Origin of the sequence: Flavobacterium sp. 103, from assembly GCF_003096795.1 — a bacterium.
Taxonomy (GTDB): domain Bacteria; phylum Bacteroidota; class Bacteroidia; order Flavobacteriales; family Flavobacteriaceae; genus Flavobacterium.
Map to the genome: position 1 here is coordinate 922747 of NZ_QENX01000001.1, position 57671 is coordinate 980417.

35 protein-coding genes (1 of these 35 running past the window's edge) are annotated in these 57671 nt (G+C 36.2%); 15 read left to right on the forward strand and 20 right to left on the reverse strand.

Translation table 11 applies throughout. The annotated features are described in order from the left end of the window. Window positions 1-964 precede the first annotated feature (964 nt). A complete protein-coding gene (locus tag C8C85_RS03740) occupies window positions 965-9442 on the forward strand; it encodes a T9SS sorting signal type C domain-containing protein (protein WP_116795891.1) in 8478 nt (2825 codons plus the stop codon). Between the two features lie 157 nt (window positions 9443-9599). Here C8C85_RS03740 and C8C85_RS03745 read toward each other — a convergent pair whose 3' ends face one another. Then, window positions 9600-11693: a M56 family metallopeptidase gene (locus C8C85_RS03745; protein WP_116795892.1), complete on the reverse strand. Its 2094-nt coding sequence runs from the start codon at window positions 11691-11693 to the stop codon at window positions 9600-9602. Continuing rightward, window positions 11690-12052, reverse strand: a complete 363-nt coding sequence (locus C8C85_RS03750; protein ID WP_116795893.1) for a BlaI/MecI/CopY family transcriptional regulator — start codon at window positions 12050-12052, stop codon at window positions 11690-11692. Before C8C85_RS03750 ends, C8C85_RS03745 begins: the two co-directional genes overlap by 4 nt. Before the next feature lie 344 nt (window positions 12053-12396). Between C8C85_RS03750 and udk the strand changes: the two genes are divergently transcribed. The 5 genes from udk (at window position 12397) to C8C85_RS03775 (ending at window position 18148) form a co-directional block, all read left to right on the forward strand. Next, entirely contained in the window at window positions 12397-13005 is a 609-nt protein-coding gene (udk, locus tag C8C85_RS03755; RefSeq protein ID WP_116795894.1) for a uridine kinase, read from the forward strand. Between the two features lie 124 nt (window positions 13006-13129). Next, complete coding sequence (locus C8C85_RS03760) at window positions 13130-13453, forward strand: FtsB family cell division protein (RefSeq protein WP_116795895.1); 324 nt, start codon at window positions 13130-13132, stop codon at window positions 13451-13453. 34 nt (window positions 13454-13487) lie between these two features. Further along, window positions 13488-14852, forward strand: a complete 1365-nt coding sequence (locus C8C85_RS03765) for a methylmalonyl-CoA mutase subunit beta (protein WP_116795896.1) — start codon at window positions 13488-13490, stop codon at window positions 14850-14852. 79 nt (window positions 14853-14931) lie between these two features. Continuing rightward, window positions 14932-17058 (forward strand): methylmalonyl-CoA mutase, encoded by a 2127-nt coding sequence (scpA, locus tag C8C85_RS03770; RefSeq protein ID WP_116795897.1) that lies wholly within the window; start codon window positions 14932-14934, stop codon window positions 17056-17058. Between the two features lie 553 nt (window positions 17059-17611). Further along, window positions 17612-18148 (forward strand): hypothetical protein, encoded by a 537-nt coding sequence (locus C8C85_RS03775; RefSeq protein ID WP_116795898.1) that lies wholly within the window; start codon window positions 17612-17614, stop codon window positions 18146-18148. Between the two features lie 77 nt (window positions 18149-18225). Here the strand turns inward: C8C85_RS03775 and C8C85_RS03780 are convergent, their stop codons facing one another. The 5 genes from C8C85_RS03780 to dapF form a co-directional block, all read right to left on the reverse strand. Further along, the gene (locus C8C85_RS03780; protein WP_116795899.1) at window positions 18226-18861 is read right to left on the reverse strand and encodes a peptidoglycan-binding protein LysM; all 636 of its coding nucleotides are present in this window, start codon (window positions 18859-18861) and stop codon (window positions 18226-18228) included. 571 nt (window positions 18862-19432) lie between these two features. After that, a complete protein-coding gene (mltG, locus tag C8C85_RS03785; RefSeq protein WP_116795900.1) occupies window positions 19433-20473 on the reverse strand; it encodes an endolytic transglycosylase MltG in 1041 nt (346 codons plus the stop codon). Window positions 20474-20489: 16 nt separating this feature from the next. Beyond that, window positions 20490-21044 (reverse strand): GNAT family N-acetyltransferase, encoded by a 555-nt coding sequence (locus tag C8C85_RS03790; protein WP_116795901.1) that lies wholly within the window; start codon window positions 21042-21044, stop codon window positions 20490-20492. A gap of 6 nt (window positions 21045-21050) precedes the next feature. Next, window positions 21051-21575, reverse strand: a complete 525-nt coding sequence (locus C8C85_RS03795) for an ORF6N domain-containing protein (RefSeq protein WP_116795902.1) — start codon at window positions 21573-21575, stop codon at window positions 21051-21053. Between the two features lie 66 nt (window positions 21576-21641). After that, window positions 21642-22424: a diaminopimelate epimerase gene (gene dapF / locus C8C85_RS03800; protein ID WP_116798359.1), complete on the reverse strand. Its 783-nt coding sequence runs from the start codon at window positions 22422-22424 to the stop codon at window positions 21642-21644. Between the two features lie 139 nt (window positions 22425-22563). Between dapF and C8C85_RS03805 the strand changes: the two genes are divergently transcribed. Together C8C85_RS03805 and C8C85_RS03810 are read left to right on the forward strand one after the other, a co-directional pair. Next, window positions 22564-23964: a trypsin-like peptidase domain-containing protein gene (locus tag C8C85_RS03805; RefSeq protein WP_116795903.1), complete on the forward strand. Its 1401-nt coding sequence runs from the start codon at window positions 22564-22566 to the stop codon at window positions 23962-23964. Between the two features lie 155 nt (window positions 23965-24119). After that, entirely contained in the window at window positions 24120-25568 is a 1449-nt protein-coding gene (locus C8C85_RS03810) for a glyceraldehyde-3-phosphate dehydrogenase (protein WP_116795904.1), read from the forward strand. Between the two features lie 236 nt (window positions 25569-25804). On the opposite strand, the gene C8C85_RS03815 is transcribed toward C8C85_RS03810, so the two are convergent. Beyond that, window positions 25805-26263, reverse strand: coding sequence for an Lrp/AsnC family transcriptional regulator (locus C8C85_RS03815; protein ID WP_077370209.1), 459 nt, complete (start codon window positions 26261-26263; stop codon window positions 25805-25807). A 212-nt stretch (window positions 26264-26475) separates the two neighbouring features. Here C8C85_RS03815 and ald point away from each other — a divergent pair, with 212 nt between their 5' ends. Beyond that, window positions 26476-27600: an alanine dehydrogenase gene (gene ald, locus C8C85_RS03820; RefSeq protein ID WP_116795905.1), complete on the forward strand. Its 1125-nt coding sequence runs from the start codon at window positions 26476-26478 to the stop codon at window positions 27598-27600. Between the two features lie 198 nt (window positions 27601-27798). On the opposite strand, the gene C8C85_RS03825 is transcribed toward ald, so the two are convergent. From C8C85_RS03825 to trhA, 3 genes are all read right to left on the reverse strand, one after another. Continuing rightward, window positions 27799-29205: an APC family permease gene (locus tag C8C85_RS03825; RefSeq protein ID WP_116795906.1), complete on the reverse strand. Its 1407-nt coding sequence runs from the start codon at window positions 29203-29205 to the stop codon at window positions 27799-27801. Between the two features lie 341 nt (window positions 29206-29546). Beyond that, window positions 29547-30971 carry a C40 family peptidase gene (locus tag C8C85_RS03830; protein WP_116795907.1) on the reverse strand — a complete coding sequence of 475 codons (1425 nt, stop codon included), beginning with the start codon at window positions 30969-30971 and terminating at the stop codon, window positions 29547-29549. A gap of 211 nt (window positions 30972-31182) precedes the next feature. Further along, the gene (gene trhA / locus C8C85_RS03835) at window positions 31183-31815 is read right to left on the reverse strand and encodes a PAQR family membrane homeostasis protein TrhA (protein WP_111411223.1); all 633 of its coding nucleotides are present in this window, start codon (window positions 31813-31815) and stop codon (window positions 31183-31185) included. Between the two features lie 426 nt (window positions 31816-32241). Here trhA and C8C85_RS18410 point away from each other — a divergent pair, with 426 nt between their 5' ends. The 4 genes from C8C85_RS18410 (at window position 32242) to C8C85_RS03855 (ending at window position 35270) form a co-directional block, all read left to right on the forward strand. Continuing rightward, window positions 32242-32739 (forward strand): hypothetical protein, encoded by a 498-nt coding sequence (locus C8C85_RS18410; protein WP_165818089.1) that lies wholly within the window; start codon window positions 32242-32244, stop codon window positions 32737-32739. 342 nt (window positions 32740-33081) lie between these two features. Beyond that, window positions 33082-33444 carry a hypothetical protein gene (locus C8C85_RS03845; RefSeq protein ID WP_116795908.1) on the forward strand — a complete coding sequence of 121 codons (363 nt, stop codon included), beginning with the start codon at window positions 33082-33084 and terminating at the stop codon, window positions 33442-33444. A gap of 169 nt (window positions 33445-33613) precedes the next feature. Next, entirely contained in the window at window positions 33614-34618 is a 1005-nt protein-coding gene (locus tag C8C85_RS03850; RefSeq protein ID WP_116795909.1) for a hypothetical protein, read from the forward strand. A gap of 202 nt (window positions 34619-34820) precedes the next feature. Continuing rightward, a complete protein-coding gene (locus C8C85_RS03855) occupies window positions 34821-35270 on the forward strand; it encodes a hypothetical protein (protein ID WP_116795910.1) in 450 nt (149 codons plus the stop codon). 398 nt (window positions 35271-35668) lie between these two features. Here the strand turns inward: C8C85_RS03855 and C8C85_RS03860 are convergent, their stop codons facing one another. The 4 genes from C8C85_RS03860 to C8C85_RS03875 form a co-directional block, all read right to left on the reverse strand. Beyond that, on the reverse strand, window positions 35669-37936 hold the full coding sequence (locus tag C8C85_RS03860; RefSeq protein ID WP_116795911.1) for an aconitate hydratase: 2268 nt from the start codon (window positions 37934-37936) through the stop codon (window positions 35669-35671). A 402-nt stretch (window positions 37937-38338) separates the two neighbouring features. After that, window positions 38339-41107, reverse strand: a complete 2769-nt coding sequence (locus C8C85_RS03865) for a bifunctional aconitate hydratase 2/2-methylisocitrate dehydratase (protein WP_116795912.1) — start codon at window positions 41105-41107, stop codon at window positions 38339-38341. Window positions 41108-41394: 287 nt separating this feature from the next. Then, window positions 41395-42348 (reverse strand): AAA family ATPase, encoded by a 954-nt coding sequence (locus C8C85_RS03870; protein ID WP_116795913.1) that lies wholly within the window; start codon window positions 42346-42348, stop codon window positions 41395-41397. A gap of 79 nt (window positions 42349-42427) precedes the next feature. Continuing rightward, on the reverse strand, window positions 42428-43837 hold the full coding sequence (locus tag C8C85_RS03875; protein WP_410501035.1) for a peptidylprolyl isomerase: 1410 nt from the start codon (window positions 43835-43837) through the stop codon (window positions 42428-42430). 763 nt (window positions 43838-44600) lie between these two features. Between C8C85_RS03875 and C8C85_RS03880 the strand changes: the two genes are divergently transcribed. Together C8C85_RS03880 and C8C85_RS03885 are read left to right on the forward strand one after the other, a co-directional pair. Continuing rightward, complete coding sequence (locus C8C85_RS03880; protein ID WP_116795915.1) at window positions 44601-46043, forward strand: alpha-amylase; 1443 nt, start codon at window positions 44601-44603, stop codon at window positions 46041-46043. Window positions 46044-46204: 161 nt separating this feature from the next. Then, the gene (locus C8C85_RS03885; protein ID WP_116795916.1) at window positions 46205-47794 is read left to right on the forward strand and encodes a peptide chain release factor 3; all 1590 of its coding nucleotides are present in this window, start codon (window positions 46205-46207) and stop codon (window positions 47792-47794) included. An 82-nt stretch (window positions 47795-47876) separates the two neighbouring features. On the opposite strand, the gene C8C85_RS03890 is transcribed toward C8C85_RS03885, so the two are convergent. From C8C85_RS03890 to rplL, 5 genes are all read right to left on the reverse strand, one after another. Then, on the reverse strand, window positions 47877-48248 hold the full coding sequence (locus tag C8C85_RS03890; RefSeq protein WP_116795917.1) for a hypothetical protein: 372 nt from the start codon (window positions 48246-48248) through the stop codon (window positions 47877-47879). Between the two features lie 266 nt (window positions 48249-48514). Next, window positions 48515-48826, reverse strand: coding sequence for a DUF3467 domain-containing protein (locus C8C85_RS03895; protein ID WP_116795918.1), 312 nt, complete (start codon window positions 48824-48826; stop codon window positions 48515-48517). 63 nt (window positions 48827-48889) lie between these two features. Beyond that, a complete protein-coding gene (gene rpoC, locus C8C85_RS03900) occupies window positions 48890-53197 on the reverse strand; it encodes a DNA-directed RNA polymerase subunit beta' (protein WP_111411238.1) in 4308 nt (1435 codons plus the stop codon). 239 nt (window positions 53198-53436) lie between these two features. Next, complete coding sequence (gene rpoB / locus C8C85_RS03905; protein ID WP_111411239.1) at window positions 53437-57249, reverse strand: DNA-directed RNA polymerase subunit beta; 3813 nt, start codon at window positions 57247-57249, stop codon at window positions 53437-53439. A 276-nt stretch (window positions 57250-57525) separates the two neighbouring features. Beyond that, window positions 57526-57671, reverse strand: partial view of a 50S ribosomal protein L7/L12 gene (rplL, locus tag C8C85_RS03910; protein ID WP_111411240.1) — the 3' portion only. It continues 226 nt past the right edge of the window; 146 of the gene's 372 nt are visible here — the last part of the coding sequence; its start codon lies beyond the right edge, outside the window — the gene reads right to left on this strand; its stop codon occupies window positions 57526-57528.

The window sequence follows — 57671 nt, forward strand, 5'->3', positions numbered from 1 at the left end:
TTTTTAACCTAAACAAATGTTAATTCAATTATAAAATTATAGTACTAAGTTATATTATTCTTAAAATATAAAAGCCGTTTTAATCGTATTTTCGACATAAGTGTTAAAAAAAACCACAAACTACACTTTGTTAAAATTTAAATGAGATAAAAACTGTTTTTTTAATTTTTCTTGATTCAAAATTTTCCTACACTATTGATTTTAAAGCACTTAAAAATTAAAGTATAGTCCTAAATTCGCAAAATTATATTTAACACAAGAGATTCAAAGAAATCTGATCTGCACTTTATAACTCCTTAAAAAAATTAAAGCTTAAGACACACGAGCAAAATCGAACAAACAAAACAATCTCCGCAAGTAACTCAACAAACCGAATCCTATGCAATACGGAATGCAGGGGTGCCACCTTCGTGAGCATGAAAAGTCAGCGGGTTTTTAGAATGGCAAAAACGTCTATGACCGCATCACAATTTTGAATGTGAAGAAATGGTAGCACTTCTCGACTGCAATCGATAAGACAAAATAGGACTAGATTATTTTATAGTCATTTTTGCTATAAAATCAACCACTATGGTTAGTACTCTAATTACAACCAAATAATATTACCCCACATGATCATTAAAAAAATATAAGCTGTTATTTTAATAAAAAATAGGGTTCAAAAATAATAACAAAGATTTAACCCAAAAAAACATCTATCAAAAAAAAGAAGTTAAAAAAAAGTATCACAACAACGGATAAAACTGAATTTCAACGACTTAATTTATTTTTTGATTATTGTCTTTGTATATTTATATGTTATTTTAATACAGTAAAAAACAGTATTTTAACTACTAAAAAATATTGATTTTTGTATAATTGACCCTTACCCAAAATCTTCTTTTCAGACCTACAACCTTCAATTAAAAAAAGGTGCTCAACTCCTGTTTTTTAATTTAACCAAACAATCATAAAAAGGTGTAGCATGAAAAAATTCTATCTAAACTTGGAACAATATGTATCAAAAACTGTCATTTTATTTTGGCCTGTTTTAATTCTTTTTACGTTTGGGAATTCCGTTTTTGCTCAAACTACTGTAAATCTTACGACTCCTGGTTCAGCTACTTGGACAGTCCCCTGTGGCGTTACTTCCCTTACCGTGGAGGCTTGGGGAGGCGGTGGTGCCGGTGGTGGTGCCACGATTAATCCTAGTGGAGGTTCTGGCGGCGGCGGTGGCGGATATAGTACTTATATCGTAGCGGTAACTCCTGGTCAAATTATAAATTACACTGTTGGTCAAGGAGGAGTAGGAGGTTCCGGAAATGGTGGGGACGGAGGTTCGACTACTATTCTTGCTTTAACCGCTAACGGTGGTATGGGAGGATTTCAAGACAATGGTACAGCTGGACTTGGGGGAACTGCTTCTGGGGGAACTACAAATACTTCTGGTGGTAATGGAACTATAGGATCAGCGACAGCTGGTGAAGCTGGAGGGAATAGCGCCAATGGAGGAAATGGAGGACTCGCTGCAACCATAGAATCAAACGGAAATAACGGAACAGCACCAGGCGGTGGCGGTGGTGGTGGATTGTTACTGGCTGGAGCAGGCCCTTCTAACGGGGGAAATGGAGGTTCAGGTCAGATTACAATAACATACAACACACCTGCTGTACTTGCTGCGCCCTCTCCTGTCACTCCATCAAGTGGCATATCTATCTGTTTTGGAAAAAGCACTAATTTGAATGCAACTTCTTCAGGAAACACTATCAATTGGTATACAGTACCTACAGGAGGCACTTCAATCGGATCGTCTGCAAGTGGCATTGATTTTCCTGTTTCACCTGCGGGAAATACTACTTATTATGCGGAAGCACAATCTTCTCCAGGCTGTGTCAGCGCTACACGAACTGCAACAGCCTTAGTGACGGTAAATCCTTTACCAGCTGCTCCTACCTCAGTTACCCCTAATACTCCTCAAAATATTTGTAACGGATCGAACATTACATTGAATGCGACTTCAGCTGGAAATACAATTATTTGGTACACAGTTCCCACAGGACCTGGTAATATTGGAACCTCTGCAAGTGGAGCCAATTTTACACCAGCAGCTCCTCCCAACAATACAACTACAACTTACTATGCAGAAGCTCGGAGCCCCGCCCCCGCATCTTGCACAAGTTCCACACGTACAGCATCAGGTACTGTAACAACAAGTGCCCTCCCAACAATTAATACTCAACCAGTTTCTCCTACAGCAGTTTGTCAAGGATTAGGAACAAGAACTATTAGTATAATAGCTACTGGGGTCAATACATATCAATGGAGAAGAAATGGGGTGGACTTAACTAATACTGCCCCTTTTAGTGGGGTTAATACTGCAACACTAACCATAACCAACCCTACCACAGCAGATAGTGGAACCTATACTGTCATGCTCAATGGCTCAACATGTGGACTCGTATCCGGCAATGCGACCTTAACAGTTAACACTCTTCCGGCAGCACCAACAGCAGTTACCCCGAACAGTCCAGTAGCGGCATGCACTACAGCCGGTACCACACCTTTGAGAGCCACTTCAGCCGGCAATACAATTGATTGGTATACGCAGGCAACAGGAGGCACCTCAATTGGATCATCTCCTAGTGGTATCGATTTATTTGTGTCTGCCCCGACAGCAACCGTTTATTATGCTGAATCCAAAAATGCGGCAACCGGTTGCGTAAGTTCTACCAGAATCGCTACTGCCTCGGTAACTTCAAATGTTCTTCCATCAATTACTACACAACCTGCTGCCACTCCTTCTTCCACTGTTTGTGCCGGAGCCGCGACAGTTACTATTACTGTAGCCGCAACAGGAGTGACCACCTATCAATGGAGAAAAAACGGTGTGAATTTAACCAATACTGCTCCGTATAGCGGGGTTACCACGAATACCCTAGCAATAACCAATCCGGCTGTCTCAGAAAATGGTGCTGTTTTTGACGTCGTTCTCAATAATGCAACCTGTCCGGTTACTTCTAATACAATTACTTTAACAGTTAATCCTACTCCCTCTGCCCCAACTTCAGTCACTCCTAGTACTCCTTCTACAATATGTGGCACTGCAAATATTACCCTGAATGCCACTTCTGCTGGTAATACCATTTATTGGTACACCGTCGCCACAGGAGGAGCTAGCATTGGAAACTCTACAAGTGGTGCAAATCTATCCGTTTCGCCTACAAGTACTGTTACTTATTATGCGGAAGCTCGTACTGCCTTAGGCTGTAGCAGTCTTACTCGAACCGCAACGGCTACAATGACAATAAATCCAACACCTGTTGTTACTATTGAGTTTACTGAACAGGTGAATGACAAAACGTATAGTATAGCTGCTTGTGGACATATTGCGCAAGCCGAAAATGATATTGATATCCATTCGGGTAATCCTGCTGGAGTAAACGCCACTACATTTGGTCCTACAGCAACTGGACAATGGCAGGTAAGCTATGATAATCAAGCCACTTGGGTAAATGCCCCCGGCCCTACAAGTACTACACCACAATATCTATTTGACCCTGCTTACAGTATTTTTGAGACCACACCCGGCACTTATTATTTTCGATTAATACTTACCGTAAATGGATGTCCAGGCACCAGTGATGTTATTACATTAACCACAAATGGAAACCCTACCCTAACTCCAGGTTCAATCGGAACAGACCAAAGTTCTTGTCCAACTCCTTATACTCCTACAATATTAAGCCAAGTAACAGCAGCAACAGTTGGAACTCCAATATCTGGATATAATTTTTCCTATCAATGGCAATCTTCGCCAAACAATTCCACCTTCACCAATATTTCCGGTGCTACTGGAACTACATACACCCCACCAAACCTAAGTGCAACAACATACTACCGCCGTTATGCTATTTACGGATCTGCAGGAGGTGGTTGTAGTGCAGTCAGCAATACCATTACGATTACGGTTGGATCTCTCGCGCCTCCAACTGTAGGAACAATTACACAACCCACCTGTGCTACAGCGACAGGTAGCGTGGTATTAAGTGGTTTACCAACATCTGGCACTTGGACCCTTAATAGAAGTGGTACCTCTTCCGCAACTACATCTGGAACTGGAGCAAGTACCACTATCTCTCTAGCTGCTGGTACCTATACTTACACGGTAACACAATCAACATGTACTTCAGCAGCAACTGCTGATGTGGTTATTAATGCGCAGCCAGCAGTACCTGCAATACCTACGGCAAGCGTAACTGCACAGCCTACCTGTGCCACTCCAAAAGGAACAATAACGGTAACTGTTCCAGCTCCGGCAGGTAATGTCACTTATACCCTAACAGGAATTAGTCCGGCTGTACCAGCGGTAACACAAGCGGGAGCGACATTCGCCAATTTAAACCCGGGAAGCTATACAGTAGCTACTACTAATACAACCTCAGGATGTACTTCTACTAACACAAATCTTACTGTAAATGGGGTACCACCTACCCCGGCTCCTACAATCAGTAATACAGCAGCCAGCTGTTCTGCAGCTGGAACCAGCACCGTCAGTAATTACAATGCAGGATTCACCTATGCGTTCACACCAGCAGGCCCAACAGTTGGTGCCGGTGGGCTCATCAGTGGCATGACTATTGGAACTTCTTACACGGTAAAAGCCACTAACGGTAGTTGTACCCAATCTGTCGCTTCGGCATCGTTCAGCATTGCGGCCCAATTACCTACACCTGCAATACCCACAATCAACAGTACGGCAGCCACCTGTTCTGCAGCTGGAACCAGCACCATAAGCAATTACGCGGCGGGCAACTCCTATACCTTCACCCCAACTGGGCCAACAGTGGCCGCCGGAGGGGCAATCAGTAGCATGACCGTTGGAACGTCCTATACCGTTACAGCCACTAGTGGAGGTTGTACCTCTGCCGCTTCGGCTTCGTTCAGCAATGCGGCACAATTGCCCACACCTGCAGTTCCTACAATCAGCAGTACGGCAGCTAGCTGTTCTGCAGACGGAACCAGCACCATCAGCAACTACAGCGCGGGCAACACCTATACCTTCACACCGGCAGGTCCGAGCGCAGGAGCAGGAGGAGCAATCAGCGGAATGACACTTGGAACTTCCTATACCGTTACGGCCAGCAGCGGAGGCTGTACCTCTGTCGCTTCGGCTTCGTTCAGCAATGCGGCACAGTTGCCGACACCTGCCGTTCCGACATTAAGCAACACGGCGGCAAGCTGTTCTGCTGACGGAACCAGTACCATCAGTAATTACAACGCGGGTAACACCTATACTTTCACTCCGGCAGGTCCGAGCGCAGGAGCAGGAGGAGCAATCAGCGGAATGACACTTGGAACTTCCTATACCGTTACGGCCAGCAGCGGAGGCTGTACCTCTGCCGCTTCGGCTTCGTTCAGCAATGCGGCTCAATTGCCCACACCTGCAGTTCCTACAATCAGCAGTACGGCAGCTAGCTGTTCTGCAGACGGAACCAGCACCATAAGTAACTACAATGCGGGTAACACCTATACCTTCACCCCAGCAGGTCCGAGCGCAGGAGCAGGTGGATCAATAAGCGGAATGACACTTGGCACTTCCTATACCGTTACAGCCACTAGTGGAGGTTGTACCTCTGCAGCTTCGGCTTCATTCAGTAATGCGGCACAGCTGCCAACACCTGCAGTTCCGACACTCAGTAGCACAGCAGCAAGCTGTTCAGCGAATGGAACCAGCACCATCAGCAACTACAATGCGGGTAATACTTATGCGTTCACCCCAGCAGGTCCGAGCGCAGGGGCAGGAGGAGCAATCAGCGGAATGACACTTGGAACTTCCTATACCGTTACGGCCAGCAGCGGAGGCTGTACCTCTGCCGCTTCGGCTTCGTTCAGCAATGCGGCTCAATTGCCCACACCTGCAGTTCCTACATTAAGCACCACGGCGGCAAGCTGTTCTGCTGACGGAACCAGCACCATCAGCAATTACAACGCGGGTTACACCTATACTTTCACACCGGCAGGTCCGAGCGCAGGAGCAGGAGGAGCAATCAGCGGAATGACACTTGGAACTTCCTATACCGTTACGGCCAGCAGCGGAGGCTGTACCTCTGCCGCTTCGGCTTCGTTCAGCAATGCGGCTCAATTGCCCACACCTGCAGTTCCGACATTAAGCAACACGGCGGCAAGCTGTTCTGCTGACGGAACCAGCACTATCAGCAATTACAATGCGGGTAATACCTATGCGTTCACACCGGCAGGTCCAACTGTGGGCGCCGGAGGGGCAATAAGCGGCATGACCGTTGGAACATCCTATACCGTTACCGCCAGTAGTGGAGGTTGTACATCTGCAGCATCCGCTTCGTTTAGCAATGCGGCACAGTTGCCGACACCTGCAATTCCTACATTAAGTAGTACGGCAGCAAGCTGTTCTGCGGATGGAACCAGCTCCATCAGCAATTACAATGCGGGTAACACCTATGCCTTCACCCCAGCAGGTCCGTCCGTGGGCGCAGGAGGGGCAATCAGCGGCATGACCGTTGGTACCTCCTATACTGTTACGGCCAGTAGTGGAGGTTGTACCTCTGCAGCATCAGCTTCATTCAGCAATGCGGCACAATTGCCCACACCTACAGTTCCGACATTAAGCAACACGGCGGCAAGCTGTTCTGCAGACGGAACCAGCACCATAAGCAACTACAATGCGGGTAACACCTATACCTTCACCCCAGCAGGTCCGAGCGCAGGAGCAGGAGGAGCAATCAGCGGAATGACACTTGGAACTTCCTATACCGTTACGGCCAGCAGCGGAGGTTGTACCTCTACTGCATCGGCCTCATTCAGCAATGCGGCCCAACTAACAACACCTGCAGTTCCGACACTCAGCAGTACTGCGGCAAGCTGTTCTGCAGACGGAACCAGCACCATAAGCAACTACAATGCGGGTAACACCTATACCTTCACCCCAGCAGGTCCGAGCGCAGGAGCAGGAGGAGCAATCAGCGGAATGACACTTGGAACTTCCTATACCGTTACGGCCAGCAGCGGAGGTTGTACCTCTACTGCATCGGCCTCATTCAGCAATGCGGCCCAACTAACAACACCTGCAGTTCCGACACTCAGCAGTACTGCGGCAAGCTGTTCTGCAGACGGAACCAGCACCATAAGCAACTACAATGCGGGTAATACTTATGCGTTCACCCCAGCAGGTCCGAGCGCAGGAGCAGGAGGAGCAATCAGCGGAATGACACTTGGAACTTCCTATACCGTTACGGCAAGTAGCGGAGGATGTACCTCTGCCGCTTCGGCTTCGTTCAGCAATGCGGCACAATTGCCCACACCTGCCGTTCCGATACTTACAGCCGGAACAGTTAACTGTAATGATGTTACGGCAAATTGGACAACAATACCTAATGTAACAGGTTATCGTATAGACGTTGCTAGAGATAATATCTTTACAGACATTATTCCTGCCTATAATAATTTATTGCTTGGTAGTGGTGTGGTAACAGAAAACGTAACAGGATTGGCTTCAGGATTAACTTTCTATATAAGGGTTCGAGCAGAAAACAGTTGCGGAACTAGCGCTAATTCTACTACTCTTACACTAACAACCGGAGCAAGTCCTACTGCTTTTACTGCTACTCTAGTGCAACCAAATTGTGTAACAGCAACTGGACAAATAACCATTAATGAATCAGTTGTCGATCCATCAGACCAGTATAGTTTTGATGACGGTGCCACTTATCAATCTTCGAACGTAAAAGATTTATTGGCTGCAGGAACTTATAAAGTAAGAGTAAAAAACACTAATGGTTGCGAAACTTTAGCAACAACAGTTGTTTTAAATGCAGCGGCTGTTACTACTTATTCAGGATCGTGGTCTAATGGAGTTCCTGATGTACTCAAAAAAGCAATTTTCGCAAGCAATTATACATTTTCAGGAGACATACAAGCCTGCTCCTGTGAAGTGGATACTGGAGTAACGGTAACTGTTAATCCCGGATTTTCTTTAGTACTCGAAAACGGGATAGATGTTTTAGGAAGTGGATCACTAATATTTGAAAACAATTCAAGCTTAATACAAACCAATAATGTCGTCAATACAGGAAATATAACTTATAAAAGAAATACTACTCCGGTTGGTAAATTTGACTACACCTATTGGTCGTCTCCTGTCTATCCTCAAACATTATTGAATGTTTCGCCTACCACATTATTCGATAAATATCTTTCTTGGGATGCTGTTGGGGGAAAATGGAAAGTAGAAGCTACTGGAACAGTAATGGAAAAAGGGACTGGTTACATTATTCGTGGTCCACAGGCAAATGCGACTCCAGCCGTTCATACCGCAAGCTTTATTGGCGTGCCAAACAATGGTACTATCTCTGTTTCTATAGCTGGTTCTGGATTGAGCTATCTTTTAGGAAACCCATACCCCTCTGCCTTAGATGCTGATGAATTTTTAGGAGCAAATCCAGCATTAGATGGAACTATCCGTTTTTGGACACATAATACACCTGTTACCAATTTAAAATACAATGGTAATGATTATGCTTCTTATAATGCAGTGGGTGGTACTGGAACGGCAGCTGCAAATACAGGTGTCAACAATTCTATCCCAACAGGGAAAATTGCAGCTGGACAAGCATTTTTCGCCACGTCAAACGCTGCAGGTACGGTTACTTTTGAAAATACGATGCGAGTAGGCCCTGGAGGCACAATACTAAATAATTCCCAATTTTTTAAAGGACCAAAACCAAAAACAAGTAGCGCATTGAAAAAACATAGAGTTTGGCTCAATCTATCAAATACAGATGGTGCCTTCAAGCAATTGTTGCTGGGCTATGTTACTAATGCTACCAATGGACTAGATAGACTTTTTGATGGTCAGACTTTGAACGCTAATAAATATGTTGATTTTTATAGTATTAACGAAAGCAAGAAACTTTCAATTCAAGGACGTGCATTGCCTTTTGATGTAATGGATCAAGTGCTTTTAGGTTTTAAAACGACAATAGAAGGAACTTTTTCAATAAATATTGAGCAAACAGATGGCGTTTTAGCAAGTCTGCCAATATTTTTAGAGGACAAATTGACTGGTACTATTGTTAATCTTAAAAATGGAGCTTATAGTTTTTCTACAGCTATAGGAACATTTGATGATCGTTTTGTATTGAGATATATAGATAGTTCAATTAAAATAAGTGATTATGCAAATATTTTAGATGAAATAAATAAAAAAGTACTTGTCTCTGTTAAAAACCATCATATAAAAATCAATTCTTTTGACCAAACTATTGAAAATGTTACCATTTATGATTTGAGCAGAAGAAAACTTTATGAAAAGGATAACATTAATAGTAATGAATTTAATGTTCCTGACTTTAGTTCTACCAATCAATTTTTAATGGTGCAAATCCGTTTGAAAAATGGTAAAATTGTTACCGACAAAATTATTTATTAAATAGTGGTTAGAATAAAGTTGCTTATATTTAAGTTATCACTTTAGGACAACTATTGTAGGACATGACAATAAAACGAAAAGCCCATTCCTTTCGGTTTGGGCTTTTCGGTCTTACAGCTAGATTATTTTTTTTGTACTGAATTAGTTGTTTGCCCTTTTAATTGACACCAACAACCGCTTTCAATTCAATATATTTTTCAAGGGTTTTAAAATTATGTCCCTTTTCTTTCATGGTTTTAATAAAGGCAGGAGAAACTCCCATCGATTTTGCTGCAATAACATTATCAACATCTAAATCATTAAATCCTAGATTTTTGTATTCATTTATCAAATCTGGAGTTATGTTCTGTGATTTTAAAGCAAACAAGTCATCCGGTTTCAGATTTTTATAACCTATCTTTTCAAATTCAATTATATACTTTGGAGTAATATTTAAAGATTTCAAAGCAAACAAATCATCCGGTTTCAGATTTTTATAGCCTATCTTTTCAAACTCATTGATATATGCTGGAGTAATATTTAAGGATTTTAAAGCCATAAGATCATCGTTAGAAAGATCGTTATATCCCAATTCTTTAAAAGAATCAATAAATTTTTTATCGATATTTAAAGACTTAAACGCAATAATATTGTCCCCAGATTCATCATCGTCTTTACTGCTAGTCGAGTTATGAAAATCCGCAATAAATTTGCCATTAACGCCTTGAGATTTTAATGCAATAATATTATCCGCAGTAATATTTTTATAACCAGCTTGGCGTATCTCATCGATATAAGCTTTGTCTATCCCCATTGATTTAAAAGGAATTAAATCATCCAAATCAAAATCAGGAATACCAGCCTGCTTAATAGAAGTAACATACTCCTCATTTGCATCTAAAGACACCAACGGAATCAATTGATCTTTATCAATATCCTTGTATCCGTTTTTCTTCAGCATTTTTACATACGAAGTTTTCACATTTACCATAAAGAAAACCATAAGGTCGCTTTCATCCGTAATTGTAACTCCTTCTTCAGCCATTTCTTTGCTAAAATTTTTGCTGGCAACAAATTTATACGTTCCCATTCCATTGTTTCCTTCAAATTTTCCTTCAAAATTCATGATTCCCGCTTCGCGTGTTATTGTGAACTCGCCTTTCATGTCCTTTGTCAGCCCTTTCAATTCACTCAACTGAAAAGTAGTTGATGAATTATTGCTCTCATCGTTTTTAAACTGAATACTTACTGTATTGCCTTTGATAACTGCAAACCAGCTTCCCTCTGTATCCATTCCATTTTGAATGTTTGAATGCTCATTTGGTTCTTTGGATTCTTCATTCAAATTTAAAGTTTGGCCTTGCGCTACCGGTTGATTAAAAAGGCAGACAAACAAGACTAATAAAGGTAACAGGAAAAAATATTTCCATGTTGTGTGAACGCTTGATTTTTTTGAATTCATCATAATGATTCGTTTTTTGATTAATGATTGATTATAATTAGTTGTAAGACTCAATGGAAAATGGGGTGCCGCTACCTTAAGCAGGCTAAACTGATAACTCTCTTTTTCAACAGTGTCCTGTTGCAGCATTTTATCATCAGTCAAAAATTCAAGATTGCTTTCCAATGCTTTTCGCCATTGCCATGCAAAAGGATTGAACCATTGAAAAATAAGAACTACTTCTGCAAGTAAAAGGTCAACAGTATGTTTTTGCTCAATATGAATTTTTTCATGCTGCAAAATCTGAGTATACGTTTCCCACTCGTATTTCTCTGGGTTGATGAAAATATTGTTAGCAAATGAACAAGGCGCTTTGTCGCCAGTAATTTCCACAATTCGGAATTTTCCATCCTGAATTGCCGATAAGGAATACGCTCTATACAACAGCACGCAAGCCTGCATCAAAAAGTTAAGCGCAAAGATTAATACGCCAAACCAATACAAATAAACTAGCCAATGGAACAACAAGTCAACATCAAATGTCTGTTTAGCTTGTTCAATATACACTTCCTGTACTGGAACTGCTTTTAGCTGGACAGCCTGATTTTTGACAACAGCCGTTTCTGCCAAAGGAATATGTTTTACAATAACATCTTTCCTTAACGACAGTTGCTGAGGAACTGGAAGCAATGGCAAAATAAAAGCCAAAATCATACAGCTTAGCAACACAAGCCTGTTCAATTGAAAGAAAGTTTCTTTTTGCAGAAGCAGCTTATAAAACATAAGACAGGCAGAAAGAATAAGGGCTGTATACAAAATATAAGGTATCATATTTTATCTTTTTTAATGATGTTCACTATTTCATCCAATTCATTTTCAGTAAGCTTTTGCTCTTTGGCAAAAAAAGCAAGCATTCGAGGATAAGAGTTATCAAAGTACTGACTAACAATATCCTTCAGCGCAAATTGTTGGTATTCTTCTCTGCTGATAACTGGAAAAAAACTATGCATATTTCCGGCTGTTTCATGATTTAGAAACCCTTTCTCCTCCAGTATCTTCACTATTGTTGCCACACTGTTATAATGCGGTTTTGGATCTGGCAGCAATGGAATTATGTCCCTAATAAAGGCTTTGTTTAAATCCCAAAATACTTGCATTATCTGTTCTTCTCGCTTAGCTAATTTTATCATGGTTAAATATTTTAGCGCAAGATACTACTAATTAATTAGTATACAAACTAATTTGTTAGTATTTTAACTAATCAATTAGTAATAATGTAAAATTCGCACGATTAAAGATTAAAAATAACTTCAATACATCCTTTAAAACCAATTGATTAACAACATTTTAAATAACTATTTAGGTTCTATAACATAACAATACTAATTTGAGAAACACTACAAACCCCAATAGCATAAACATATAGATTAACAACTTTTTTTCTCTTTATACTAATACATTCTAGAACAAATCGATTCTATTTATAAAAATATAAATCCTATTTTTGCACCTTAAAACACAATAAATCTATTTTATGCTCATAATAGGAATCGCAGGGGGAACAGGATCAGGAAAAACAACCGTGGTACATCAAATCATGAATGAATTACCCGAAGCTGAAGTTGGGATTATTGCTCAAGACTCGTACTACAAACAAACGCACGACCTGAGTTACGAAGACCGTTCCCATATCAATTTTGATCATCCAAGAGCTATTGATTTCGAATTGTTGGTAGCACACCTCAAAGAATTAAAGGCCGGTAATACCATTAATCAACCTGTCTATTCTTTTGTGCAACACAATAGAACCGACGACATCGTTGTTACGCATCCAAGAAAAGTAATGATTGTGGAAGGCATCTTAATCCTGACAAATCCCGAATTAAGAAATCTTTTTGACATCAAAATATTTGTTCATGCCGATTCAGATGAACGCTTAATTCGTCGTATGAAAAGAGATATTGCCGAACGTGGAAGAGACATGCATGAAGTTCTGAACCGCTATCAAAGTACCCTAAAACCAATGCATGAGCAATTTATTGAACCTTCAAAAGCCTATGCCGACATTATAATTCCCAACGACAAATTCAATACTGTGGCCATCGATGTAGTTCGCGCCGTAATTAATCAACGTATTTTATAATTTTGTTGTAATTTTATCGTGTTTAATTCACAACTATTCTTTGTTGTATTTTGTATATTGTAAATTAAAGAGTTATAAAACAAATAGTCGTTTCCTATTAAATTTGGATTAAAAAATATTCCCAATGAAAAACCCATTTAAAGACAAATCTTGGTTTAAATTCCTAAGTAACAAGTACGTTTGGGTCTCGTTATCATTTTTAACATGGATGGTTTTTTTGGATAATTACTCCTATTTTGAACATCGCTTTCTAGACAAACAAATTAATGAATTAGAAGACAATGCTACTTATTATCAAGGCGAAATAAAAAAAGATGAAGAAAACATCAAACAACTAAAAAATCCGTTGCAAATTGAAAAATATGCTCGGGAAAAATACTATATGAAAAAAGATAGTGAAGATATTTATATCATCGAGTTTGATGGTGATACTGTCAAAAAAAAATAATCCTATCGCATTTCAAATCTAACTACAATTAAAAATGGCCAAGAATTTATTCGACGATTTCAGCCCTGTTTCTGCAAAACTTTGGAAACAAAAAATTCAATTTGAACTCAAAGGAGCCGATTATAACGAAACCGTAATCTGGAATTCTCCCGAGGATATCAAAGTAAAACCATTTTACGATAAAGAAGATATTGCCAAAAAGTATACTGTTTCCACAAAAGCTTCGCAATTTAGAATTTGCCAAAATATCTATGTCTTTGATTTAGAAAAATCAATCGAAAAAGCGTTGGACTCCATCAATCGTGGTGCCGAAAGTTTACGTTTTACCATTCCAGAAGAAACCGTAAATATTGCAAAACTATTGGAAAAACTTCCTTTAGAAAAAATTGTCTTGTACTTTCATTTCAATTTTATTTCAATCGATTTCGTTAAAAAGATTAACGCTATTGCAAAAGAAAAAAAAGCAACAGTCTATTGTCTTTTGGATCCAATCGGACAATTGGCCAAAGACGGGAATTGGTACAATACCCCAGAAAAAAACAATTTTGACACTTTAAATATACTTGCCAATGAAACGGCATCGCTTTCGATCATAAGTATCAACGGCGGATTGTATCAAAATGCAGGCGCCACTATGGTACAACAAATTGCCTATAGTCTGGCTCACGCCAATGAATATTTTAACCGAATTCAAGACATAAATCAACCTATCGTTTTTCAGATTTCAGTTGGATCTAATTATTTTTTCGAAATCGCAAAACTTCGTGCTTTTAGAATCCTTTTCAAAACCATAGCCAAAGAATACAATCACAATTTGGATTGTCATTTACTGGTTACTCCAACAAAGCGCAACAAAACTATCTACGATTATAATGTGAATATGCTGCGCACTACAACCGAATGTATGAGTGCTATTCTTGGCGGAGCAAATGCGATTGCTAATTTACCCTATGATGCTTTGTACCACAAAGACAATGAATTTGGAGATAGAATTGCCAGAAACCAATTGTTGATTCTAAAAGACGAAAGTTACTTTGACAAAGTAGACAATCCTAGCGATGGAAGTTATTATATTGAAAGCTTAACCAATCAATTGGCCGAAAAAGCATTAGTATTATTCAAAGACATTGAAGTTAACGGAGGTTTTCTAAAACAACTGAATGAAGGTGTTATCAAAAGAAAAATACAGGAAAGTGCAGATGCCGAACAAAGCTTGTTTGATTCCGGAAAAGAAACACTTTTGGGAACCAACAAATATCCCAACAAAAATGACAAAATGAAACATGATTTAGAATTGTTTCCTTTTGTAAAAATCAAACCAAGAAAAACTTTGATTACTCCAATAATAGAAAAAAGATTAGCGGAAAAATTAGAGCAGGAAAGACTTTCTGAAGAGTAATCAAGTTACAATATTCAGTCTTCAATAGAAACTAAAAATCAATTTGGTCAAGTAACTAAAGTGATTAAAGGCTAAAAAAATGAAAAGAAAAGATTTACAACATATAAAGCTTAAAGAAGATTTCCAGTCTGCAGACCGCAGTCCACAGTCTGAGAACTTCCTAACCGCAGAAGGAATTGAACTTCACAAAACGTATGCTGAAAAAGATATAGAATCTATTGAGCATCTTGATTTTGGAGCAGGCTTTGCACCCAACTTGCGTGGTCCTTATGCCACCATGTACGTACGCAGGCCTTGGACGATACGTCAATATGCAGGATTCTCAACTGCCGAAGAAAGCAATGCTTTTTACAGACGAAACCTAGCAGCAGGTCAAAAAGGGCTTTCAATCGCTTTTGATTTACCTACACACAGAGGTTACGATTCGGATCACGAACGCGTAGTAGGTGATGTCGGAAAAGCGGGAGTTGCCATAGACTCTGTTGAAGACATGAAAGTACTCTTTAACCAGATTCCGCTTGACGAAATGTCGGTTTCAATGACTATGAATGGCGCCGTTTTACCGATTATGGCTTTTTATATTGTTGCTGCCGAAGAACAAGGAGTAAAACCGGAACAACTTTCGGGAACTATTCAAAATGACATCCTGAAAGAATTTATGGTGCGCAATACCTATATCTACCCGCCTACTCCATCAATGAAAATCATAGCAGACATATTTGAATTCACCAGCAACAAAATGCCAAAATTCAATTCCATTTCCATCTCAGGCTACCATATGCAGGAAGCTGGAGCAACAGCTGATATAGAATTAGCTTACACATTGGCCGATGGATTGGAATATATTAGAACAGGATTGGCTACGGGAATGAAAATTGATGATTTTGCTCCTCGCCTCTCTTTTTTCTGGGCTATCGGGATGAACCATTTTATGGAAATTGCCAAAATGAGAGCAGGAAGAATGATATGGGCTAAATTAATCAAACAATTCAGCCCAAAAGATGAAAAATCATTGGCATTGAGAACTCATTGCCAAACATCGGGTTGGAGTTTGACGGAGCAAGACCCTTTCAACAATGTGGCGCGCACTTGTATTGAAGCAACCGCGGCAGCTTTTGGAGGAACACAGTCTTTACACACTAATGCACTGGACGAAGCGATTGCTTTACCTACAGATTTTTCAGCTCGAATTGCACGGAATACCCAAATCTATTTGCAGGAAGAAACCAAAATCACCAAAACAGTAGATCCATGGGCTGGTAGCTATTATGTAGAAAGCCTGACCAAAGAAATTGCAGAGAAAGCTTGGAAACTCATCGAAGAAGTGGAAGAATTGGGAGGAATGACCAAAGCTATTGAAACCGGAATCCCTAAGATTCGAATTGAGGAAGCCGCTGCCCGTAAGCAAGCCCGTATCGACAGTAGTCAAGACATCATTGTTGGGGTCAACAAATACCGTTTGGAAAAAGAAGATCCATTACAGATTTTGGATGTCGACAATCAAATGGTTAGACAACAACAACTCGAACAATTAGACAGAATTAAAGCAACCAGAGATGCTGATAAAGTACAGGCATCTCTTCAAAAATTGAAGCTTTGTGCCGAAACTGGAGAAGGAAACTTACTTGAATTTGCAGTTGAAGCAGCAAGAAATCGTTGTACATTGGGCGAAATTAGCGATGCATTGGAAACTGTTTTCGGAAGATATAAAGCACAAATTAAATCTTTTAGCGGAGTGTATAGCAAAGAAATGAAAGACGACAAAAGCTTTGAAAAAGCAAAACAACTGGCAGATCTTTTTGCCAAACAGGAAGGACGTCGACCAAGAATTATGATTGCCAAAATGGGACAGGATGGTCACGACCGTGGTGCTAAAGTAGTTGCCACTGGTTATGCTGATGTGGGTTTTGACGTGGATATAGGCCCACTATTTCAAACCCCAGCCGAAGCAGCCAAACAAGCTGTAGAAAACGATGTGCATATCCTAGGTGTGTCCTCACTCGCGGCTGGTCATAAAACATTGGTTCCCCAAGTAATTGAAGAACTTAAAAAATACGGAAGAGAAGACATTATGGTCATCGTTGGTGGAGTTATCCCTACACAAGATTACCAGTTTTTATTTGATGCAGGAGCGGTAGCCGTTTTTGGACCTGGAACAAAAATAAGTGAAGCAGCTATTCAAATTTTAGAAATTTTAATCGATTAATAAATACTTCATTTAAAGAATTTATTGAAATCATTAAATAACAGATTTTTAAAGCTATTCAGTACTTTAGTTAATTGTTAAAGTACTGAATAGCTATATTAAAAACTTCCTTTATTTTTTTGCAAAGCAATATTGACACATATAATCAGTCTCGTCGATTTTATCGAAAAGTTATTTTCTTCTTTTTTCTTTAGATTTTTTCATCTTGCACAAGCAAAAAATCCAATCCCCAAAAACAAACTATTCCCCAAAGAACTGTCAGACTTCATCTGTTTTTTTTAATATAACTCTCCATTTTCTACTTTAAAATTTAAAATTGGGAGGTACTTGCTTAATAATTAAAATTTTAGGACTCTCAATCTTAATAAAAAAGGCTTTTTAAATTAACATCCTTTAAGCAAGGCGTTAACAATACGTGCATTAAAATTAACCTAATTTTATAATAGTTTTTAGAATAAATAATATAACAAAAAGGGGAAGAAAATGAATAAGCCTTACCATTTATTTTAAAAATAAAATTTCAAAATATAATATTAATTTAAAATAGAATATTATGAAAGCAGTTTTAATTATTGCATTAGTTTTAGGAATGCATATTACCTCATACTCTCAAAATAAGATAGGAGAAGGTAATGACGAAGGAAATATGAGCACAGTAGATCTACCAGAGATTGTTATTAAAAATGCTGGTAAAGATTTCTCCTATTATTTACCAGACAAAAATCCAGATCCAGGTGTCAAACAACTTCAAAAAGAGTTCATTGCCTATAATTTAGGAAAAGACTACGAAGGCTTTGATAATTTTCTTGTTATTCTTGAAGGACAAAATGGAATCTTGACCGCCACTTATGATTCCAACGGAAAACTTACCAGTGTTGTCGAAAAATACACCGATACACAACTACCTACCCCTGTCATTTATTCAATTTACAAAGCATATCCGGGTTGGCAAATTGTAAATGACAAATATCTCTATACACAAGAAAATGGAGATGTTACAAAAAAAGAATATAATTTAAAACTCAAAAAAGACAACGAAGTAATTAAATTAAAAGTAAATCCGAAAGGTGAAATTATCGATAAAAGCTAACAAAAAAATTAAGAGGCGGTTTGGAAAATCATTTCCAAACCGCCTCTTAATAAATAAAATTCAAGGTTCAATACAATTTAAATCACTCTTGCAGTACTGTCAGCAACAATAAAGGAAGTATCGTAACCTCCAAATTTTCTCAGATAGCTTCTTAATGAAGTTCCATAAACGTCTTTAATAAAACGCTTCCCTTTATATCTGAAATATTTTTTAACAGATCCCACACCAGCAAGATGTGCCGCTGCCAAAATTCCTGATTCAGTAATTCGGATTCCATTCAAAACAGTTCCATCATACCTTTCAATGACTCTTCTTAGTTCCCATTTGTTTTTTGACAAAAGGGCAATAAAAGCTTTTTCTTGCATTCTGGGGCTGTTCAAGAATGCGTCGCAATTGTGAACCCCAATAGTTTTTAAAGTTTCAATACCAAATTGGTATTTTCCTAAATAGCCGAGAGAATTAATTTTTCTGTATTTTCCTTGTGATTCTTTGAAGCCGATTGCTTCTTTATATCCAATAAAAAAGGTTCCAGTATAGGGAATCTCAGAATTGGTATAATCGCTCACATTTAATGATGGTAGTAAGTAGGATGTATCATCTGTTTCGTTAATTAGAAACCATGGGGTAGATTCTAATTTGGAGGGTTTAAAACCTAAGCTTAAAAAAGCTACTACAACAATCAAACTTGTGTAAAAATACCATTTTTTTATCATATTTGGGTTTTCTTCAAAACGCTGTCCCGTTATGAAATTTCTATGCTCAAAGATACGACTTTAAAAATAAAGCTGAAAATCAAGGCTTTAAACTTATCAACTTTTTAATTTTTCACTCCTTAAGTTACTAATTGTGCGGGCGTTCGAGTTTTGAAAATAAATTGAAATAATTGAAAAAACATAACTTATTCAGTATTAAAACATAAGCTTATTCTTGTTTAAAAAAAGAAAAAACGTCTAGGAAAAGCAAAATAACACTGAAATGATTACAAAATCTTCATTTTACGATAACGTTTGAAATAAAAATATAAGAATTGTTAATTAATATATTGATTTTTGGGCATGACCACAAGGGTCGGGCTGTCCATTATATTCCCGATTAACAAAAACTACGGCTAAAAAAGCCTTGTTTTTCTAAATCGGGAGATGTCATTTCCATCCCTCATGCAATCTCGTTTTTAGAACATCATTTTGCATAAAATTCAAATTGATTAGAAAAAATTTAGACCAAAAAAAAGCTTCAAAACTGTTCTAACAATTTTGAAGCTTTTTTTATAATACGAATATCTATCTAACGCTGCACTCCTTGGCTATTAATCCAATCTGAATATTTTTTGGCATTAACATTATGTTCAGCCAAAGTAGCTGCAAATTCATGGTATCCAAAACGATCTACACTCGCACAGAAATAGATATAATTATTCTTTTCAGGGTTTAAAACCGCTTCAAGAGCCGTAATGTCGGGCATTGCGATTGGTCCAGGAGGAAGTCCGATATTCACGTATGTATTATAAGGTGATTTCATAATCAAATCATTGTAGAACACTCTTTTGATTACTTGATTAAAATCGTTTGATTTCTTTTTCATTGCAAAAATTACAGTCGGATCGGCCTGCAATGGCATTTCTAGCCTCAATCTATTCAAATAAACACCCGCAATTCTTGGTCTTTCATCTTTCTTAACTGATTCTTTATGTACTATCGAAGCTAGGATAGTTGCTTGAATTGGAGTCAAACCTTGTGCAGCAGCTTTGGCAGTACGTTCTTTGTTCCAAAATTTATTGTATTCCTTAATCATTTTATCACGAAACTTCTCTGCCGAAGTATTCCAGTAAATATCATAAGTATTAGGAATAAACATCACTAGAACATTCTCTTCCGTAAATCCGTTTTCTTTCAAAAAAATTGAATCTCTAAACGTATTCAATAACTCAAGACTATCCGGCTCGATTTGGGAACCAACTCTACCCGCAAAATTTTCTAGACGCTCTTGATTATTAAAAGCCAAACTTACGGGATCATTAAATTTCATCGCTTTGACCAACTCGTAGCTATTCATACCACTCTTTAGCAAAAAACGACCTGCCTTTACATTTTCTGGATAGCTCGTTTTTCCAGCTACCATTTCAAAACGGCTTATATCTTTGACATAAGGCTCCAAAATATGTTTTACTTGCTCATAATCGGATCCTGTTGGTACGTATACATACAACTCTTTATCTGCAAATTTTGTGTTACCACTAAAAATTTGATACATTAAAACAAAACCATAAACGATTAATATTGATATTAATGCAACAGATACTAATGATACTATTTTTTTTAGATTCAAAATAAAAAAATTTAAATTACTGCGCCAGTTCGCTGTCGCTCGTGTGATTATTAATTAACTGAAAAATTGCTTCGTCTTTGTAAACTCCATTTACCAAAGTCCAATCTTTCTTTACGCCTATTTTTTGGAAACCAAATTTAGTAAAAAGAGCAATACTAGCTTTATTTTCACATCCAATATTTGCATATAATTGATGCAAATTAAGATTATAAAAAGCATACTGAATAAGCAAGTCCAATGCTTCCGACCCAATATTCTTATTCCTATTGGCTGATTCCTGAATCACAATCCCAACACCTGCCCTATTGTTCTTAGGATCAAAATCAAACAAATCAATCAGTCCCAAAGCCGGAAAATCTTCATCTTGACAAATTGCCAATCGCAATTGCTTCGCTTCATAAATATCCTGATGCGCATTTTCCAAATACTGCTTCACCAAAAACCGACTGTAAGGCGTATGCGTGTTGCTCACTTCCCAAATGCTTTGATCATTTTCTATACAATAAATAAACTCCAAATCATTGGGTTCAAGTGCTCGGATATAAATATTATCTCTTTTTAATGTTTTCATTTAGAATTAATCGTTTTTATATCCAATTTTTTTTCTTGGCTCATTATTTTCCTTTTTATCAATAAGCTCATCAAGATAATTAAAAACTAATTCAATATTTTTAGAATGATTAGAAAGTTTCTTTTTAATCTCCTCTATTTCTAGTTTCATACTCAAACTATCAGTAAGCATTTCTCTTATTCTGGTAAAAACCCTAATAATTTGTATGTTCACTTTAATTGCCGTAGGACTATTAAGTACGCTTGACAACATTGCAACTCCTTGCTCTGTAAATGCCATTGGTAAATATCTTGTACCTCCCCAATTTGAGGTGCCAAATTGACTCCTCAAGTTATCGAACTCTTGTTGGTTAAGTTCAAACATAAAATCTTCAGGAAATCGTTCCATATTCCTACGAACTTGTCTTTTTAGTTGTTTGGTTTCAACAACATAAAGTTCTGCTAAATCTTTATCCAACATTACTTTCTGATTTCTTATTAAGTAAATTTTACTGCTAATAATATCGTCAGGAATGGTAATCGCATTGTTCATAATATCTATTTACTTGTAGTTTTTTTTGGCTACCAAAAACCTAGACTCTGGCTATATCTTTTTACCTTAAATCTCTATCGTCCCTTTAAACACAAATTCTGCAGGACCTTTTAGGAACACATTTGTAAAACCATTTGGCGTTTTATCAAAAGAAACCACTAATTTTCCGCCTTCAACATTTACATTGATAACTGTGGCATTTGTTTGTCCTGTGGCATTCATAGCAATTGCAACTGCCGTAGCCCCTGTTCCGCAAGCCAAAGTCTCGTCTTCAACACCTCTTTCGTAGGTGCGAAGTCTAAAAGTGGTATCGTCTATTTTTTTTACAAAATTAATATTGCTACCTGCAGCGCCGTATAATTCGCCATAACGAATCGCAGCACCTTCTTCTTTTATGTTGTAATGCTCTAAATCCTCCACCATTTGAACATGATGTGGGGAACCTGTATTCAAGAAAGAGTGGTCTTTTTTAATATCTATAGTCGGAACATCAATCATCTGCAAAGAAACCAATCCGTTGTCTTCAAATGAAGCGTGATGCAAACCATCAGTCGCAATGAAAGTAGTAGCATTCTCAATCACATTCAAATCTTTGGCGAAAGCCACCAAACAACGTCCTCCATTGCCACACATCGAACTTTGATTCCCATCTGAATTATAATACACCATTTTAAAATCAGTATCAGAGTCATTTTCTAACAAAATAAGGCCGTCACCACCTATCCCAAAACGTCTGTCGCACAAATGAGCAACCAGCTGTGTATTCTCTTTTGGAAAAAATCCGGAACGATTGTCAATCATAACAAAATCGTTTCCAGCACCTTGGTATTTATAAAATTCTAATTGCATTTTTATTTCCATTTTATCACACAAAAGTACAAACTATTAATGAATTGTTAATCATTGTTAAAGAGCGTTAAACCATATTGTTCGAAAAAAAAAATCTGCTAAATTCGTTATCAAATAACTAATAAAAACGAAAAGCAAAATGAAACAAATTTCAAAATTATTCTTGGTATCCTTGTTGAGTGGCGCAACAACCCTTGGCGCATACAAATTATTATTTGACAACAATGGTTATTTTTCGTCCAACAAACATGGAATTACAACACTTGCTCCTGAATCCTACGGAAGACAAGTTGGTCTAGCCGCAGAAAACATCGATTTTACAGTCGCCGCAGACAAAACTGTACACACTGTAGTTCACGTAAAGAATGTATCTGTGAGAACGATTTCTAATCCCATCATGGAATACTTTTACGGATATGGGGGACAACAACAGCAAGAGCAAGTTGGAACTGGATCAGGTGTCATCATTTCTGAAGATGGTTATATCGTGACCAACAATCACGTGGTAAAAGACGCTACAGACATTGAAATCACATTGAACAACAAAAAAACGTACAAAGCAAAACTCATTGGAACCGATTCTAAAATGGACATTGCTTTGCTAAAAATCGATGCCGATGAAAAATTACCCTATTCTACATTTGCCAACTCCGATTCGGTTAAAGTAGGTGAATGGGTATTAGCCGTAGGAAATCCATACAACTTGACATCAACCGTAACAGCCGGAATTGTTTCGGCCAAAGCCAGAAATCTGGACGCTCGAGGAATTCAGTCTTTCATACAAACTGATGCTGCGGTAAACCCAGGAAACAGTGGCGGTGCTTTGGTAAACACCCGTGGTGAATTGATTGGAATCAACACTATGATTTCATCAATGACAGGTTCTTATGTTGGCTATTCTTTTGCCATTCCTTCCAATAATGCCCGAAAAATAATCGAAGACATAATGGAATTTGGAAATGTACAAAGAGGAATTCTAGGAGTTGAAGGAGGTGAATTGAACGGAACTGCTTCCAAAGAATTGGGAATTTCACAAACACAAGGCTTTTACATTAACAGAGTATCCAAAAACTCGGGTGCCGAAAAAGCCAAATTACAAAAAGGAGATATCATCATCAAATTAGACAATCAGGATATTTCTACTTTTGCTGATCTTTCAGGCTATGTTAACACCAAAAGACCTAATGATAAAGTTCAGGTTACTATCATTAGAGATGGCAAAAATTTAGTTGTACCAGTTATATTGAGTAAAAATGAAAACTTTAGCACCGAATTCAAAGGAATCGAACTGGAGAACATTGATGCTGCCGATAAAAAGAAATTCAAATTGGATTATGGCGTAAAAATCAAATCCATTAACAATGAAAACTTAGCACAATATAGTGATGAACTTACTGGAAATATCATTTTGAGCATTGATAATGTCAAAGCAACGAATGTCGAAACGGTTTCTAAACTTTTGAATAATAAAGACGAAAAACAAAGCATCCGTATCGAAATGATAAATAAAAACGGTGAGGTCATGCGAATCATTATCTAAAAAGTTAAAACGATAAATTTAAAGTCGGCTTGCAAATGCAAGTCGGCTTTTTTTATTCCAAAAAAGTTATAAAAAAAGTTACGAAATCGATTGAAATAAGTACTTTTGCACCAAATTTTAAAAAACTGCATTAATTAACAATACAAATTTTCAACATGAATAACATGGATTTATACGAAAAAGAGGTTTCGTTTCAAGCCGACAGAAGACGTTCAGGAGTAGAATTAATTAAAATTATTAGTGATTTATGGTATGACAAATCAATCGAATTGGTTTTGTTCCGCAATCAATTAATAGATAGAAACGTAAGTGAAATTATCAACTTACATGAATATGCAGGTAAATTTGTAGGCAAACCAATCTCGGTTTCCGATTCAGTTGAAATCGCCAATGTAATTCTTACTTTGGACTTACCACCATCAAAATTGGATATTGGAAAACTTACTTACGAGTACCGTCTTGAAGATGAAAAATATCCAGATGCAAGACATTTTGTTTTAGACAAATTAAAAGAAGCTAAATTCTCTGAAGAAATCCAACCCAAAGATGTAATTCTTTATGGCTTTGGTCGTATTGGTCGCTTATTGGCACGAGAGCTAATGTCCAAAACGGGAAAAGGAGAGCAAATGCGTTTGAGAGCAATCGTTACGAGAGATAAAAACGACGCTACAAGTCTAGAAAAAAGAGCTTCATTATTACGTTACGATTCCATTCACGGAGATTTTCAAGGTTCTGTTGTTGCCGATACAAAAAACAATGCCTTAATCATCAACGGTACTACCGTTCATATCATCACTGCAAACACTCCAGAGGAAATTGACTATACTAAATACGGAATTGACAATGCCCTAGTGATTGACAATACTGGCGCTTTTACAACCAAAGAAGCATTGAGCCGTCATTTAGTTTCAAAAGGAGTTGACAAAGTATTACTTACCGCACCAGGAAAAGGAGTTCCAAATATCGTTCACGGTGTTAATCAAAACGAATACAACCCAGACGAAATCGACATTTTCTCGGCAGCTTCCTGCACCACCAATGCGATTACTCCAATCCTAAAAGCGATTGAAGATACATTGGGAGTTGTAAAAGGACACCTAGAAACAATTCACGCTTATACAAACGACCAAAATTTGGTCGACAATATGCACAATAAATACCGTCGTGGTAGAGCTGCTGCACTCAATATGGTCATCACCGAAACTGGTGCCGGAACTGCAGTTGCCAAAGCATTGCCATCATTGGAAGGTAAATTAACTTCAAATGCTATTCGCGTTCCAGTTCCAAATGGTTCTTTGGTTGTACTGAATCTTGAAGTAAACAAAGAAACTTCGGTAGAGGCTATCAACGCTATTATGAAAAAGTATGCACTTGAAGGCGAATTGGTAGAACAAATCAAATATTCATTGAATAACGAATTAGTTTCTTCAGACATCGTGGGAACCTCTGCACCTTCAATTTATGACAGCAATGCCACCATCGTTTCCAAAGACGGAAAAAACATAGTGCTTTACATTTGGTACGACAACGAATACGGCTACAGTCACCAAGTAATAAGACTAGCCAAATATATTGCCAAAGTAAGACGTTTTACGTACTACTAGCATTTAGATTTACAGGTTGGGAAAGCTCTTTTAGTTTTAATTTTAGTTTTTAGATAATAAATTGCCCCAGCCTGAATTCAACAGAAATCCGCCAAGTTTTAGAACAAGGCGGATTTTTTTTATTTTCAGTTCAAAAAAAAACTTTCTTAACCTCAAAGTTCGCAAAGCTTTGCGAACTTTGAGGTATTCTTTGCGAACTTTGCGGTTAATTTTTAGACATGTATAACTCGTAAAATCTAAATCGGCAAAACCGTCGTACTCTTCACTTCCGAAATAATAAAAAAACTGTTTATCAAAGATACCTCAGGCAAAATGGATAATTTCATTTGATGAAAATGATGGTAACTTTCCATATCGGGCAATACAATTTTGAGCATATAATCAAAACTTCCCGAAACAAAATTACATTCCACCACTTCAGGCAAATTCAATATCGCTTGATTGAAACTATCCGAAATATCAAAAGTTTGCTTCACCAAGGTCACTTGACAGTAAACAGTCAGGTTTTTACCTAGTTTTTTCTTGTTCAAAATAGAAACATATCGCTCTATAATACCCTCTTTTTCAAGACGTTTCACTCTATCATGAACTGGAGTTAGCGAGAGATTTATACGATTTGAAATGTCTTTTAATGTCAAATGAGCATCTTCCTGCAGGAGGCGCAATATTTTTCTGTCGTTTTCGTCTAAAATCATAACAAAAAGAGGTTTATTAAAATTGATTTATAACAAAATAATCCGATTAATTTTCTTTTTACAAATAAAAAAAGCATCAAAAAAAGAAATATTTCATGCAAAATTACTAAATAAAAATAATATTTTCCTATTTTCATTTACTATGAACAAAATTTTTCTTTATCTCCTAAATTTGTAATTGAATTTTAAATCAATCACTAAATACAACAGTTATGATAATCGGTGTACCAAAAGAAATTAAGAATAACGAAAATCGTGTTGCTCTAACTCCAGCAGGTGTTGCTGAGATGAAAAATAACGGTCATAGTGTTTATGTTCAAGCAACTGCAGGTGAAGGAAGCGGTTTTGCTGATGAAGAATATGCTGCAGCCGGTGCTGTAATCTTACCTACTATTGAAGAAGTATATGGTATCGCTGAAATGATTATCAAAGTAAAAGAGCCAATCGCTTCAGAATACCCACTTATTAAAAAAGATCAATTACTTTTCACATACTTTCACTTTGCATCATCTGAGCCATTAACTCATGCAATGATTGAGCGTCAAGCTATCTGTTTGGCATACGAAACTGTTGAAAAAACAGACCGTAGCTTACCATTATTAGTTCCAATGTCTGAAGTAGCAGGTCGTATGTCTATTCAAGAAGGTGCAAAATACTTAGAAAAACCATTAAAAGGAAGAGGAATTCTTCTAGGTGGTGTCCCAGGTGTTCCTCCTGCTAAAGTATTAGTACTTGGTGGCGGAATCGTAGGAACTCAAGCCGCAAAAATGGCTGCTGGTCTAGGAGCTCAAGTAACTATCATGGATGTGAGCTTGCCACGTTTACGTCAATTAGACGATATTATGCCAGCTAATGTTATGACACAAATGTCTAACGAATACAACATCAGAAAAGCAATTTTAGACACTGATTTGATTATTGGAGCTGTATTAATCCCAGGAGCAAAAGCACCACATTTGATTAAACGTGAAATGTTAAAATCTATGCGCCCAGGAACAGTTCTTGTTGACGTTGCTGTAGATCAAGGAGGATGTATCGAAACTTGTACTCCTACAACTCACGAAAACCCAACTTTCATCATTGATGATATCGTACATTACTGTGTGGCTAATATGCCAGGTGCAGTACCTTATACTTCAACTTTGGCGCTTACAAATGCTACATTACCTTACGCTGTACAATTGGCAAACAAAGGATGGCAAAAAGCTTGTGCTGAGAACGAAGAATTAAAAAAAGGATTAAACATAGCAAACGGAAAAATCCTTTACAAAGGAGTAGCCGAAGCTTGGAACCTTCCTTTTAATGAAGAGTTAGTATTAGCCGACGCAGTTTGCTAATATTAAATAAGTGCTTACTACACTAGAAAAACCCGTTTTGTTCATCAAAACGGGTTTTCTGTTTTATATCACGAACAAAAAATCCGTCTCGATTCATGAGACGGATTTTCAAAAAACTTTCTTAATATAATCTGCATCCTAATTCAGAATTCTCGAGACAATCTGAGTTCTGAAATCTGCAATCTAAAATCTGAACACTTATTCCTTAGATTTAGTCAAATAATAAATCGGAATTCCAATCAACATTATAAAAACACCCCAACCACAAGTACTAGGTTTTGTGTATAACAAAGCAATACAAATGGCAATGGCAATAAGAATATAAAGTGCTGGCAAAAACGGATAACCAAAAGCCCTATATGGTCTTTCGGCATCTGGCATTTTCTTGCGAAGAACAAAAATTCCGTAAATGGTCAGGATGTAAAATATCAAAACAATAATTACAACAAAGTCCAACAAATCGCCGTATTTTCCAGTCAAACACAAGGCCGAAGCCCAAAAACACTGCGCCCACAATGCCCAGGCCGGTACGCTCGCCTTGTTCAAATGGGAAGCTTTTTTGAAAAACAAACCGTCTTGCGCCATCGTATAATAAACCCTTGCCCCAGTCATAATCAAACCATTATTACAGGCAAAAGTCGAAATCATAATCATCAAGGCGATAATTAATGTTCCAATATTTCCGAAAATATTTTGTGATGCCACAACAGCCACTCTATCCGATTCTGCCGTAGCAATATCCTGCAAAGGGACCACCGCCAAATACATCACATTGGCCAAAATATAAATACAACTTACAATCAAGGTTCCTAGAAACAAACTCAATCCTACATTGCGTTTTGGATTTTTGATTTCCCCAGCGATAAAAGTCACGCCTTCCCATGCCACGCTAGAAAACAACGATCCCACCAATGCCGCCGACATTGCCGAAATCAAGGCCACTCCACTAATCGGAAGCCAAGAACCCGTATCAGTATTCAATGATTGAGAAGTCCAGGCATTCGCCCAGTTGGCGTCCCAAACTTCGGATTTAGCTGCCACGAATCCGAAAATAATCAATCCAAAAATCGAGGCAATTTTAATAACCGTCAAAACTGTTTGCAAAATCTTGCTGTTTTTCACACCACGACTATTGATATAACTCAATAAAATAATGGTGATTATCGAAACGATTTGGGCAGCACTCAGTTTGAAATCGCCTAATTCATAAATAATATTTTTTTCGCTTACAGGAGAATACAAATAAGCCGCAAATTTCGAGAAAGCCACACCCACAGCGGCAATTGTACCGGTTTGTATCACGGCAAAAAAGCTCCAACCGTATAAAAACCCAATCAGTTTTCCGTAAGCTTCTTTTATATAAACGTATTGCCCGCCCGCTTTAGGAAACATCGCGCTCAACTCGCCATAACTAACGGCTGCAATCACGGTAATAAATCCGGTAAGCACCCACATCGCAATCAGCCAGCCGGCAGAACCCAATTGGCGCACCATATCCGAGCTCACAATAAATATCCCTGATCCAATCATTGATCCAACAACAAGCATTGTTCCGTCTAGTAATCCGAGTTCTCTTTTAAATTCTTCTGGTTTGTTTTCTTCCATTTTTATAGGTTTATTTTTTGGTTGGCTAAAGATATACTTTTTTTTGAAAATGGCTAATAATACTCTTTACACCCAGGGCAAACGCATGAGTTGTTTTTACCGCAGATTCGCAAATTTTAATTGAAATTTCTATACCGAATTAACCGCTTTCAGCGGAATTAGCGCAAATTAATTTCTTTAAAATCAAAAAAAAATCAGCTTTCCAATAAATTAATCAGCGAATCTGCGGCCATTATTTAAACTCATGCGTTTGCCCTGTCTTTACACCGAAAGATTAAATAATAAAAAACAAAAAACTCTTAAGTTTCCTTAAGAGTTCCATTGAATTATTTTTTTAAAAGTTATTTTAATACTCGATTCACCTGTGCAAAATTACGACGGTAATAAGGCTCTTTGGTAGAAGAGATAATCACTCCTGAATGTGTTGAAGAATGAATAAATTTTATTTCATCTTCAGCTACATCGATTACCATTCCAACATGATTGATATGACTTCTTCCGTTAGTTTTAAAGAAAATCAAATCACCTTTTTGCACATTCTCGGTTTCTACTCTTTCACCAAAACTTGACTGTTCTATAGAAGATCTCGGTAATTTTATATCAAAATTTCCGAATGTAGAACACATAAACCCCGAACAATCAAATCCAGCGGTTGTGGTACCTCCACTTCTATATCTTGTTCCTATTTTATCGTATGCTGTTTGTATCAATTGATCGATCAAACCTACATTCGACATATTATTAAACGTTGCGCTTATTGTATCTTTAGGAATTAATTTTATTTGAGACTCTGCCACGTCCACTTCACTCCCCTTTTCAATTTTATCATTAGGAACTTGAATACTCAACTTTGAACCAACCAATAATTTTTGTTGAATAGCAGGATTTTGCTTTTCTAATTCTGCAACAGTAATTCCGTATTTCTTTGCAATTCCGTACTTAGTTTCTTTGGTCAAAACCTCATGAATGATTTCTGATGTCTGAATTTGTGAATCTGCTTTTACCTCTTTATCGTTAACTTCTTTTTCGTCAAGCACAGAAGCCACTTCTTTACTTTCCTTAACCGCAGTAGAAACTTCTTTCGTTTCAGACTTTTTTACTTCAAGTACAACTTCATTTTCAACTATTTTACCATTACTTGGAATCAAAATAGTTTGTCCAATGCTTAATCCTTTCTTTCCTATTTTTGGATTTGAATTTTGCAATTCTTTTAATGAAACACCATATATCTTTGCAATAACATACAAGGATTCTTTAGCTTTCACTTGGTGCGTTAATGGAGTTGATGCTTCTACCGTCTCAACTATCTCTTGCGTTTTTGAATTGGATAAATTTGCTATCTCTTTTTTAGTCAAACTCGATGGGATAACAATCGTTTGGCCAACTTTTAATCCTTCTGTTTCTAATTGAGGATTGGCTTTATAAAGTAGTTCTGTAGTAGTTTTGAATTGCTTTGTAATTCCGTAAATTGTTTCTTTGGTCAATACTTGGTGATTGATATCTATTGTTTTTTCAGAATCAGCAACTACCAATTCATTCGTTTTTTTAGATTCAGAATTTGGAATCTGCAAAACCTGATTAAGTTGCAAGGTCTTTTTAGCCTTGGGATTTAGCTTATAAATAGAAACAATAGAAACATTATATTTTTGAGCAATACTAGAAATTGTTTCCCCTTTTACTATGGTGTGTTTGATGTTATTCTCTTGCGAAAAAACACCAACACTACAAAAAATAAACGCTAAAACAATTACTCTTAAAAACTTCATACTTGTATTTTTTCACCTCATTTTTTTTAATACGTACGATTTCGAGGTAATTTATTGAATTTTATCGTATTTCATCCCTCAAAAAGGGATTTTTATCGAGATTTACAAATATAAGTTATTTGTTAGATTTGAAAGTTAAAGGATTACTAAAATTTAAAAAAATGTTACAATAATCTTCTTAGCAGTTGATAATGTTAATTATTAAAACAGTTTACAAACTTTCCAAAATAGCTACATAGTGAAAAACAGTACCTAAAAGCACAAAAAAATGCCAAACAGTATGAAAGTAGTTTTTATGTCCTTTTACATAAAAATAAACGCCTACAGTATAACTCAATCCTCCGGCAAGTATCCACAAAAAAATCGATAAAGGAATAACTCCCCATAACGGCTTTATCACAAAAACGATCATCCATCCCATCAATAAATAAAACAAAACAGAAAGAAACTTAAAACGATCAACGTAAAAAATCTTAAAAAAAGTTCCCAGCAAAACTATTGACCACATTATTCCCAGAAAAACCAAAGCCGTTTCTTTATTCAAATAAATAACCATCAATGGTGAGTAGGTTCCGGCAATTAGATAGTAAATACTGATGTGATCTGCAATTTTAAGCAACTGTTTCGTTTTCTCTTTTTGTGCCAAATGATACAAAGACGAAAATGAATACACCAATAACATTCCTATTCCAAAAACAATAACGGAAGATTCGGTAATTAAATTGTGCTGTCCGCTTGATTTCATAAGAAGGAACGGCATTCCGATTAAACAAAAAAGCACACCAAGAGCATGTGAAATTCCATTGGCTAATTCTTCGTTGCGCGTTTGTATTCTTACTTCCATTACAGTCTGATTTAATAGTTTTTATTTCACTAAAGATACGATTTCATCATTTAATTTCAACCATTCCGAGGCATAAGCTTTTAAAATTCTGCTCTGTTTACTCAATATTTTTTTTTGATAGTAAAATGCATTGTCGAGCTACTTGCGGAAATCTCTCCTCTACTATTGTGAAAAGCAGGATATTTAAATAAACTCTCGCAAAGACGCAAAGGTTAAGGCAGTTTCTTTGCGTCTTTGTGAGAATTTGACTTGCAAACCCAACTACAATGATAAAAACCCCACAACTTTAAAACTCAACAGTAGCGCTTTACTTATATTTTTAACAAAATACAAAAATAAAGAAAGAAAAAAGCTATGCAAAAAAGCAAAAATAGTTTAGTTTTGATTTTGTAATCTATTATTGCAATAACCAATAAAAAACTATTTATGTCAAATTTGCTTAACAATCGCGTAAACGCTACTGCTACGGCAGCACAGGTAACGGCAGTCAAAGCCGCTTTCCAAACTATTCTAACCAATCTTCCTTTTCTGGTGGGTTTAACTGCCGATGAGAGAAAATCATTAATCACTATTGATGTCAGCAACAAGGCGTTTACCGAAGATGCCATTAATGCAGCGGTAAACAATCCAACGCTTGTTCCTTCCTATCTTTCGGTGGCGAATATGCAAAGTGATTTAACACTTTTTACGCAACTGGATGAAATCTCGGGATTGGCAAACCAGCTTTGTGAGCGCATTGAAGACACTAAAATGCTCGCAGGAAGCGAAGCCTACAGTGTGGCGCTGGCGCTGTACAAATCCTTTGGTTCGGCAGCCGATGCCGGAGTTCAGGGTGCCGACAGCATAGTCGATCAACTCAAAAAACGTTTTCCGAGCAATAGCAGTACAGGAACTACTGCAGCACCTCCTGCACCCGTGCAATAACAACCGTTGCCATGCTAAACTGGCCCCATTTGGCAATGGGGCTTTTTTTACCGAAATAGCGAATCAAAAAACGACCTATGGGGCTTCTTTTCTAGTACTAATAGGGGTGCTTTAGGGTAATAGTACACCCATAAAAACACCCTTAGCCCCCTACAAATAAGGGTCAAACCTCCCTCCTTTAGGGAGTATAGCCCCTCTTTTAATGGAGCAAGACCCCTACTTTATAGTACCCATACACCCTATAAATAATAGTATCGGTACTGCTTTTAGGGAGCATAGGGGTGTATAATGGGGTGGTTTGATCACTTTTATTGGGTATAAACTATTTAAAAAAAGACTATTATGACAGACAACAATAAAAAACACAGCCTCGACAGGGGCGATCAGTACCCGCAGGTGGGGAATTTTATCAATTACCACATTTCACAGCAGCTTGTAACCAAAGCAGATGTAGCCAGAGCACTGAACATACGCCCCAAAGGACTGGCAGCCTATTGCAAAAGAGATACGCTGCAGTTTGCCGTTTTATGGAAACTAAGCCTGGCATTGAAACACAATTTTATCGCTCAATTGGGCGAATACCTGCCCTATCGTTTTGAAACCATTCGCGAAAGAGCCCTAAAAGAAGAACTTGCCCAGAAAGAGGCCATCATACAAAAAATGGAAATCCAGATGGAAACACTGCGGGAATTGATTAAAAAATAAAACGAATTGGAATTGTGAGGAAATCAATTATATTTGGGAGAATAATGCTGACGAATATTTCGTCAAGCTAACCAACTAACAGATGTATAGACGAAGTTATGTTTCGTATATATACTTGTTGGCAGAAATGCACGCGCAGAAGTAGAAAATTAACATATTAACATATTAAATGAAGAAAATAATTTCAATATCAATTCTATTTTTATTTGCATTCCAATTACAGGGTCAAGAAAGAAAAAGTCCAAAAAAAATAAAAGTGAACGGCGATTATGTTCATTCAGAAACTAAAACAAATTTTCCCGAAATATTTGATGTTTACAAACGAATTGATGTTTACTCATTTGATAAACAAGATGAAAATATTGGTGTGACATATGAAAATGAAACGAGCGATAAGAAAACTACAATTTCAATTTATATATATCCAACAAATGAAGCTACTGAAGATAGATTAAGAAATGAATATTTTAATTCTATGCAATCAATAGCTAATTTTTCTAAAAATGGAATAAATGCGACACAAAAGCTTATTAGAAAAGTTGGCGATAAATATATCTGTAATGGAATTAAAGCAGAAATGAAAAATGACAAAAATGAAATAACACAATTATCTTTATTTGAATGTGGGAATTGGTTTTACAAAATTAGATTGACAACAAACGAATTAGATACTAATCAAGTTGAGAATGTTGAAAAAAAAATTGTAGAAAAATTTGAACCAACAAGACTAACTGGAACAAAATTATTAAATACAAAAGCGACTATAATTTTTGCTAAAGCAGTTATGAGAGATTCAACGATGTTAGGTTCTGTAATGGGTGGTGCATTAAAAAAATTAGCTTGGGCAAACGAAAATATTAAAGAAAATGAAAGGCTTTCTGGTTTTCCAGATTTGTATCTTGAAATGCAAATTGAGTCAATTAAGGAAATCGTAGCCTTTGAAACAAAACATAAATTTAAAACACTCGATTCTACAAGAGAGTATTTAGACCAATACAATGAAATCATAAATGCTGGATTTTTGGCTGAATATTTAATGGAAAAGAATAATATGTTGATGATAGTTCCTGAAAATATTAAATTGAATTTTACAGCATATGAGGAATGGAAGAAAAACCATCCTATAAAACCAATATTGGATGAAAAATTTAGTCTTGTAACATATAAAACTTAAAAGCACTTCTGCCAACACACGCTACAAGCAATTTGGGGATTTGGCTTAATTTAATTATAGTTTTGTATTTGGAAGATTAGGCGAATCCGAATAATGAGCTTAATTTGAAACCAAATTAGTATTTTTGATCATCACTAAAAAGACCAACTGTTGCATTAAGGTCTTGAATCCACCATAACGAATTAAGTATGAAATTTTAAAAATGAAATATCAATATAGATACTTAAACGCCACACTGATTTTCTGTCTAATTGGCTTTTTTATACCTGGATTCACTGCAATTTTATTATTGGGTATCCAAATGCTTTTAACCGAAATTGGAATGGAATGTGCGAATTCATGGAAATTAATTTGGACTGGAACTTGGATTGGAATGATTTTATTACCTATTTTATTTTTTAGATATCTAAATGGAAAATCAACAGTGCCTTATCAAAAAATAAAGACAAACTTAATTTTATTTAATTTGTTTGAATATATCTTCATACAAGCTAGCCTTGCTTCACTTTTTACTAATGGAAATACTTTATGTTACGGTAGCGGTGGCCAAAATGGAATTGAGTTTGCTTTTACCGCTTTGCTTGCTTTACCAATTTTAATTATTTTTAGCTATTTTTTTGAATATCACACCGAAACAACAATCGCAGAATAAACGCACTACCGCCAACACACGCTACAAGCAATTTGGGTATTAGGCTTAATTTGAAGTTGGTTTTGTATTTGGAAGATTTGGCAAATCCCCTATCAGTGCCTATCGGTGCCTCTTTTTAGGTTTTCCACAGACTGATGTTAGCCAATCAAAACAAAAATATCATTATGAAAACGAATGCCCTAGCCCTGATGGGAATGGAAAGCCTTGTGAAGTAGCCTTGAATTTTTTCTTGATATAAAAGAGCGACCAGAGGAAGCTCCTTTTATATCTTAGAAAAAAACAAGGATACAAACAAGCTTGAAATGACAGCAGGATTAGCTCCATATTACATTTACGATGCCTAAACAAAAAACTCCCAAGTTGCCTTGAGAGTTTTTTTTTATGTAAATTTTAAAAACTTATGCGTTAGCTTCAGCCGCAATTAGGTTCAATGCAGAACCTGCAACAAACCAACCTATTTGACTTGCATTATAAGTATGGTTAGCCAAGATGATATCTTTGCTTCCATCAGCGTGAACGAATTCAATACTTAATGGTTTTCCTGGAGCGAAATCAACCAAATCAGTGAAGTTGATCGTGTCATCCTCTTGGATTTTGTCATAATCCCCTTCGTTGGCAAATGTCAATCCTAACAGACCTTGTTTTTTAAGATTCGTTTCGTGGATACGGGCAAATGATTTAACCAATACCGCTTTTACACCCAAGAAACGAGGTTCCATAGCCGCATGCTCGCGAGAAGACCCTTCGCCATAGTTGTGATCTCCCACAACAATAGAAGGTATTCCGGCTGCTTTGTAGGCACGCGCCACAGCAGGAACTGCATCATAAGCACCTGTCAATTGGTTTTTAACAGAATTTGCAGTTTGGTTGAATGCATTGACAGCGCCAATCAGCATATTATTTGAGATATTATCTAAATGTCCACGGAAACGCAACCATGGTCCTGCCATAGAGATGTGGTCTGTAGTACATTTTCCGAAAGCTTTGATCAGTAATTTAGCACCTGTAATGTTTTTACCGTCCCATGGATCAAATGGGGCCAATAACTGTAAACGATCTGAAGTTTCGCTTACTACAATCTTAACGCTTGATCCGTCTTCTGCCGGTGCTTGAAAACCTGCATCTTCAACATCAAAACCTCTTTTTGGTAATTCGTCACCAAACGGAGCGGTTAATTTTACAGCTTCGCCATTGTCATTCATTAAAGTATCAGTCAACGGATTGAAATCTAATCTTCCTGAAATAGCTAATGCAGCGACCATTTCTGGGGAAGTTACAAAAGCGTGCGTATTTGGGTTACCGTCTGCTCTTTTGGAGAAATTACGGTTGAATGAATGCACGATAGTGTTTTTCTCTTCTTTATCTGCTCCTGCTCTATCCCATTGTCCGATACATGGTCCGCAAGCATTGGTGAATACTTTAGTTCCCATTTTCTCGAAAGTAGCTATGATTCCGTCTCTTTCGATAGTGTAACGAATTTGTTCCGATCCTGGATTGATTCCGAATTCCGCTTTTGGGGTAATTCCGTGTTCTACCGCTTGATTTACAATGGAAGCGGCACGAGCCATATCTTCATAAGAAGAGTTAGTACAAGAACCGATTAATCCCCACTCAATTTTTATTGGCCATCCATTTGCCGCTGCTTCTGCTTTCATTTTTGAAACTGGAGTTCCGCGGTCTGGCGTGAAAGGTCCATTGATATGTGGTTCTAATTCTGATAAGTTGATTTCGATAAGTTGGTCAAAATATTTTTCTGGATTAGCATATACTTCTGGATCTGCAGTCAAGTAAGAAGCTACTTTATCGGCAGCATCAACCACATCCTGACGATCTGTAGCCGTTAAATATCTACGCATGGAATCATCATAACCAAATGTAGATGTCGTGGCACCAATTTCGGCACCCATATTACAGATAGTTCCTTTTCCTGTACAAGACATTGAAGTTGCTCCTTCCCCAAAATATTCTACGATAGCTCCAGTTCCGCCTTTTACGGTAAGAATATCGGCTACTTTTAGAATAACATCTTTTGGAGCTGTCCAACCCGATAATTTTCCAGTCAATTTCACTCCAATTAATTTAGGAAATTTCAATTCCCAAGACATTCCAGACATTACATCCACAGCATCGGCACCACCAACTCCAATGGCTAACATTCCCAATCCCCCTGCATTTACAGTATGTGAATCCGTACCAATCATCATTCCGCCAGGGAAAGCGTAGTTTTCTAAAACAATTTGATGAATAATTCCAGATCCCGGTTTCCAGAAACCAATTCCATATTTATTAGAAACTGATGATAGAAAATCAAAAACTTCTTTAGATTGAGTATTTGCTACCGCTAAATCAGATTTAGCACCATTTTTTGCTAAAATCAAGTGATCACAGTGAACCGTAGTTGGTACTGCAACTGTTTTCTTTCCTGCATGCATAAATTGCAGCAATGCCATTTGAGCCGTTGCATCTTGGCAAGCAACTCTGTCTGGAGCAAAATCAACATAATCAACTCCTCTTCCGTAAGCTTGTTTAGCAGCTCCATCCCAAAGGTGACTGTACAAAATCTTCTCCGTTAAAGTAAGCGGGCGACCAACTATTTCGCGTGCTGCATCAACACGAGTTTTCATGTTGGCGTACACTTTTTTTATCATTTCAATATCAAAAGCCATAGCATATAATTGTTTTTGTTATTAATAATTTAAACATTACAAGTTACGAAAAAAATTAAGTAGTTATAAAAAAATATGACTGTCCGCAGAGCAAACGCATGAGTCTAAATAATGGCCGCAGATTCGCTGATTAATTTATTGGAAAGCTGATTTTTTTGGATTTTAAAGAAATCAATTTGCGCTAATTCCGCTGAAAGCGGTTAATTCGGTATAGAAATTTCAATTAAAATCTGCGAATCTGCGGTAAAAACAACTCATGCGTTTGCCCTGTGACTATCAGTAGTTAGCGCCATTTCTTGTATCATGAGTTCGAAATTTAATGCTGTGAATCGCGGATAGTCATAAAAAAAGCCTGAATCATAAGACTCAGGCTTTTAAACTATAATTAACTAATTATGTAAATTATTTAACTAATAACTTATGAGAAGGTGCAAACTTAGTTAGGTTGATTCCTTCTACTGCAGTTTTATATTCTTCAATAGTTGGAGTTCTACCAAGGATTGTAGACAAAACTACAACTGGAGTAGAAGAAAGTAATGATTCTCCTTTTTTACCTTCTGTATCTTCAACAACTCTTCCTTGGAAAAGACGTGTAGATGTTGCCATTACAGTATCTCCTTTGGCAGCTTTTTCTTGATTACCCATACAAAGGTTACAACCAGGGCGCTCTAGATACAACATATTTTCGTATGAAGTACGTGCTGCAGCTTTAGGAACGTTATCGTCGAATTCGAAACCAGAATATTTTTGTAAAATTTCCCAGTCACCTTCTGCTTTTAATTCATCAACAATATTATAAGTAGGAGGAGCTACAACTAGTGGTGCTTTAAACTCTACTTTACCCTCTTGCTCATCAATATTTTTAAGCATGTGAGCTAGAATTTTCATATCTCCCTTGTGAACCATACAAGAACCGATAAATCCAAGATCTACTTTTTTAACCCCTCCATAGAAAGATAGAGGTCTGATAGTATCGTGAGTATATCTTTTAGAAACATCAGCATTATTAACATCTGGATCTGCAATCATTGGTTCAGCAATCACATCAAGATCTACGACTACTTCAGCGTAATACTTAGCGTTTGCATCTGGTCTTAGTGCTGGTTTTTCACCTGATATAATCTCAGCGATTCTCTTATCAGCTATAGCAATCAATCCTTTAAGAACTTCATTTTTGTTATCCATTCCTTTGTCGATCATAATCTGAATTCTACCTTTCGCCATCTCTAGTGATTCGATCAAAGTATAATCTTCAGAAATACAGATAGAAGCTTTCGCTTTCATTTCTGCAGTCCAATCTGTAAACGTAAATGCTTGGTCCGCATTAAGAGTTCCTAAGTGAACCTCAATAATTCTTCCTTGGAATACATTTTCTCCACCAAATGTTTTAAGCATTTGAGCTTGTGTAGCATGAACCACATCACGGAAATCCATATACCCTTTCATGTCTCCTTTGAAAGTTACCTTTACTGATTCTGGAATTGGCATTGAAGCTTCACCAGTAGCCAATGCAAGAGCAACAGTTCCTGAGTCAGCACCAAAAGCAACACCTTTAGACATTCTTGTATGAGAGTCACCACCGATGATGATAGCCCACTCGTTTACAGTAATATCATTAAGTACTTTGTGAATTACATCCGTCATTGAATGATAAACGCCTTTCGGGTCACGAGCTGTGATCAATCCGAAGTCGTTCATGAATTTCATTAATCTAGGAATATTTGCTTTCGATTTATTATCCCATACTGAAGCTGTGTGACAACCTGATTGGTAAGCACCATCAACAATTGGAGAAATCACAGTAGCAGCCATAGACTCTAATTCCTGAGAAGTCATCAAACCAGTTGTATCTTGTGAACCAACAATATTTACGGTAACACGAACATCAGAACCCGCGTGTAAAACTTTACCTGGAGTTGTTCCAACCGCATTTGCATTGAATATTTTTTCTACAGCTGTAAGACCTTGCCCTTCAATAGAAACCTCTTTTGATGGAGCATATACAGGGAAGATATCAATACCCAAAGTCTTTGAAGCAAATGTTTGCAATTTTTTTCCAAACACGATAGCATAAGAACCACCAGCTTTTATAAATTCAATTTTCTGAGGAGTAAATGCCTTAGAAATATCTATTAATTCTTTATCGCCGTTATAAAGTTTTTTTGTTTTTGTGTTAATTGTAAGAACAGTACCAGTAGCAACAGAGTATACTTCTTCTAGAACAGGATCACCGCTTTCATTACGAACAACGTTACCATTTTCGTCAAGCTTTTTTACCCAGTTTTTAAGGTCAAGACCAATACCACCGGTAACATCAACAGTTGTTAGGAAAATTGGAGAAATACCGTTTGTTCCCGCAACGATTGGAGCAATATTAATAAATGGAACATATGGACTTGCTTGTTTTCCAGTCCAAAGCGCCACGTTGTTTACACCTGACATTCTTGAAGAACCCACACCCATAGTACCTTTTTCAGCGATTAACATCACGCTCTTATCAGGATTAGCTGTTGCTAATGCTTTAATTTCTGTTTGTGCTTCAGGAGAAATTAAACATTTTCCATGAAGTTCACGATCTGAACGAGAGTGCGCTTGGTTTCCTGGAGAAAGTAAATCAGTTGAAATATCTCCTTCACCAGCAATATATGTAATTACCTTAATTTCTTCTGCAATCTCAGGTAATTTAGTAAAAAACTCAGCCTTAGCGTAGCTCTCTAGAATATCCTTAGCTATCTCGTTACCACTTTTGAAAGCTGCTTCTAAACGATCTGTATCGGCCTCATAAAGAAAAACTTGTGTTTTTAAAACTTCAGCAGCTTGTTTTGCAATAGCAACATCATTACCTAAAGCTAAATCAAGTAATACCTTTATAGAAGTTCCACCTTTCATGTGTGACAACAACTCTAACGCAAAAGCAGGAGTAATTTCAGCAACTACTGATTGACCTAGAACGATTTCTTTTAAAAAATTAGCTTTAACATTAGCAGCAGGAGTAGTTCCTGGTACAACATTATAAATAAAGAATTTAAGAGAATCCTCTCTGTACTCGTTATTCAAATCTTTAATTTGTACAATGATTTCGCTTAGCAATTCAGCACCATCAATTGGCTTCGGGTTAAGCCCTTGGTTTTTTCTTTCTTCAATCTCTTGAATGTAATCCTTATAAGTCATAACAGAAGTCTTTTATTGGTATTTTTATTTTTTTTGTACGCAAATTTAGGAATTAAAGCTGATAATTAAAAAAAATTTAATGGATGTGCCATTTTTAAAAATTATTATTGCAAAATAAAAGATTTTGATGTGTTAAAATAAGAAATACGCATATTTCGCCTATCAATTTTACAAATTCAGCAATTTCAAAATTGGATTTTAACAAAAATAAAAACTATTGTTAAAACAAAAAGTGCTACATTCCTATTGGAACATAACACTTTTCAATAATTTCTTATTTTTTACTTTTAAATCAGCTTATCAATTATCATTTCCTCAGAAATTCCTTCAGCATCAGCTTTGTAGTTTTTAATAATTCTGTGTCTTAATATTCCAGTTGCAACTGCTTTCACATCTTCTATATCTGGAGAGAACTTACCATGAAAAGCAGCATTGGCTTTGGCCGCCAAAATCAAATTCTGAGAAGCTCTTGGCCCAGCACCCCAATCCAGATAATTTTTCACAAAACCATTCGAAAGTGCATTATCAGGACGCGTTTTACTTACCAATGTTACGGCATATTCAACTACATTATCCGCTACAGGAATTCGACGAATCAAATGCTGAAAATCTATAATTTCTTGAGCTGTAAACAATGCATTTATCTTTACATTAGAATCTGCAGTTGTACGCTTCACTACTTGAACTTCTTCCTCAAAAGAAGGATATTCCAATTTTATGGCAAACATAAATCGATCTAATTGCGCTTCAGGTAAAGGATAAGTTCCTTCCTGCTCAATAGGATTTTGCGTAGCCAATACAAAATAAGGCAAACTCAATTTATGATTGGCGCCAGCAATCGTAACCGATCTTTCTTGCATTGCTTCTAACAAAGCCGCTTGTGTTTTTGGAGGAGTTCTATTGATTTCATCAGCCAAAATAATATTGGAAAATATAGGTCCTTTTATAAATTTAAACTGTCTGTTTTCATCTAATATTTCACTTCCTAATATATCCGACGGCATTAAATCTGGCGTAAATTGAATTCTTTTAAAATCCAACCCTAAAGCTTGCGCCAATGTATTTACCAATAAAGTTTTGGCCAGTCCAGGAACTCCAACCAACAAGGCATGACCTCCTGAGAAAATACAAAGCAAAATTTGATCAACAACCGCTTCTTGACCAACAATAATTTTGGCAATTTCTTTTTTTAATTCGTTACGCTTTTCAACTAAATTTTGTATCGCAGTTACATCCGACATTTTATATTTTTTTTTAAAATTAAAAAGAGTTAGCTCTATGAAAACATAAAACTAACTCTTTTTATTTATTTAATGGAAATTATTTTTTAACCCAATTATTTACAAAAGTACAATCTTTATATTCATCAACTATTTTAATATAAGTGTCCTTTATCTTAGTGTCAAACCATTTTCCAATCGCTTTAAATTGTTTTTCTTTTAAGGCTAGATCTTTAATCTTGATATAATCCTTAGCATAATCAGCAGTATGCGAATCTATTCTGTTGGTTACAATCATAATTTTATAATCTTTTTTCCCCTGAACATCTTCTAAAAACGGCATTGAAATTTCGTTGTCTTTCAAATTAGAAACCTGACTATATATAGAAGGATCCATTTTAGTCAATTCAAAACGCGTGTCCTGTGTTTTAGGATTTACCAAAGTTCCACCATTAGCTCTTGTCTCTTTTTCATCGGACATTGTTCTTGCCGCTTCCGCAAAAGTGATTTCTTTATCCTCAATTTTCTTTCTTATCAAAGTAATTTTCTCTTTAGCCTCTTTCAAAGATTCTTGAGAAACTACTGGAGATATCAATATATGTCTCAATTCAATTTCCTGGCCTTTAATCTTTTCCACATAAATTATATGATACCCATAAATAGTTTCAAAAGGTTCTGAAATTTCTCCCTCGGCAAGACTGAAAGCTACATCTTTAAACTCTTTGACAAAAGGAGTTTTACGGGTCATTTTATAATACCCTCCATTTTTACTGGATCCTGGATCTTCTGAATACAATACTGCTTTAGTTGCAAAACTCGCTCCTTCAAGACATTCTTTTCTAAAACTATTCAGTTTATCAATTACCTTTTTCTTATCCTCTTCCGTAACTTTTGGTTTTATCACGATTTGAGCCACTTCTAATTCCGCACCAAAAACTGGCAAATCTGCAGTTGGTATTTTTTTAAAAAATTCACGAACTTCTTCTGGAGTTATTTCAACTTTTTCAACAATTTTCTTTTGCATTTCTCCAGTAAGTTTCTGCTCTTTCAAAACATCAAAGAAATAAGTTCTAAACTCTTCCTCTGAATCCTTTTGATAGTATTTTACTAACTTATCCATAGATCCAATTTGCTCGATCATATAGCTTAATCTTTCGTCCATCATCCCTTTTACTTCAGAATCGCTAACTATGATACTATCCTGAACCGCTTGGTGGGCATACAATTTATCCTCTAACAATTTACCTAAAATTTGACATCGACTTACGTCTTTCGTAGAACCTCCTTGAGCCGTAATCTCCAAAAAACCTTTATCAATATCAGAATCCAGAATAATATAATCCCCAACTGTTGCTACAACTCCATCAATCTTAAGTTTTTTTCCAGAAGGAACTACTGGTTTTGCAACAGCAACAACACTATCTTTTATAACTTCTTGAGCATTTACAAAGGTTAAAGCAGAAAACAAAAGAAAAAAAGTCAGCATAACTTTGTTGGTTATGGATTTCATTTGTACAATTTTTGAAGGCATTTTTTATATTTTATATTATTATTATTTTAAATAGAGTTTGTTTCGAATAAACCGCATCCTACTTAAATAGAACACTTTAAAACAAATCAAGTTTATTTACCTTAAGCTCCTCAGAATTAAAAGACATTAATTCAACAAAATACTTACAATTTTCGGAATTTAAACCGAACAAAAATAACAATTCGATTGCATTAAACAAGTTTCCTTAGTAGTATTAACAAAAAATTATTAAGTTCCTCAATGCGCATTTATCCATAGTTTCCAATTCAAAAATCAGATTCTACTTCGAAAAAGTAAAATCTTAAAAAATTCTGATTAATACCTTATAATAAACTGTTTTTTTCATTTCATTCATTATACCTAATTTATTGAATTAACATTTATTGCTATTTAAAATATCAAATTAATACTTTAAGTCAGTTAAATTATGTTTTATCTTTTTACTAATCCTTCAAAAAACATTTGATAAAATCAGAATACCTAAAAAACAAATGTATAAGCCGCTAATTAATAGCATTTTACAATAATTTATAAACACTACATCGTTGTAGTAGTCTTCTGAAGTAAAAAAATTACAAATCTTATTACATTTTAAATACATTCGCTACGCTAAAAAGTTAATCTGATAATTTACAGCTAATTAAAAAAGAAAAAAAAGCTCAAAACTAAAACAGATTTTCATAAGCACAAAATCTCTATTAAACCCAAAAAAACCAATTACTAACCTTAAATTAACCAAATTATGAAGAAACCAATTTTTAAAATGCTTTTATTAACCGCTCTACTGGCGGGACTTTATTCGTGCAATTCATCGGATGAAATCACTAATTCAGACACATCAGCCACAACACCTTTCAAGGTTATAAATGTGACAACACATGACGGTCGCCCATTTAGCCTCGGAATTTCAAAAACATCTCTTACTGGAAAATATGTTGACAATCCTGGAGGAGGTGTAATGATGCAAGCCTTTTACTGGGATGTCCCTTCCGGTGGAAATTGGTGGAATACTGTCGGAACAAAAGTAACAGCTTGGGGAAATGCAGGTATTGGCTCAATCTGGCTACCGCCAGCCTCCAAAGCTCAAAATGGAGCTTTCTCAATGGGATATGATCCTACCGATTATTTTGATTTTGGAGATTATAATCAAAATGGTTCTGTAGAAACTCGTTTTGGTTCAAAAACTGAATTAGTCAATTTAATCACAAAAGCTCATGCCGAAAACATGAAAGTCTATGCTGACATTGTAATCAACCACAACAGTGGAGGAGCATCTGAAGCCAATCCATTTACAGGAACTAACACTTGGACAAATTTTACGGGGATAGCTTCTGGAAAATTCAAAAGAACATATGCCGATTTTTACAAAAATTCCTTCGGCAACAATGACGAAGGTGCATTTGGAGGATTTCCAGATTTATGTCATGCCGCACCAAATGTGCAAGATTGGCTTTGGAAAAGAACAGACGGTGTAGGTAAATATTACAAAAACACCATGAAATTTGACGGATGGAGATTTGACTACGTTAAAGGTTTCGGCTCCTGGGTAATAAGAGACTGGAATGCAAATGTTGGTGGATTTTCTGTTGGAGAATTGTGGGATTCCAATGTAAACGTTCTGAATGACTGGGCGAATAACGCAAACAGTTCAGTATTCGATTTTGCTTGCTATTATAAAATGAATGACGCCTTTGATGGAAATAATCTAAATTTATTGACCGACGACATGATGTGGAAAAGAAATCCATATAAAGCAGTCACTTTTGTAACCAATCACGATACTGATGAAATTTGGGCAAAAGAATTAGCCTATGCATACATTCTTACTCATGAAGGTTACCCAACAATTTTTTACAGAGATTATGAAGAATGGCTTAATAAAGCAAAATTGAACAATCTTATCTGGATACACAACAACAAAGCAACAGGAAATACTTCAATATTATATGCTGATAACGACGAATATATCGCCCGAAGAAATGGTTATAATGGCAATCCTGGATTAGTAGTTTACATTAATAATTCTACAGCTACCTTGGAAAGATGGATTCAAACTAATTGGAGTTCAAAACAAATCAAAGACTTTACAGGAAATTCTACTTGGTATCCTACAACTCAAGGAGATCAATGGGTAAAAATACAATGTCCGCCAAAAAGTTATACTGTTTGGTCACTAAACATCTAATACTGCTTATTTACAAATTAAAGCTATCCGATATGGGTAGCTTTTTTTGTTTTTTTTAGAACAATCACAATAATGAGCATATAACTACCTCTTTTATTATAACTATATTTTTTTATATAGAATTTATAAATAGTACTTTTGCAAACTATTGATATAAAAATATGAGTTTTTTAAAAGAAATACAAAGACGACGCACTTTTGGGATTATTTCACACCCCGATGCCGGAAAAACAACACTAACTGAAAAATTACTTCTTTTTGGAGGAGCTATTCAAGAAGCTGGTGCGGTTAAAAATAATAAAATAAAAAAAGGAGCGACGAGCGATTTCATGGAAATTGAGCGTCAGAGAGGAATTTCTGTTTCCACTTCTGTTTTGGCCTTTAATTACAAAGAAAAAAAAATAAACATTCTTGACACACCTGGTCACAAGGATTTTGCTGAAGACACATTTAGAACGTTAACTGCTGTTGATAGTGTAATTGTTGTAATTGATGTCGCCAAAGGTGTCGAAGAACAAACAGAAAAACTAGTTGCCGTATGTAGAATGCGTAAAATTCCAATCATTGTTTTTATCAATAAATTAGACCGTGAAGGAAAAGACGCATTTGACTTAATGGACGAAGTGGAACAAAAACTTGGATTAACAGTTACTCCACTAAGTTTCCCAATCGGAATGGGGTATGACTTTCAGGGTATTTACAATCTTTGGGAACAAAATATCAATTTATTTAGTGGTGATAGTCGAAAAAACATTGAAGAAACAATCGCTTTCTCTGATGTTCAAAATCCTGAATTAGAAAAAATAATTGGTCAAAAACCTGCTGAACGTTTACGTGAGGAATTAGAATTAATAGACGAGGTTTATCCAAAATTTGATCGCCAAGATTATTTGGACGGTAAATTACAACCTGTCTTTTTTGGCTCTGCCTTAAATAATTTTGGAGTTCGAGAATTGTTAGATTGTTTTGTAGCTATCGCGCCATCGCCTAGACCAAAAGATTCCGAAACTAGACTAGTTGACCCAAAAGAAGAAAAAATGTCTGGATTTGTATTTAAAATCCATGCCAACATGGATCCTAAACACAGAGACCGTTTGGCTTTTATAAAAATCGTTTCCGGTACTTTTGAAAGAAACAAACCTTACTATCATGTTCGCCAGAAAAAGAACTTGAAATTCTCAAGTCCAAATGCTTTTTTTGCTGAGAAAAAAGAAATAGTTGACATCTCATATCCTGGAGACATCGTTGGATTACACGATACTGGAAATTTCAAAATTGGCGATACTTTGACCGAGGGAGAAATCATGAGTTTCAAAGGAATTCCAAGTTTTTCTCCTGAGCACTTTAGATACATTAATAATGCCGATCCAATGAAAGCCAAACAGCTTGACAAAGGAGTCGATCAATTAATGGATGAAGGTGTAGCTCAATTATTCACATTAGAAATGAACAATCGAAAAGTTATTGGAACCGTCGGAGCGTTACAATATGAAGTTATTCAATACCGATTGGAGCACGAATACGGTGCAAAATGTACCTATGAAAATTTCCCGGTTCACAAAGCCTGTTGGGTAAAACCTGATGATGCAAAGAATGAAGAGTTTAAAGAATTCAAACGCATAAAGCAAAAATTTCTAGCAAAAGACAAATACAATCAATTAGTATTTCTTGCGGATTCTGATTTTACCATTCAAATGACACAAAGTAAATATCCAAGTGTTAAATTATTTTTCACCTCTGAATTTGATTAAATTCATCATAAATATAAACAAAAAAAACGCCAACATAAAGTTGGCGTTTTTTGTTTATACAAATTAAATTTAACCCTAAATTCTAACAAGATTTAATATTTATCGCTTTTTTTAAAAGCGTTTTTATCAATAAATGATTTGGCTCTCTACCCGAAGTTATAACACTTTTTTTAGAGTAAGACGAATCATTAGATATAGTACCATTGACATCTTCTTTCGTTCCCATAAACCACAAAATAAAATTCATATTTGAATTCGATTCTGAAGTTGATACTCTTACAGGAGTTGTATCATCAGAACTACCATTTTGATTTATAGCAACTTCGTTTGAAGAAATCGAAAAATCAGACTTTTGTGCAAAAACAGTAGAGCTAGTAAACAAAACAAAAATAACTAAAATCAAAAATTGAATTTTATTATTACTCTTTTTTACTATTTTAAAAATTCCACTCATTTTTTTTCGTCCGTGATGAAATAAGAAATATCAACAGGCCGCGAAAGTACTTGAATAGACAACTCAAAAAAAAAAAAGTCGCCAAAGGGTCAAAAAACCCGTTTAAGTACAAAAAAACGTGAAACTGAGTACAATAGAGTGAAATTAATCTTTCCAGACAAATCAAAATTCAACACAAAATTCAGAACATATTTATTAAATATATTTGACAACAATATTTCTATAAATAAAAAAAGACTCCATTTCTGGAGTCTTCATTTTTCAAATTATGCTTGTCCAGTTGGACCAAAATTTATGGGAATCGCAGGTTGTTCAACCTCTTTGATTTCACCATGAGTTACTTCAAAACGGTGAATATTTTCACCCAACGCCTTGAGCAATCTTTTCGCATGCTGTGGAGTCAAAACTATTCTTGATTTCACTTTTGCTTTTGGAACACCCGGCATAATGCATACAAAATCTAATACAAATTCAGATGAAGAATGATTAATTATAGCCAAATTGGAATAAATTCCTTCGGCTACTTTTTCATCTAATTCTATGTTTATCTGCTCTTGTTGTTGTTTAGAATTGCTCATAAAAGTTATTTTTATCAAAATTCTCTCCCTACATAAGCAGAGAGAGAACATTGAGGAAAAGAATTAATAAATATATTCTTCTTTATTAGCCATCATATCATTATAATCTTCTCTAGATCCTACAATTGCATTATCATATTCTCTCATACCGGTACCGGCTGGGATTCTATGTCCTACAATTACATTTTCTTTCAATCCTTCTAATAAATCAACTTTACCTGCAACGGCAGCTTCGTTTAATACTTTTGTTGTTTCTTGGAAAGAAGCAGCAGAAATAAATGATTTAGTTTGAAGAGAAGCTCTAGTAATACCTTGTAATACAGGTGTTGCAGTTGCTGTAATTACATCACGTGCCACAACAAGGTTTTTATCTGTACGCTTCAATAATGAATTCTCATCACGCAACTGACGTGGCGTTATGATTTGACCTGGTTTTAAAATACTTGAATCTCCAGCATCTTCAACTACTTTCATTCCATATAAATTATCGTTTTGAACGATAAAATCTTTGGTATGAATCAATTGATCTTCTAAGAATAAAGTATCTCCTGGATCTTGAACTCTAACTTTACGCATCATTTGACGTATTACTACTTCAAAGTGCTTGTCGTTGATTTTTACCCCTTGAAGACGGTATACCTCTTGAATTTCATTCACTAAATACTGTTGAACAGCAGCAGGTCCTTGAATTCTCAAAATATCATCTGGAGTAATTGCACCATCAGACAAAGGAACACCAGCTCTTACGAAGTCATTTTCTTGTACTAAAATTTGACTTGATAATTTAACCAAGTATTTTCTAATATCACCAAATTTAGACTCAATAACGATTTCACGGTTACCTCTTTTAATTTTTCCAAAAGAAACAACACCATCAATCTCTGAAACTACAGCTGGGTTTGAAGGATTACGAGCCTCTAACAACTCTGTAATTCTTGGTAAACCTCCTGTAATATCCCCAGATTTAGATGAACGACGTGGAATTTTAACCAAAACTTTACCAGCTTTAATTTTCTCCCCGTTTTCAACCATCAAGTGAGCTCCAACCGGTAAGTTGTAAGAACGGATTAACTCTCCTTCTTTACCGTAAACCAATAAAGTTGGAATTAATTTTTTGTTTCTTGACTCAGAAATTACTTTTTCTTGGAAACCAGTTTGCTCATCAATCTCAACCATGAACGATTGTCCTTGCTCTAAATCTTCATAAGCAATTTTACCGGTAAACTCAGAAACAATAACCCCATTATATGGATCCCATTTACAGATCACATCTCCTTTAGCAACAGACTGACCGTCACCTACAAAAATACTTGAACCGTAAGGAATATTATTGGTACTTAATAAAATACCTGTTTTTTCGTCAATTAATTTTAATTCTGTTGAACGAGAAACTACAATATCTACTGAATTACCTTCACTGTCTTCACCTTTAACAGTTTTTAAATCTTCGATTTCCAGTTTACCCGCAAAACGAGTTATAATACTAGATTCTTCAGAAATACCTCCTGCAACCCCTCCAACGTGGAAAGTACGTAATGTCAACTGTGTACCTGGCTCTCCAATAGACTGTGCTGCAATTACACCAACTGCCTCACCTCTTTGAGTCATTTTACCAGTAGCTAAGTTTCTACCGTAACATTTAGCACAAATACCTTTAGTAGCCTCACAAACTAATGGTGAACGCACTTCTACTTTCTCCACTGGAGAAGCTTCGATACCTTTCACTAATGCTTCTGTGATTTGCTCACCAGCATGAACTAAAATCTCACTTGTTAAAGGATTAATTACATCTTGCAATGCAACACGTCCTAAGATTCTTTCTCCTAATGATTCAACAATTTCCTCATTTTTCTTCAAAGCAGAAACTTCAATACCTCTAAGAGTACCACAATCCTCGATGTTAACAATAACATCTTGAGAAACGTCATGTAATCTTCTAGTTAAGTATCCAGCATCGGCCGTTTTCAAAGCCGTATCCGCAAGACCTTTACGAGCACCGTGAGTAGAGATAAAGTACTCAAGGATAGAAAGACCTTCCTTAAAGTTAGAAAGAATCGGGTTTTCAATAATTTCACCACCACCAGCAGTAGATTTTTTAGGCTTAGCCATCAAACCACGCATACCGGTTAACTGACGAATTTGTTCTTTGGAACCCCTTGCTCCAGAATCAAGCATCATATACACAGAGTTGAAACCTTGTTGGTCTTCTCTAATGTTTTTCATTGCCAACTCTGTCAATTGAGCATTTGCTGAAGTCCATACATCAATAACTTGGTTGTAACGTTCGTTATTGGTAATAAGCCCCATGTTATAATTTGCAGAAATACCTTCAACTTGCTCTCTGGCATCTGCAATTAATTTTGGTTTTTGTTCTGGGATTCTAATATCACCAAGAGAGAATGACAATCCTCCTTTGAATGCAAATTTATAACCCATATCTTTCATATTGTCCAAGAAAGCTGCTGTTGTAGGAACATCAGTCGAACTTAATACGTGTCCGATAATGTCTCTTAAGTTTTTCTTAGTCAATACATCATTGATATATCCAGCTGCTTCAGGTACTACTTCATTAAACAATACACGTCCAGCAGTTGTTTGGATAATTTGATACACTAATTCTCCAGCTTCATTAAAATCTTTAGCTCTAATTTTTACACGAGCATTCAATTCTAATCTTCCTTCGTTCAATGCGATATTAACCTCTTCAGCAGAATAGAATGTAATTCCTTCTCCTAAAATTTTAAGCTCTGGTGTAGACAAACGCTCTTTGGTCATATAATAAAGACCAAGTACCATGTCTTGAGAAGGTACTGTAATCGGTGCACCATTTGCAGGGTTCAAGATATTGTGAGAAGCCAACATTAACAATTGTGCTTCCAAAATAGCCTCCGGTCCTAATGGTAAGTGAACCGCCATTTGATCCCCATCAAAATCCGCATTAAATGCAGTACAAACTAAAGGGTGCAATTGGATTGCTTTTCCTTCAATTAATTTTGGTTGGAAAGCTTGAATACCTAATCTGTGCAAAGTAGGAGCACGGTTTAGTAATACAGGGTGACCTTTAATTACATTTTCAAGAATATCCCATACTACAGGCTCTTTTTTGTCAATTATTTTCTTAGCAGATTTTACTGTTTTTACAATTCCTCTTTCTATCAATTTACGGATAACAAAAGGTTTGTATAATTCAGCAGCCATATCTTTTGGCAAACCACATTCAAACAATTTCAATTCAGGTCCAACAACAATTACCGAACGAGCAGAATAATCCACACGTTTTCCAAGTAAATTTTGACGGAAACGTCCTTGTTTACCTTTTAAGGAATCAGATAATGATTTCAAAGGTCTGTTTGATTCCGTTTTTACTGCAGAAGCTTTACGAGTATTATCGAAAAGTGAATCTACAGATTCCTGCAACATACGTTTTTCGTTACGAAGGATTACTTCAGGAGCTTTAATCTCGATTAATCTTTTCAAACGATTGTTACGGATGATTACACGACGGTATAAATCATTCAAATCTGAAGTTGCAAAACGACCTCCATCAAGAGGCACAAGAGGACGCAATTCTGGTGGAATTACCGGAATCACTTTCATAATCATCCATTCTGGACGATTTTCTCTGTTCAAAGTAGACTCACGGAAAGATTCTACAACTTGCAGTCTCTTTAACGCTTCTGTTTTACGTTGTTTTGATGTTTCGTTATTCGCTTTATGTCTTAAATCATATGACAATTCGTCAAGATTAATACGAGCCAATAAATCCATAATACACTCTGCTCCCATTTTGGCAACAAATTTATTTGGATCAAAATCATCTAAATATTGATTATCTGCAGGAAGAGTATCTAAAATATTCAAATATTCTTCTTCTGTCAAGAAATCTAATCTTTCAATAGATTCACCATCTGCATTTTTAGCAATACCTGGCTGAATAACTACATATCTTTCGTAGTAGATAATCATATCTAATTTCTTAGATGGAAGACCAAGGATATAACCAATTTTATTAGGAAGAGAACGGAAATACCAGATGTGAGCAATAGGCACAACAAGGTTGATGTGTCCTACTCTATCTCTACGTACTTTTTTCTCCGTAACTTCTACACCACAACGGTCACAGATAATTCCTTTGTAACGTATTCTTTTATATTTACCACAAGCACACTCAAAATCTTTAACTGGTCCAAAAATTCTTTCGCAGAAAAGACCATCGCGCTCTGGTTTGTGAGTTCTGTAATTGATAGTTTCAGGTTTCAAAACTTCACCCCTTGACTCTTTCAAGATCGATTCAGGAGAAGCTAATCCTATTGAAATTTTATCAAATCTTTTTACAGGATTCTTATCTTTATTATTTCTATTATTCATCATAGTTTTTACTATTGATTTATTTGCAATTAAAAATTGATTTTGTAGATACTTAGCAATGCTACAATTCTACTACCTCGAATTACTTCTCTAAACTTCAAACTAAATTTTGAAGTGCTAGTCACAAAACATTTAAAGTATTATGAAAAATCGGAACGGGTCACGGGCATAAATCCTAAAAACTCGTAAAAATGAGTAATCAGTCTCGAAAAAAATCGGACTGATTACTACTAAATTTTAATTTATTCTTCTAAACGAATATCAAGTCCAAGACCTTTCAATTCATGCATCAATACGTTGAATGATTCTGGTAATCCTGGTTCTGGCATAGACTCACCTTTCACGATTGCCTCGTAAGTTTTGGCTCTACCTATAACATCATCAGATTTAACAGTCAAGATTTCACGAAGTGTACTTGATGCTCCATAAGCTTCAAGTGCCCAAACCTCCATCTCTCCAAAACGCTGACCTCCAAATTGAGCTTTACCTCCAAGTGGTTGTTGAGTAATCAACGAGTATGGACCAATAGAACGTGCGTGCATCTTATCATCAACCATGTGACCTAATTTAAGCATGTAAATTACACCAACAGTTGCTGCTTGATGGAAACGCTCTCCAGTACCACCATCATAAAGATGTGTATGTCCAAAACGTGGTACTCCAGCTTCATCAGTCAATTCATTGATTTGATCAAGAGTTGCACCGTCAAAAATTGGTGTAGCAAATTTTCTACCCAAATTCATACCAGCCCAACCTAAAACTGTTTCATAGATTTGTCCGATGTTCATACGAGAAGGTACCCCAAGTGGGTTCAACACGATATCAACCGGTGTTCCGTCTTCAAGGAAAGGCATATCTTCATGACGAACAATACGAGCAACAATACCTTTGTTACCGTGACGTCCCGCCATTTTATCCCCAACTTTCAGTTTACGTTTTTTAGCAATATATACTTTAGCTAATTTCAAAATTCCTGATGGCAATTCATCTCCAACAGTAATTGTAAATTTCTCTCTACGTAAAGCACCTTGTAAATCGTTCAATTTAATTTTATAGTTATGAATCAAATCATTAACCATTTTATTAGTTACATCATCTGCAACCCATTGACCTTTACTTAAGTGAGCGAAATCCTCAACAGCATAAAGCATTTTTTGAGTATATTTTTTACCTTTTGGTAAAACTTCTTCACCCAAATCATTCATTACACCTTGAGAAGTTTTTCCGTTTACGATATTGAAAAGTTTCTCAATCAATTTATCTTTAAGCTCAACAAACTTAACTTCGAACTCCATTTCAAGTGCTCCTAAAGCATCTTTATCTTGAGTACGTTTACGTTTGTCTTTTACTGCTCTTGCAAATAATTTTTTATCTAAAACTACACCGTGTAAAGAAGGAGAGGCTTTTAATGAAGCATCTTTTACATCACCTGCTTTATCCCCGAAGATTGCACGAAGCAATTTCTCTTCCGGAGTAGGATCTGATTCCCCTTTTGGAGTAATTTTACCGATAAGAATGTCACCAGGTTTAACCTCGGCACCAATTCTAATCATACCGTTTTCATCCAAATCTTTTGTAGCTTCTTCAGAAACGTTTGGTATATCATTCGTTAACTCTTCGTTACCTAATTTTGTGTCTCTAACTTCTAATGAATAATCATCAACGTGAATAGAGGTAAAGATATCGTCACGAACCACTTTTTCAGAAATAACAATCGCATCCTCAAAGTTGTATCCTTTCCATGGCATAAACGCAACTTTAAGGTTTCTACCTAAAGCTAATTCTCCATTTTGAGTAGCATATCCTTCAGACAATACTTGACCAGGAATCACTCTATCCCCTTTTCTTACGATAGGTTTAAGGTTGATACTTGTTCCTTGATTGGTTTTTCTAAATTTAATTAAGTTGTAAGTTTTCTCATCAGATTCAAAACTTACCATTCTTTCTTCCTCAGAACGATCGTATTTAATAGTGATGATATTTGCATCAACGTATTCAACAACTCCATTTCCTTCAGCGTTTATTAACACTCTAGAATCTGAAGCTACTTGACGCTCTAAACCGGTACCAACAATTGGAGCTTCAGGGCGTATCAATGGTACGGCCTGACGCATCATGTTAGATCCCATCAATGCTCTATTCGCATCATCATGTTCCAAGAAAGGAATCAAAGAAGCAGAAATCGAAGCAATTTGATTTGGAGCAACGTCTGTATAATGTACTTGAGAAGGATCAATTACAGGGAAATCACCTTCTTGACGCGCAATTACGTTTTCGGCAGTGATTTTACCAGTAGCATCCATTTTAATGTTTGCTTGTGCAATTAACATTCCTTCTTCTTCTTCGGCACTTAAATAAATAGGAGTAGATTCTAAATCAACAACTCCATTATTTACTTTACGGTAAGGTGTTTCAATGAAACCCATTCCGTTAACTTTAGCATAAACACCAAGAGAAGAAATCAAACCAATGTTTGGTCCCTCAGGAGTTTCAATTGGACATAAACGTCCATAGTGTGTATAGTGAACGTCACGAACCTCAAATCCAGCTCTTTCTCTCGAAAGTCCACCTGGTCCAAGTGCAGATAATCTTCTTTTGTGCGTAATCTCAGCCAATGGATTCGTTTGATCCATAAATTGAGACAACTGGTTTGTTCCAAAGAAAGAGTTGATAACAGATGATAATGTTTTAGCATTAATCAAATCTATTGGTGTAAACACCTCGTTATCTCTAACGTTCATTCTCTCACGAATGGTTCTAGCCATACGAGCTAAACCAACACCGAATTGTTGAGACAATTGTTCTCCAACTGTTCTAACACGACGGTTCGATAAGTGATCAATATCATCAATCTCAGCTTTAGAGTTGATTAATTCAATCAAATACTTAACAATAGTAATGATATCTTCTTTGGTAAGCACTTGCTTTTCCATTGGAGTATCAAGACCAAGTTTTTTATTAATTCTGTAACGACCTACTTCACCTAAGTTGTAACGTTGGTCAGAGAAGAATAATTTATCTATAATACCACGAGCAGTTTCTTCATCAGGCGGTTCTGCGTTACGCAATTGTCTGTAGATATGCTCAACAGCTTCTTTTTCAGAGTTTGTTGGATCTTTTTGTAATGTATTGTGAATGATAGAATAATCAACTAGATTATTATCTTCTTTATGCAACAAAATAGATTTAACGTTAGAATCGATGATTTCTTCCACATTATCTTTGTCGATAATAGTATCTCTATCAAGGATTATTTCGTTACGTTCAATAGAAACAACTTCGCCAGTATCTTCATCAACGAAATCTTCGTGCCAAGTGTTCAAAACACGAGCAGCTAATTTTCTACCAATATATTTTTTAAGTCCTGTCTTAGAAACTTTAATTTCTTCAGCTAGGTCGAAAATCTCAAGGATATCCTTGTCTCTTTCGAAACCTATTGCACGGAATAAAGTAGTAACAGGTAATTTTTTCTTTCTATCGATATAAGCATACATTACGCTATTGATATCAGTAGAAAATTCTATCCAAGATCCTTTAAAAGGGATAACTCTCGCAGAATATAATTTTGTTCCATTTGCATGGAATGACTGTCCAAAGAAAACACCAGGAGAACGGTGTAATTGTGAAACCACAACTCGCTCAGCTCCATTGATAACAAAAGTACCACTTGGTGTCATATAAGGTATTGTTCCAAGATAAACATCTTGCACAATAGTTTCAAAATCTTCGTGTTCAGGATCGGTACAATATAGTTTCAACCTTGCTTTTAAAGGCACACTATAAGTAAGACCTCTTTCAATACATTCTTGAATAGTGTAACGTGGCGGATCTACAAAGTAATCAAGGAATTCCAAAACAAAGTTATTTCTTGTATCTGTAATTGGAAAGTTTTCCATGAAGGTGTTGTATAACCCTTCGTCGCCTCTTTCGTCAGATTTGGTTTCCAATTGGAAAAAATCTTTAAACGATTTTACCTGAACATCTAGAAAATCTGGATAATCAGGAATATTTTTTGTAGAGGCAAAATTCAATCTTTCAGTCTGATTTGTTATCATCAATGGACAAAATTTTGATTAAAAAAAAGTAGTTTTGTGTGTAAAACACAGTAATTTATAAAACAATCTATACTTTCTTTTTACAATCAATACCTCTTTAAAAATAATATAAAATAGACTCTTGTATTATTTTCTTTCTTCGTATTGATTAAAAAAACCTTTTCGTATTTTAAACTATTTTATAATAAAACTTGATATAATTTTATTATACGAAAAATGGTTTAGGCCTTGAGAATACTCTCAAAGACCTAAACCTGTTTCAAAAACTAGTTAAACTTATTTAAGCTCAACAACAGCTCCAGCTTCTTCTAAAGATTTTTTAAGCCCTTCAGCTTCTTCTTTAGTTACACCTTCTTTAACGTTGCTAGGAGCACTATCAACTACATCTTTAGCTTCTTTCAAACCTAAACCTGTAAGTTCTT

What these genes read in the sequence shown, in the direction of transcription:
- C8C85_RS03750 (WP_116795893.1), bottom strand. Translation starts at nt 12,052, where the DNA reads ATGATAAAATTAGCTAAGCGAGAAGAACAGATAATGCAAGTATTTTGG.
- C8C85_RS03790 (WP_116795901.1), bottom strand. Translation starts at nt 21,044, where the DNA reads ATGAAAACATTAAAAAGAGATAATATTTATATCCGAGCACTTGAACCC.
- dapF (WP_116798359.1), bottom strand. Translation starts at nt 22,424, where the DNA reads ATGCAATTAGAATTTTATAAATACCAAGGTGCTGGAAACGATTTTGTT.
- trhA (WP_111411223.1), bottom strand. Translation starts at nt 31,815, where the DNA reads ATGGAAGTAAGAATACAAACGCGCAACGAAGAATTAGCCAATGGAATT.
- C8C85_RS18410 (WP_165818089.1), top strand. Translation starts at nt 32,242, where the DNA reads ATGTCAAATTTGCTTAACAATCGCGTAAACGCTACTGCTACGGCAGCA.
- C8C85_RS03775 (WP_116795898.1), top strand. Translation starts at nt 17,612, where the DNA reads ATGAAAGCAGTTTTAATTATTGCATTAGTTTTAGGAATGCATATTACC.
- C8C85_RS03760 (WP_116795895.1), top strand. Translation starts at nt 13,130, where the DNA reads ATGAAAAACCCATTTAAAGACAAATCTTGGTTTAAATTCCTAAGTAAC.
- C8C85_RS03880 (WP_116795915.1), top strand. Translation starts at nt 44,601, where the DNA reads ATGAAGAAACCAATTTTTAAAATGCTTTTATTAACCGCTCTACTGGCG.
- scpA (WP_116795897.1), top strand. Translation starts at nt 14,932, where the DNA reads ATGAAAAGAAAAGATTTACAACATATAAAGCTTAAAGAAGATTTCCAG.
- C8C85_RS03875 (WP_410501035.1), bottom strand. Translation starts at nt 43,837, where the DNA reads ATGAAATCCATAACCAACAAAGTTATGCTGACTTTTTTTCTTTTGTTT.
- C8C85_RS03825 (WP_116795906.1), bottom strand. Translation starts at nt 29,205, where the DNA reads ATGGAAGAAAACAAACCAGAAGAATTTAAAAGAGAACTCGGATTACTA.
- ald (WP_116795905.1), top strand. Translation starts at nt 26,476, where the DNA reads ATGATAATCGGTGTACCAAAAGAAATTAAGAATAACGAAAATCGTGTT.
- C8C85_RS03855 (WP_116795910.1), top strand. Translation starts at nt 34,821, where the DNA reads ATGAAATATCAATATAGATACTTAAACGCCACACTGATTTTCTGTCTA.
- C8C85_RS03815 (WP_077370209.1), bottom strand. Translation starts at nt 26,263, where the DNA reads ATGATTTTAGACGAAAACGACAGAAAAATATTGCGCCTCCTGCAGGAA.
- rpoC (WP_111411238.1), bottom strand. Translation starts at nt 53,197, where the DNA reads ATGATGAATAATAGAAATAATAAAGATAAGAATCCTGTAAAAAGATTT.
- C8C85_RS03740 (WP_116795891.1), top strand. Translation starts at nt 965, where the DNA reads ATGAAAAAATTCTATCTAAACTTGGAACAATATGTATCAAAAACTGTC.
- C8C85_RS03795 (WP_116795902.1), bottom strand. Translation starts at nt 21,575, where the DNA reads ATGAACAATGCGATTACCATTCCTGACGATATTATTAGCAGTAAAATT.
- C8C85_RS03890 (WP_116795917.1), bottom strand. Translation starts at nt 48,248, where the DNA reads ATGAGTGGAATTTTTAAAATAGTAAAAAAGAGTAATAATAAAATTCAA.
- C8C85_RS03850 (WP_116795909.1), top strand. Translation starts at nt 33,614, where the DNA reads ATGAAGAAAATAATTTCAATATCAATTCTATTTTTATTTGCATTCCAA.
- C8C85_RS03895 (WP_116795918.1), bottom strand. Translation starts at nt 48,826, where the DNA reads ATGAGCAATTCTAAACAACAACAAGAGCAGATAAACATAGAATTAGAT.
- C8C85_RS03810 (WP_116795904.1), top strand. Translation starts at nt 24,120, where the DNA reads ATGAATAACATGGATTTATACGAAAAAGAGGTTTCGTTTCAAGCCGAC.
- C8C85_RS03805 (WP_116795903.1), top strand. Translation starts at nt 22,564, where the DNA reads ATGAAACAAATTTCAAAATTATTCTTGGTATCCTTGTTGAGTGGCGCA.
- C8C85_RS03865 (WP_116795912.1), bottom strand. Translation starts at nt 41,107, where the DNA reads ATGACTTATAAGGATTACATTCAAGAGATTGAAGAAAGAAAAAACCAA.
- C8C85_RS03745 (WP_116795892.1), bottom strand. Translation starts at nt 11,693, where the DNA reads ATGATACCTTATATTTTGTATACAGCCCTTATTCTTTCTGCCTGTCTT.
- C8C85_RS03780 (WP_116795899.1), bottom strand. Translation starts at nt 18,861, where the DNA reads ATGATAAAAAAATGGTATTTTTACACAAGTTTGATTGTTGTAGTAGCT.
- C8C85_RS03870 (WP_116795913.1), bottom strand. Translation starts at nt 42,348, where the DNA reads ATGTCGGATGTAACTGCGATACAAAATTTAGTTGAAAAGCGTAACGAA.
- C8C85_RS03765 (WP_116795896.1), top strand. Translation starts at nt 13,488, where the DNA reads ATGGCCAAGAATTTATTCGACGATTTCAGCCCTGTTTCTGCAAAACTT.
- C8C85_RS03830 (WP_116795907.1), bottom strand. Translation starts at nt 30,971, where the DNA reads ATGAAGTTTTTAAGAGTAATTGTTTTAGCGTTTATTTTTTGTAGTGTT.
- udk (WP_116795894.1), top strand. Translation starts at nt 12,397, where the DNA reads ATGCTCATAATAGGAATCGCAGGGGGAACAGGATCAGGAAAAACAACC.
- C8C85_RS03885 (WP_116795916.1), top strand. Translation starts at nt 46,205, where the DNA reads ATGAGTTTTTTAAAAGAAATACAAAGACGACGCACTTTTGGGATTATT.
- C8C85_RS03860 (WP_116795911.1), bottom strand. Translation starts at nt 37,936, where the DNA reads ATGGCTTTTGATATTGAAATGATAAAAAAAGTGTACGCCAACATGAAA.
- C8C85_RS03845 (WP_116795908.1), top strand. Translation starts at nt 33,082, where the DNA reads ATGACAGACAACAATAAAAAACACAGCCTCGACAGGGGCGATCAGTAC.
- rpoB (WP_111411239.1), bottom strand. Translation starts at nt 57,249, where the DNA reads ATGATAACAAATCAGACTGAAAGATTGAATTTTGCCTCTACAAAAAAT.